Source organism: uncultured Pseudoteredinibacter sp. (assembly GCF_947500695.1).
GTDB lineage: Bacteria > Pseudomonadota > Gammaproteobacteria > Pseudomonadales > Cellvibrionaceae > Pseudoteredinibacter.
Map to the genome: position 1 here is coordinate 1 of NZ_CANMSS010000001.1, position 57,671 is coordinate 57,671.

Sequence of the window (57,671 nt, forward strand, 5' to 3'; positions counted from 1 at the left end):
GCATCAGCATCTCGGCTTCGAACTGGGGTCAGAACCCATGGGTTCTGACCCCGTTGTCGAAGCCGTGATGTTTGGGGTGTTGCGGGTTTTAGGGTGTTGAAGGTTAGCTTATCAAGCTGGCAGTTAGATGAGGTGGATTGAGTGGGCCTTGTGGGTATTCACGTGGCTAAGAGAGTGCATCAGCATCTCGGCTTCGAACTGGGGTCAGAACCCATGGGTTCTGACCCCGTTGTCGAAGCCGTGATGTTTGGGGAGTTACTGGGTTTTAAGATGTTGTGGGTTTGATTATCAAGCCGACAGTTAGGTGAGGTGGTTTGGGTTGGCCTTGTCGGTTTCTACGTGGCTAAGAGAGTGCATCAGCATCTCGGCTTTGATCTGGGATCAGAACCCACGGGTTCTGACCCCGCTGTCGGAGCCGTGGTGCTTAGGCGCTGGCTCGGGCTTCTTCTTTATCGTTTAATAGCGCTTGTGTTAAATGCTGGCGCCATTGCTGCTGGATGTATTCGGGCTCTGGTTTACCCACCACATCATGGGCGGTAAAACTGGGTAGTGGCTTCATGCCGACATATTGCTGGGCCTTGTGCATTCCCACCAATACCTCATCAGTGCTTTGCCCTTCAAAGAACTCATCGGGTTTAGAGAAAGCAATCCTTGGAGCATTCCAAGTAGTGGATAGCATATAGTGCCTGCCTTGCATCAGGCCGCCTTCACCGTAGCGTTCGCTACCACCAAAGAAGACACCCATTTCATAAACTTCATCTAAATAGCGCTTGAAGTCACTGGGCAGGCTAAACCAAAACACCGGGTACTGAAAAATCACAATATCCGCTTGAGCAAACTTCTCCTGCTCTTGGCGAATATCATAGCCTTGGCTCACTTGCGTGCTAAGAATATTAAAATGCGGCGACAGCAACTCAATTGCTTGATCAAATAGGGTTTTGTTTAGCTGGCCTTCGGCAACTCCTTGGCTTTGGGCTCCATTAATCAATAATACGGTTTCATGTTTCATAAGATCCTTCCTGTGTTGTATGAGTGGAATGGCAGCCATTCTATGGGAAGGCTATATTTTCGATAATGGGCAAATATGGAAATTATTATTCCGTATATGCAATAATCAAGATTGATTTGAGCAGAGAGAATGTGACTAATGCATGATCTAAACGCATTGAGAGCCTTTATAGCCGTTGTCGAGCAGGGCAGTTTTAGCGCCGCCGCCGAGCACTTGTCTTGTGCCAACTCCTCTATATCGCGTCAGGTAAGTCAATTGGAACAGCAGCTCGGCGAAGCCTTGCTGGTGCGCAGCACACGTGTGGTGCGTACCACGGATGCTGGTTCAGAGCTGTTTACCCGCGTACGAGATCTATTGCCGCAGTTGGATGCGGCCTGCAGTAGCCTGCCAAGCCATGCAGGGCAGCCCTCGGGGCGCTTGCGGGTGAGCGTGCCTTGGTGGTTCAGTGATAGTCATATAGGGCCGGCACTTAGCCACTTTCATCAGCGCTTCCCTGATATTCAGTTAGAGCTGATCGCCAATGATAGCTTGGTGGACATATTGGCCGATGGCTTTGATGTGGTGATTCGCTTAAGCATACTGAACGATTCGGAGTTGATAGCAAGGCCTTTGGGCGCACACACCTTTGTATTGGCGGCCAGCCCAGATTATCTAGCTCGGCACCCGAAGATTGAAAAGCCTGAAGATCTTAAACAACATCAGCTGATGACCTATGCCTTCCCAAATCGCTCTGCTGCATGGTTATTGCGCAAGGGAGATGAGCAGATTCGCATTAATGCTGAACACAGCTGGCTTCGCAGTAATAATGCTAAGATGCTATATCAATGTGCCATCGATAGTGGTGGAATCATTATCCAGCCGACTTGGGGTGTGAATGAAGCGCTGGAGGCTGGGAGTCTACTGCCAGTATTAGAGGGCTATGAAGTGACCCCAAGCAACTTTAACAGTGGTGTTTATGCGATATATTCAAAACACCAGCGTAATTCGCCCAAGATTAAAGCGTTTATTGAGTTTTTGGAGTCGAGCTGGAGTATTCCGCAGTAAGGCCTTGGCAATTAGCCACTGTTAAGGGCTTACATTTGTGTATAATCGCGGCCCCTACACTATTCGGAGCTTACTGTGAACGACGAGATTAACTATAAGAACAACCCATTAAATGGGGTTGGCCTTAAGCAAATGCTAACGGAAATTGTCGATCACTATGGTTTCGAAATCCTCTATGCTTATTTGAATATCAACTGTTTTAAGAATAATCCCAGCCTTGAATCGGCCGTAAAATTCCTAAAGAAAACCCAGTGGGCTCGAGAAAAAGTCGAAGCATTTTATATGTACGAATATAAGAGCTTACCACGTGCATCGGCGGATCAATTCGAGTTGCCACCGCGCGACAGAATTGTTCCTGATGGTGATGTTCCTGGCGAACCGGCCGAGCTAAGTATTGAAGATGCCGAAGAGCGTAGAGAAACTAAAGCGAGAAAAGCGGCCGAGTGGGACGCCCAGCGTCGTAGCTCTAGAAGCGACAATCAACGACGTCGCTCCAGTTCGCCTTGGGGTGGCAGTAGTAGCGATAGAAGCGACCGCAGAGATAACAACGATGAGCGAGGCAGCTGGGGGCGGGCTGAGAAAAAAAGCAAAACTAGCAGCCGGGGCGGTAAACCAGATCCTTGGGGCAACTTCAAAAAGTAGCCATTTTAATTCGCTATTCTGACGAGGCTATTTTTCTGTATTGCAGTCGGTATTCGCTGGGGGTGCACCGCTGCCAGCGCTTAAACATGCTGACAAAATTGCGGGTTTCACTAAAGCCGCAGAGCTCGGCTATTTCACTTATGGGCAATTCCGAAGATCGTAAGTAGTCGCTCGCAATATCCTGCTTGGCCTCTTGTAATAGGCTTTGATAGTTGCTGTTTTTATCGTTTAAGCGGCGGCGTAAGGTTCTTGTGCTGAGCTCGAGCTTTTCAGCAAGCTGTTCAAGACTGGGGAAGTGCCCGGGACGAGCCTTTAAGGCAAGAGTCACTTGTTCGATTATGCAAGGTTCTTTTTGCAGGGCGGATTTTAGTTTGATGCATTGCTGCTCTAGATTATCCACCATGCGCTGGTCGTAATTGGGCAGGGTTACATCAAAAGCGCTCATGGGAAAACGAATGATCGATTGCCGGCCGCTGTAAATAATCTCACCTTTAAAAATTCTATCATGTATAGATAGTTCATTGTCCTTAGCGGCTGGTAGCTGTAATAAATCAGCTTGTAAATTTTCGTCCAATCTTGCGGCCTGATGCAGATGCATGCTGAGCATCATGTCAATTAAAAAGCGCTCAAGCTTTCCTGCTCCTTCCTTGGAAAGACATTTTTTAAATGCTTCTGGAATCTGGGCCTTGTATTTAAGCGATAGCGACTTTGCTTTTACGAGCATATCCCACTGCAAAAGCGGCATAAACATAGGCATATATTTTTGGCCTAATGCCATGATGTGCCGCAGGGTTTTTGATGCAAGCTGAGCATGACCAAGTGCGCTTTTATCGGCAAGGCCAATAGCTTGCCCAACGTCAAATGCGAGCTCTTCAGGCACCTCCAAAGTGGCTGCATGGCTAAAACAAATCGCCAACTGCTGATGCGTGATAATTTGGTAGGGCTCTTGCAGTACTGAGCAATCTAAATTTGCGGCTTCAAGCACAGAGCTAGAATCAAGATTATGCGCCTCCAATACCCTAATTAAAGGGCGTAAAAAGTGCGCATAACATTGTGTTTTTATTTCAGCCATGGGGCTTATTGTAGGGCTTATCCTGCTGAGAAATCAAAAGAGGCTAGGAAGTCTTTGAAAACCTCGGGATTGCCTGTAATTTTCACCTTGCCAGCTGTTATCTCTTTTGACCAGCTGCCTTGTAAGGCTAGCAGCCTCTCCAGGGTCGCTCGATCAATGGTCACCGTGACATCGCTGTCTTTCACACTTCGATCAGCGTACTGAAAAACACCGTGGCGAACAGTTATAAAGTGTTTGTCTGTGCTCTTATCTGCATCGCGGATATTCATTGCAACAGTGATATTTTTATCGAGGCTTAAGGTCGGATTTAGCTGTGGCCCAAGTAACCTTAACAACTCTTTTGCGGCTAAAGGCTTAAGTGGAGCGGTGCTGCGTGGTCGGTTGCGTACTTGTTCAGAGCCAATGCCCAATTGCAATGCCATTGCATCACTCAACATATAGTGACGTTGATTTCCACTCGCTGAGTTGTAGGCCATAGCTTTTAAGGATGCGATCTTCAGCGCTTTAGCTGTTTGGACGTGGCGCTTAGTCTGCAACAGATAATTAGCGAGCTGTGCAGACCATTGATAGTCTTTGTCTTTAAATGCTTTGTTGGCTTTATTTAAGAGTTTATTACTGCCGCCGGCTAGCTGAATAATGCGTTTGGCTTCTTCAGCTTTTTCTAAAGGGTTGAGATCCACCGAGTCACCGCTAAACCAGCCACCATAGCGGGAATACAAGCCACGGACTATCCAAGCTACACGATGATAGCTTTCGCTTAGTAAGGCGTGCTCGCTAAGATGCTTCGGAAGTTTTACAAATTCAGCCGCCTCCCTTGGCCCTAAGTTCATATTCAACGCGCGAATCGTTTGATCATATATAAATTGGGCCGCATCACGCTGGACCAAAAGGGCGTCCATGGCCTTGCTATTGCCAGCAATCGGTAATGAGTGCCCAGCAACTAAATGCTCTATAGGCTTACTCATCATAAATTCCATGGCATCAATAAACCCCAGTGGTGAGCGATCGGGTTCATTTCGTGGTGTTGATAGAATGGGGAGAGTGCTGGCCGCCACATCGGCCGCGTGCATCACTTTATCTTCGGGTAACCAAATAAACAGTTGGTCGATAGTTTCTGATGGGATGGGGGTGAGTTCTATGGGCACGCCGGCAATATTAATCTGCGCTGCTTGCTGAATTTCTTTTGTAGGCGGCACAAAATCAATGTGAACATCCTTGATTTGCATTTTACCCACGCCAATATTTACGCGGCCGTGTTCTCCGTCAGGCAATAAAGCACCCAGCTGTGCAGCGGCTCGCATGGTGACATGGGCTGATAACGCAGTATTAAAATGCTTTTGCTGGGCTTGCCAGCTGCCAGCGGCATAAATATCAACCGGGATGTTTTTTCGTTCATTAACAAATATCTTGGCGCCGCCAAGGTGATCACCATGCCCGTGGGTATAGATCAGTGCAACGATCGGTTTTTGGCTGATTTGACGATAATCATTCAAAGCGCGTTGAGCCGCAGCTGCCGACCAGCCAGAATCGATCACAATTATGCCTTCATCACCCTCGATAAAAAATATATTGGAGAAGTCATAAGCAAAAGCTTGATGGATGCGATCGTTAATTTTAATGAGTTGTGGTTGATCAGCTTTTTTACCACGCTCGATAAGATTGGGGTGTACAGAAGGCGTTACAGGGTATAAAGAAGAGTCTTGTAGTTTTGATTTTTTTAAAGCCGAAGGCGATGTTGTGGCAGCGGAAGCCACAGCCATTAGAGACATTAAAAGAAAAGTGAAGCAGCGTAAAAACAGAGTATTGATGTTCATATCGAGCCCTTTTTTCTTTGATTATAAATAGCCAAGGAATAATGGGATATCTTTTAGGTGGCCATAAAATACGTATATCAGGCCAGGCAGGATGAGGCTTTGTATTACCGTTATAAGTGAGTAGGGGGGAGAATGGCACTCCAGAGGCTGGCCTACTGGAGTGCTAAATTAGTTATAACTCAGGGAGATTTATGGCGCAGCCACCGATGACATCACCATTCCATTTGGCGAGCAGAGCTTCACGCACCTGGTCCAAGCTAAACTGGTGTGAAATAAAGGGTTTGATTTTACCTTCGCTCACCCATTGCATAATCTGATTAAAACGCGGGGCTCGGCTACTAGGATCAAACTGTGTTGAGATAACAGTTGGGCAACCCAGTACCTGCAAGCTTTTCATCATGATCAAATTGGTGGGCAGCATATTGGCATTACTTTCACCTTTTTCACCCTTGGCAACAAAGGGCGTTGCAGCCCAGCCGACCACTAGAAAGCGCGCATTAAATTTTACGCAGCGCATGCTCTCCAATGATATAGCACCGCCAACGCCATCATAGACAACATCTACACCTTTGCCATCAGTAAGGGCCTTAACCTCGTCGCGAAAGCGGGTAACTCCCTTAGGGTGATTTGGGTCTTTACAGTTGATAATGTGATCGGCGCCTTGCTCTTGGACGACTTTAAGTTTGGCGTCCGAACGGCCAGTAGCGATAACAGTGGCACCCAATAACTTGGCTATATGGACAGCAGCCATACCCGTTGCGCCCGAAGCGCCGTGAATTAACACAGTCTCACCGGCCTTAAGTTGGCCGCGTGTCACTAGGCAGTGATAGGCGGTTTCATAGCTGCCAAGTAGATTACAGGCTTCTGCAAAGCCAAAGTCGGCGGGGATTTTATGGGAGGCCCTTGCAGGTGCTACAGCATAAGAGGCAAAGCCACCATATTGCTGATAGTTACCCGCTGAGCGAGGCCCCGCCTGAAAACCATCAACTAATACTCTATCGCCAACGGCTACTTGCTTAGAATCAACGTCAGCACCTACCCAAACCACAATACCGCTGTACTCAAGGCCCGGACTATAAGGTGGTGGCGGCGTATGTTGGTATAAGCCGCTGGTCATTAAAAGATCAACCCAGCCCACCGCAGCGCTCTTTACCTGCACAATAATATCTTGGGCCTGTAAGCTGCTAGTATCAGGAACCGCTTGGTCTTCAAGCGCTATATGCTCATTCACCGCTTTTACTGGATCTTCAGCAAACTCTGAAACGAGTGCGCGCCTGCCTGTGGGCAATGTATTTACGTTCATTGGCTTGCCTTCTCTCGACTAAATAAACTGTTTAAAACTAAATTGCTAAGGCCAAATAGTAACGGCTAGCGTTGAGAAGGGCTTTCTCTCTGGCGCCAATGGCATTTCAATTGGCGCCATATAGGAGATTTAAAATGGGTAATGAGGCCGTGTTTTAGCTAATCAGATAGGCTAAAAGTAGAATTAAGCTGCTAGAGGCAATTCCAACTGTTGCCATGGTTTTATAACGTGGGCTGGACAGCAACAAAAGCAAGCCGCTGATGGCACTAAATAGCAGGCAAAGCCCAAAGATAATCCCCAAGGTTTTAAATATAGGGCCGGCTAAGCCAAAATGGATATAGAGAATTTTCTTCCAAAGGCCATGACGATTAAACTCAATAGTAAATGGTTCATTGGGTTTATTGGTTTTGCTCAGTGCGGTGCTGTAATGATAAGCAAACCAGCTATGGCGACTGGCACTGCTAAAGTAATTATCGGGTAGGCTTGTGACCTCGATGGTGGAATCTTTTTCATGTAATTGCTGTAGTACAAAAGTTTGCGCGCTTGCCTGATCTTCAGGCCAAGCTTCGCCAGTAATCGAAAAATGCAATACTTCACTGTTGTTACCTTTAACGTCTAGCAAGTAGAGAGTGCCGGTGATAGAAAACAACACAATAAATGGCAAGAAAAAACAGCCGATATAGGCGTGCCATTGCATCCAGCTTTGCCGCAGCTTGGGAGTTATTTTCATTCTATACCTATTGTTTGGAGAAACGGCGCATTCTAGCGGTTTATGAATAAGAATACCTATGATTTTGTGTTAAAACCTAGATTCACCTGTGGGGGGAGAAACTGCATATGCAACCTCGTTCAAGCGCTAAGATACCCTTGCTTAAGTGGTGACTGATTGGGTTTTACGACGTTGACAAACGCCGTTTTCGGGCTAACTTTATGGGTATAGCTATGTGCATAGCATTCTAGGAGGAAGATGCCGCTTATGGTGGATGCGAGCTACGATGAGACTCCAAAATCCCGTTTTTTGGCCAGCTTAGAGCGCTGCTCTGCGCAAGACGAATTTGTCCCATCTTTCTATCGTCGATTTATGTCGGCCTCTCCAGATATAGAGCGTCGTTTTCGCTATACCAGTTTCGAGAAACAAAACAGGATGCTACTGCGCTCATTGCAGCTTTCCGCACATGCCATTGATGGCGACCCAGAAGCCTTGGCTGAACTAAAATTGCGCTCAGAAACACATGATCGTCATCATCTCAATATAAAACCAGAGCTCTATAATTTATGGCTTGATTCGCTGGTACTTAGCGCGGCAGAATTTGATGAACATTGGTCTGCAGAAGTCGACGAGGCTTGGCGAACGGTCCTTGGGTTCGTTATCCGCCGGATGATATCCAGTTATTAGTACTACAATAGCAAGGACTATCGGCTTGGTTTCTTAGGGGGTCTTAGGAAAATCTATAGTACTTAACAAAATATTACTTGAGTAGAATAAGGTATTCAATATATGGTAAAGCATATATATGAAGTGGCGTATTAATTGGTGGTTATGATGCGAAATCTAGAGAATATCCAAAAGCAGGCGTTTAAGACGCCAAGCGTCGATAGTATGGCGGAAAAGCCGAAAATACTTTTGTTGTATGGCTCATTGAGGGACCGATCCTTCAGTCGAATGGTGGCGGAAGAGAGCGCTCGGATACTAGAGTCTCTCGGGGCGGAAACAAAAATTTTTAACCCTGAAGGTCTCCCTTTGGCTGATTCGGCCGATGTATCGCACCCAAAAGTCAAAGAGTTGCTTTCGTTAATGGAATGGTCGGAAGGGCAGGTTTGGTGTTCGCCTGAACGTCATGGTTCTATGAGTGCTGTATTTAAAAACCAAATCGACTGGGTGCCGTTAAAAATAGGTGCGGTGCGTCCTACCCAGGGTAAGACACTTGCTGTAATGCAAGTGGAAGGTGGCTCACAATCCTTTAACGCGGTGAACCAATTACGTGTTTTAGGCAGGTGGATGCGTATGATCACCATTCCAAATCAATCTTCTGTTGCTAAAGTCTGGCAAGAGTTTGATGCAGATAATCGTATGAAACCTTCCGCTTTCTACGATCGAATTGTTGATGTAATGGAAGAGCTTGTTAAGTTTACCTATTTAAGTCGTGAGCAAAAAGACTATCTTGTAGACCGTTACTCTGAAAGAAAGCAGTCTGCCGCAAGAGATTAATAAAAAATAGTTGACTTTAAACTATTTGTTACTATTATTGCCGCCTGAAATTCATTCACAAATTTACTGAGGAGCACTCAAATGAAACAAGGAACATTACAACTTAATAAACAAAAATAATCTTTTGAGTGCTTTTGCTTGGAAGGTTATTAATACCTTCCAATGCGGATCTTTCTTTTAAAAGCCCCGGTTGGAAACAATCGGGGCTTTTTTATTGGCTCCTAAGGAAGGAAACAAAAACTTATGCCTCAAATAAAGAGGTAGGGAACTATTATGCCTGTAAAAATGGAATTAAATGCTGGCGCTAAAAATGGATATAAGCCAGTAAAAATTTATACTCGAGACGTTGAGCAAAGTGCGCTTAGCCAGTTGAAGAATTTGTCGCAGCTGCCTTTTATTCATTCTCATATCGCAGCAATGCCAGATGTGCATATGGGAATTGGCGCCACTGTTGGCTCAGTTATTCCCACCAAATCGGCCATTATTCCGGCTGCAGTCGGTGTGGATATTGGTTGTGGTATGGTGGCGGCAAAGCTAAGTCTTAAAGCGTCGCAGCTGCCAGATAACTTAAAGGAAATGCGCAGTGAGATAGAGCGGGCGGTACCGGTAGGTGCTGCGGCCCACAAGATGATCTCGGCTCGCACTTCGGCTTGCAAGGTGTTGGAACCTGGTATTTTGCGTCTTTTTGAAAAGCATCCGGTGCTATTAAAAATGTTTCGCCAGCCACAGCAAACCTGGGTAAAGCAATTAGGGACGCTGGGCAGTGGCAATCACTTTATTGAGTTATGTGTCGATGACAGTGACGATGTTTGGATAATGCTGCATTCCGGTAGTCGGGGTGTTGGTAATGCCATCGGTCGTTATTTTATTCAGCTGGCTAAAAAAGACATGCAACGTAACTGGCAAAATATACCGGACAAAGATCTAGCGTATTTTGTAGAGGGCAGTGAACACTTTGCTGATTATTGGGAAGCCGTAGCTTGGGCTCAAGAATATGCTCGCATCAATCGGGAGGAAATGTTTAATCTTGTCGTTCGTGCGATTAAACCCCTGTTACCTGACTTTAGCTTGGAGGCCAAGGCTATTAATTGCCACCATAACTACGTTAGCCTCGAAAGCCACTATGGTGAGGATGTCTATGTTACTCGCAAAGGCGCTATTCGCGCAGGCGAAGGTGAGCTGGGTATCATCCCGGGTAGCATGGGGGCACGCTCTTATATTGTCCGTGGTAAAGGGCAAGAGGAATCATTTTGTTCTTGCGCTCATGGTGCAGGTCGCAAGATGAGTCGCACAGAAGCTCGACGTCGCTTTAAGCGCGAAGACCTTTTACAGCAAACTCAAGGTGTGGAGTGCCGTAAAGATAAGGGCGTGATTGATGAGATACCTGGGGCCTATAAAGACATCGATACGGTGATGGAAAACCAAAAGGATTTGGTAGATGTATTGTATGTATTAAAGCAAGTTTTATGCGTTAAAGGTTAGGTTGCTTAGTACATTGAAACGGAGTAGATATGGCAAAGAAAACAGATAAACTGCATCGACGGGGAAACCCGATATCACAAAACCCGCTAATGAAAAAAGGCGGGGTTCATGAGAAAAGCCGCTCGGCAAAGCGGCAACAAGCGAAGCGGGATTTGCGAAAGCAAATCCCGCTTTTCAAGCAGATATTTCTGTTTTGACGCTATAGGGTAAAGAGAAACTGAACCCAGATTTTATTGGTGTCAGTAGCATGGCTATCGGCGTCATAGCTGGCGTACTTAATTAACCCCTTAAGGTGCTTGTTGAACTTATAAGCCGCTGATGCATCCCATTCACTACCGAGATCACTTGAGTTATGCTCTGATTGCAGTTGGTGGTAGGTTATATTGAAAGCTATCCCTGAGAGCTTGCTTCCGAAACCGATATAGCGATCCTCGATACCACCATTTGGCGTACTTAAAAATTTATCTGCAAACCCTTGGAATTTATGTAGTGTTGCAAGAGGCGTATTGAAGGCCTTAACACCATTGTCGCTACCCAGTGTCTCTTGGCCTAGTTTCCACTTTATGTTGCCGATTTTACCGCTTAGGTCTATCAACCAATAATCTGCATCGTAGCTAATAGGGTTGCTAGCAGCGTCTGATTGCTTGGCATAGCTGGCTGTTAGGTTCACCGGGGAGAACTTTCCGGTATATCGCAGTCCGTAAGTATTACTGGATAAGGCTGCAGCCTTATCGAAATCTAGGTAATAGTCAAAAACGGTTACTTTATGGCCCTTGCTCAAATCCAAGTTGACATTGAGTAGATGGCTGCCGCCTTTTAGGTTAGCTTTATCGCCATCGGGACCAAAAATGCGATTTACATTATCTACATAGCTATAGTCGAATTTGGTAGTTTTGCCTTTGTACTTTAATCTTAGTGCGTCATAGGTTTGTTCGTTCTGACGCCAGCCAACCGTACCCACAAAGCGTTGGTCGTCTAATTTAATACCTTGGCGACCAGCGATGGCCGTAAACCCTTTGTGGCTATATTGAATATACGCCTGGTTTAATTCGCTACCCTCTGGGTCTGCCACAACAGGAAACTGACCGTTTCCGTTAGCTGTGCTGTTATAGTCGTCATCCCCAATACTTCTTACATCGTCGAGTTCAATTTTGGCGGAGAAGTTATTTAGCGTTCCAGAAGTCCAGCTTAGTCGAGTGCGAACTGTGTTTGAGTTCGCGTCTTCATTAAAACCATCTTGATCGACACCCTCATAGCGATAGCGAAAGCTGATTTGACTTTTACTGTCATTTACCAGTTTATCGATAGCACTTTCAGCCCCCGTATCAGCTGCTGCTGAATAGTTGGCAAGAACGGCCATTACTGTACCAAATGAAGCGCAGCAAATAGATTTAGCGCTATAGGGAAGGCGAATGCTCATTGAAATATCCTCTCAGGTAATGAATCAATGAGCTTACTCTTGATGGCAGCCCGTCCTTTGATCTAGGTCATATTGCCAATGGCACTACCGATAATGCTTCAATTGCTAACACCTTTTAGGTATTACTCGATCTCTTAATCAAATTCGAGGAAGTTATTTTCTACCGCATTTCGCAATCTTTGACGCTGGCGATCGCTTTTATTGGCAAAGTGCATGCTGATCATACATAAGGCCAGAATTCCGTATAGCAACATAAAGCTAGCGCTATGTATGCCTAACCATTCTTCAGCTAAACCAAAAGTGACTGGAAGAATGCTTCCTCCAAGAGCGCCAAGGGCTGCAACGATACCCGCAGCTTGAGGTAGCTGCTTGGGGTAATAATCGTAAATCAATTTGATAACGCTAGCCCGGCCAAAGCCAATCGCTATTGCAATAACCCAAATTAAGCAGCTAAATGTCCATAAGCCGACTTCAATGTGTAATTCAACATCATGTTCTATGCCGTGGATAGTCATAGTTGTTGGTGGGTAGCAAAGAAAAAACAAGCAAACTAGACATATCCAAAACACGGACCAGTTTATCGTTCGGCCACCGTACTGATCAGAAAGCCAGCCTCCAAAGGCACGCGCTAGACTTGAGCTGCCAACGAATACTAGACAAAAAGCCATGGCTTGATTAGCTTCTAGTTGATAGGCTTTTACATAATAACTGGGCAACCACAATAGTAGCGCTAAAAAGCTACCAAAAACAAAAAAATAGTAAAGACCGAAACGCCAGATTTGTAGTTTCTTGAGTAGGTTTACATTTTGATGGTCAGCTGTAAAACGTTGCAGGCGTGGTGCCTTGGGAGCGAGTAAGGCAAAACAGAAGGCGCTAAGGAAAAGCAAAGCAGCATAGATATATCCGATATTTTTAAATCCCCACAGTTCGATAAAAATAGGAGTCAAGCCAAGGGTTATTAGAGCGCCAGCGTTACCAGCACCAAATACCCCCATTGCTAAGCCTGTTTTCTGTTTTGAAAAATGTTCACGTATATAACTTAGGCCAAATGTAAATGCCATGCCGGATGTGCCTAGGCCAATCCCCACCCAAATATAGTCGGAAAGATCGTTGGCCTGTGGTAGTAATAGCAGGGCTGGTAGGGTGGCAATCATCTGCCAAACAAAGCATCGCCTAGGTGAATAGCGTTGCGCTAGAAAGCCAGCCAGTACATTTAAGACCGCTCCACTAATAACCGGTGAGGCCAGCAATATGCCTAGCTCCGTAGAGCTTATCGCTAAATCAGAGTGCAAGTTTATGCCTAATGCGGCGTAGAGTACCCACACTGAGAAGTTAACAGTAAAGGCGATGAACCCAAACCAAAGGGCGCGGCTTTTAAGTTCCATAGTGATTTTCTCTTTAACGAATAGCTGTATTTAAACAGTTTTTAAAAATTCCTAGCAGGCCTTACTCATTTATATCTATGTGTTTCTCTGGGTGTACCACTAAGTAGGTAGTTTGGGCGAATTTGATAGGCTATGGGCTCAATTTTTAAATTTGAATTTATAACTTTATAGGTATTTTCGCCAAGAAGCTCCGAATCTTGGCCTGCATAAGTTGACCCAAATCAACAGCGCGTGGGCTATAAAGGCACAGACTTCGACACTATCAGTGACAATTTCTGTTTGTCGTTGTTTAACCGCTGCCCTGTTGGAGGAGCTATGTCTAGCGAACATAAGATAAATATTTTTAAACTAAGTGATGCAAAGATAAAAACTTTGCACATTACTTGGTTTGCATTTTTTCTAACCTTTATGGTTTGGTTTAACCATGCCCCTTTATTGGTATTCATGAAAGACGCTTTTGACATGAGTAGCCAGCAAGTAAAGGCGCTAATGATTCTCAATGTTGCGTTAACTATTCCGGCGCGAATTGTTATCGGTATCTTGGTTGATAAACTTGGGCCGCGTAAGGTTTATAGTAGCCTCCTTGTCGTTTCCTCCTTTTTGTGTATCGCCTTCTCCACAGCCAATAGTTATGAGCAGTTAGCATTGATGCGCTTTTTGATGGGCTTTGTCGGCGCTGGCTTTGTGATTGGCATTCGCATGATTGGAGAGTGGTTTCCACATAAGTCTGTGGGTATCGCTGAAGGTATATATGGCGGCTGGGGGAACTTCGGTTCAGCGGCAGCGGCGATGTCTCTGCCAACCCTAGCTTTGTTTTATGGTGGAGAAGATGGTTGGCGTTATGCCCTGGCTACCACTGGTATTATTGCTGGTTTCTACGGGGTATTTTATTACTTTACAGCCCGTAATACCCCCAAAGGTTCTACCTACTTTAAGCCAAAGAAGTCAGGTGGATTAGAAGTGACGAGTAAAGGCGATTTTTACCTCTACTTGTTAATGAATATCCCGATGTATGCCGCCTTAGCGGTGTTGTCATGGAAGTTGTCACCCTCTGGTGTTGCCTTGCTTTCAGAAACCGCAATGTATGCAATTTGGGTTGTGCTAGTGGTTTTATTCATTTATCAAACTATGCAAATCTGGAGGGTGAACAAGGAACACCTCACCGAGGGTGTTCCAGAGTTAGACAAATATAAATTTAAGCAAGTTGCTATTTTGAATTGGTCTTATTTTGTTACATTTGGTTCTGAGTTAGCCGTGGTGTCGATGTTACCTTTGTTTTTCTTAGAAACTTTCGAAGGTTTAGATCCTGTTAAGGCAGGTCTGTTGGCTTCCGGCTTTGCCTTTATGAATTTAGTGGCACGCCCAACGGGTGGCTGGTTCTCAGATAACTTTGGTCGTCGTCGCTCTTTGATGATTCTCATCGGCGGTCTAGCGGTTGGTTATTTTGTGCTGAGCCAAGTGGATTCCGCATGGTGGATTCCGGCTGCTGTTATTGCCACTATGTGTTGCTCTTTCTTTGTGCAAGCTGGTGAAGGCGCTGTTTTTGCGATCGTTCCTTTAATCAAAAGACGTATGACTGGACAGATTGCCGGTATGACGGGGGCTTATGGAAATGTAGGTGCGGTGACTTATTTAACCATACTAAGTTTCGTGGACTATAGTACCTTCTTTATGTTGATTGGTGCTTCCGCTTTAATTGTGTTCTTTATCGCAATGATGTTAGATGAACCTAAAGGAACCATCTCTGAGGTGCTTCCAGATGGTACGGTTCAAATGATTGAAGTAGGTTAATCCATCCTATGGCAGAAACTCTAAAGCTGTCAGCGGCCAGTCTTTGTGAAACTGGCCGCAAGCAACCCAAAATAAATGAGGATTTTGCGGCTATACATATTCCCGAAGATCCTCATTTGCTGCGCTCTAAGGGTATTGTTTTGGCTGTGGCTGATGGAGTTTCTTCGGCTGGCGCTGGTCGAGAGGCCAGTGAACAAGCAGTCAAACGGTTTATTCAGGAGTACTACCAAACTCCAGACACTTGGTCGGTGAGTCATTGCGGGGAGAATATTCTTTCCACAATAAATCTAAGACTCTATCGACGCAGCCATGAATACGGCAGTGAAGGCAAGGGCTATTTAAGCACATTTAGCGCACTGGTTATCAAAGGACAAACAGCTCACTTTTTCCATATCGGTGATAGTCGTATTTACTACCTGTCTGAACAAGACCGCGTCTTGAAGTGTTTATCTCGAGACCATTCCCGTAAGGTAACGGAATCACAGTCTTTCCTTACTCGGGCTATAGGAATGGATAATCACTTGCCCTTAGATTACGGTCAGCAGGCCATTGGCAAGGGCGATCGTTTTCTATTGAGCAGTGATGGGCTTCACGATTTTGTTGCGCACCAGGATCTACAGGCATCTCTGAAAAACAAACCTTGTGACCGATCTCACGTGTGCGCACTGTTTGATCAAGCTCTATCCAACGGCAGTGATGATAACGTGAGCGTTATTGTAGCTGATATTGAGTGCTTGCCCGAATCTCCATTTGAAGATAGCAATGAAAAAAGCAAACGGTTACCTTTCCCTCCAGATTCCCTGGCTAAGGGAGTGCAGTTAGACGGCTATATCATCGAAAAAGAGCTGTTTTCCTCCAGTCGCAGCCAACTTTATCTAGTAAAGGATAAGGAAAGTAAAAACCGCTATGCAATGAAAATTCCTTCTAGAAATTTTGAGGATGACGAAAGCTACATTGAGCGTTTTGTTCAGGAGGAGTGGATTGGTCAGCGTATAAAATCAGATCATGTAGTGAAAGTCATTCGCCCGCAAAGGCAAAAAACAGCGCTTTACTATTTAATGGAGTATATAGAAGGGCAAAGCCTGGACAAATGGATTAACGATCATCAGCCACCTAGCCCTAAAAGGTCCATCGCAATTATTGAGCAGATAGCAAAGGGATTACAGGCATTTCATGACAATGAAGCGATTCATCAAGACCTCAAACCGGCCAACGTTATGATAGATATTGAGGGTAGGGTATTAATCGTGGATTTTGGCTCAGTTTATGTGGCAGGACTTGCGGAGTTACGTTGCCCAGATATTTTTGAGGCGGCTTTAGGTACAGCTAGTTACTCCGACCCTATTTATTTGCTAGGTAGAAACCCCGGGATCGCTGGTGATGTATACTCGCTGGCTACGATTGCGTATGAGATGTTCACTGGCCAATTGCCTTATGGTCCAGCGGTAGATGAATATACTAGCGCTGCACAATACCATCGCTTGAGCTATATCCCCGCCAGTGAACATAACCCTGTGATTCCTATTTGGTTTGATAGGGCTTTGCGAAGAGGGGTGGAGTTTGACTTAGAGGATCGTTATAGGACGGTTAGTGATTTTTATCAGGATCTAAGAAACCCCAATCCAGATTTTCTACGTGAAGACCCACCCAGTCAAAGCAATAGCAGTGGCCTATTATTCTGGAAGCTATTGTCTGGTTTTTGGTTTGGGGTGTTTGTTTTACTTTTGTATCTATTTACGCAAGTCTCCTAGCCGACCATTAGCCGGCTGAGAGTTCTCAGTCCTATTATTGCAGCCATCTATCAAACGGAATCAACTCTATTTGTTCTCCAGCATCGATAGGGCCTCTGTCGCGCTCTAGTTTTATATAGCAGTTACTTCGGCTCATTGAACTAAGCATCCCAGAGCTTTGATCGATTCCACAATTGAGTATGTATTCGCCATCTCGGTTTTGGGAGATAAACCCTCTTTGGAAATCGGTTCTACCTGATCGTTTTCTTATGTGATCTGGTGCTGGAACTTTAAGACTTAGTGTTTCTTGTGGATGCGCTCCAGATAGTTTCTGCAGGGCTGGTATCGCTAACTGGTGAAAAGTTACAGCAGCTGAAGTTGGGTTGCCTGGCAGGCCAAAGAAGGGTGTGCCAGATAGCTTGCCAAAGGCAAAGGGCTTTCCAGGCTTAATGGCCAGCTTCCAAAACTCGATTTTACCCATTTCATCAAGAATATCTTTAGTGTAGTCGGCCTCCCCAACAGAGACTCCTCCGCTTGAGACAATGGCATCGCAACTTTCTTTGCAGCGTTGAAAAGCTCTGCGTAAGGCCTCGGGCTCATCAGGAATAATACCCAAATTCAGCACTTCCATATCGAGACGTTTGAGCATGGCGGCCACGACAAAGCGATTACTATCATAGATACATGCTGGGTCGAGGCTTTGTTGGGGAAGTCGTAGTTCGTCCCCGGTTGAGAAGAGACCCACTTTAAGCCTCCGTCTTACTGGTATTCGATATTTCCCGATCGAAGCAAGTAAGCCTAAATCACTTGGGGAGAGGCGCTTGCCAGCAGCTAATACCAACTGCCCCTTGCCTATATCATTTCCGGCTAAGCGAATATTATTACCTGCAGCACAATCAGTTTGAAGAACAATTGTATCGCGATCTATTAGGCAATTCTCCTGCATAATAACGGTGTTGCACCCCTTTGGTACGGGTGCTCCCGTCATAATTCGTATGCATTGACCCTGCAGTGCTTCACCAGGGTAGGGTGAACCTGCGAAAGACTTTCCAACTACGCTTAGCTGGTTTCCGGCTTTACCGTCTTGACTATTAAAGGCATAGCCATCCATTGCCGAATTGTCATAGCTAGGTACGTCAATAGCCGAGTGGATATCTTCGGCAAGTATGGCGTCTAAAGAGTCTTCTAAGTCGCGTTTTTCGATATCACCCACCGGTGAAATTTGTTTCAATAATTTTTCTAGCGCTATTTCTAAAGGGAGCAAGCCGGACCCTTCACAACAATTCATAATATGGCTCTCTCAAGTGAATGGGGACTATTTTTGATTGACCATCCATACGGCCGCTTCGACGCGAGACTTCAGTTCAAGCTTCTTCAAAATGTGTTTTACATGAACCTTTACGGTCCCGTCAGTAATATCGAGTTCACGTCCAATGAGTTTATTGGATAGTCCTTTAGCGATAAGCTTTAATATCTCATGCTCCCTACTGGTGAGCTTGGCCAGTAGATTGGTCTTACTCTTATTGCCTCTGATCGCGCTGGCAAGTACCTGAGTTAGGCTTTCACTGATAGCCATTTTTCCGACAGCTGCTTCACGAATCTTTTCCAATATCTCTTCAGGCGGCATATCCTTCAAAAGATAGCCGTCGGCTCCATAACTGATAGCGAGTACTACATCTTCATCACTGTCAGAAACTGTGAGCATAACAATACGCGAACTGACGCCAGCTTCGCGTAAAGCTCTGAGGGTCTCTAGCCCATCCATGCCCTGCATGTTGAGGTCTAAGATGATTAAGTCGGGTTCTTCATCAGTTGCTAATGCAATGGCCTCTTTACCGTTAGAGGCTTCGGCTATAACAGCTAGATCCTCTTCGAACTCCAGCAGTTGACGTAAGCCTTTACGCAACAGTGGATGATCATCGACTAGCATGATTGTGGATACTGACTCGGTCATTACTCCCCCTTACATCTTTCAATAATAGGCTTAGGCTGCTTGCCTATGTTCGACACTTTATTATTGCTCTACAAGGGGCAGGGTAGCATGGTTTGACCTAAATCATGCTTTGGCTGTTTCTATTTTTCTGCCCGAATCGATTGAATCAGCAAAACTACCACCTTGTAGGTAGCCGCTGAGTATCGCAGTTTTAAATTAGTAATTTGTTGTATATAAAACTTTGTCTTTAAAGTTGCCATAAATAAGGGATTTGCGAATAGTGATGATTGATTTTCTCGGCTATAAAATGGTGACTTACTCCTATCGGGGTATTAAGTATTGGCTGACCTCGCGATAAGACCCTACCTCCTATGTGTGCTTGAGCCTAATTGCCGCTCTGTCATAGTAAAAGCTCGAAACATTCCTTTCTAAGGGGGCGCATATGACTGTATCTCAGTCACAAGAACGACCAGCTGGGGCCGATGGCAAGCCTAGCTCAGGTGCTGATATTCATCAGTGGGATCCTGAAGACTCAGCATTTTGGGAATCCAAAGGCAAGGGCATTGCGAATCGTAATTTATGGATCTCGATACCGAGCTTGTTAACTGGCTTCGCGGTTTGGTTGTATTGGGGAATTATTACCGTTCAAATGTTGAATTTGGGCTTCGACTTTGAGAAATCAGAGCTCTTTTCGTTGATGGCCATTGCTGGTTTAACTGGTGCTACTTTACGAATTCCTAGTAGTTTTTTTATTCGTTTAGTGGGCGGGCGAAACACGATATTTTTTACTACTGCGCTGTTAATGCTACCTGCTATTGGCGCCGGCCTAGCGCTGCAGGATAAAAATACGCCACTTTGGGTTTTCCAACTCCTTGCTTTGATGTCGGGATTTGGTGGCGGTAACTTTGCATCATCAATGTCGAATATTTCTTTCTTTTTCCCTAAGAAGCAGCAAGGTTTAGCGCTTGGCTTAAATGCTGGTCTAGGTAATTTTGGTGTTACCACCATGCAGATACTAATTCCATTGGTAATGACCTTTGGTTTATTTGGTGGTGATGCGATGATTCTTCAGAATACATCGGGTACCTTGATCGGTAAGATTCCTGCAGGTTCTGAGACATTTATTCACAATGCTGGGTTTGTCTGGTTGTTATTTTTAGTGCCGTTATTCTTCCTTGGTTGGTTTGGCATGAACAATCTACGCACTAAGGAAGTATCGCCTGACATACCCAGTGCGCCGGTAGGATTTGGAATAATAACGGGTATGTTGGCAATTGGTTTCATTGCTGCCGCCACTGGTCTTTGGTTGATGCTGCCAGAATCTGCAAATGGTTCGGGCTGGGGAGTACCAAAAGAGATCGTATTAATCCTGGTGATTACGGCGACAGTACTGTTGTTGAAATTATTGCCAGGGCAGATTCGTACTAATTTAAAAAAGCAGTATGAAATATTCGGTAATAAACACACATGGGTTATGAGTGTTATCTACACCATGACTTTTGGATCGTTTATCGGTTTTGCCGCAGCATTTCCGTTGTCAATTAAGGTGATATTTGGTTATCAGCACATTATGGTTGATGGCGTTATGACACATGATACGGTGAATGCGAACGGACCGAGTGCATTAATGTACGCTTGGATGGGAGCCTTTATTGGTGCTTTGATTCGTCCACTTGGAGGTTGGATTTCCGATAAAGTAGGTGGCGCTTTAGTAACACAGGTTTGCTCTGTAGTTATGGTGGGCAGTGCTTTAGGTGTAGCTTACTTTATGAAGGCAGCTTATAACTCGGCAACTCCCGAGCAGTTCTTTATGCCCTTCTTTGTATTGTTTCTATTGTTGTTTGCGGCCACTGGTATTGGTAATGGCTCCACCTTCCGCACTATCGCAATGGTATTCCCCAAAGCTCAGGCTGGCCCGGTATTGGGTTGGACTTCAGCGGTGGCGGCCTATGGTGCTTTTTATATCCCCAAAGTGCTGGGTGAGCAAATTAAAGCAACGACCCCAGAGTACGCTCTTTATGGTTTTGCAGCTTTCTACGCAGTATGTATTGTAGTCAATTGGTGGTTTTACCTGCGTAAAAGTGGTGAATTTTATAATCCTTAACCTCGACGGCTCGGCTGTGCCTTAACAGCCACTTTTACTCATAGCTCGACCTTGCGCCCAGTCTCCCACTGGGCTTTTTTATAGTCATTTACAATTCGTAGTTAAATCGCTCTTTTTCTTGTTCTTTTAAGTACTCGGGGAGGAATTTAAATAACACTACGGTGCCCCCGTCAGGATCGGCTGATATCTCAATATTTCCACCGAGATGGCGTCCTCGTTCATTCATGATAGCCAACCCATAGTGATTAAGCTTTTCTGGCGATTGCTGAATACCAATGCCATTATCTTTGATGCTGAGCTCAATACTTTGATCGCTAGCTTGGCACAACCTAATAACGACCATAGAGCCTTTGGAGTGATGGATAGAGTTTTGGCTGGCCTCTCGCATGATTTGTAACAGGTGTATTTCCTCTGTTGAACTTAGTGGTAGATCACTTAACTGATAGTCCAATATGATTTCCATATCAGATCGCTCAAGCAATTGCTCAACGGTGTTGGAAATCGCGCCGTATAAACCATCGGCATCAATTTTAAGACGAAACGTGGTGAGTAGCTCCCGTAATTGCCGGTAGGCTGAAGAAAGTCCCTCGCGGAGCTCATCAATTACTGGTGGTTGTAATTCGAACCTTTCCATGTCATGCATGCGCTTAAGTCGGCTCACCTGAATTTGTAAGTAAGACAGAGCTTGAGCCAGAGAGTCATGTAGCTCTCTAGCAATTACGGTTCGCTCATTTAGCATAGCTAGCCTACGTTCTTGCTGGCTTTGTTCTGATAAAGATAGGGCAATAGCCAGCTGATCCGCTGTGGTTCGTAATAACTTTTCCTGCCAAGGCTCCAGCAAGTGGTTGGGTAATCTCTTTAAGTTAATTGTGCCGTAATCACTGTCATTGCGATTAATCGGAAAGTGTTCTACAAAATTACTGGGGTTTAGTCGCACAAACGGCGCACTGCCTTTGCAGCTCGCGCAGTCTCCTTCACCACATTGGCTGACGGCTTGAGAATTTGGTGAGATATGCAAATACGGGTGTTCGCCATGGGGAGTGAATAGGCACAGCTCTAGTGGCTCCACTTTCAATACTCGAGACAGTTCGTTCAGTATTTCCTGGTAGTCGAGTTTATGTTGTTGCATATCGATAATTTTTTGTGCAGTTGCAAATAGAAACTCTAAGGTAATATTATTTCGATGCAATTCCTCTGTTCGCTCTTCGACTCTTTGTTCCAGCTTAGAATAAGATTCTTCAATAGAATCACTCATTTGATTGAAGACAGCGCCCATCATGCCTAATTCATCCTTCTCATTGATTTGGGCTCGTTGGCTAAAATCACCTTTACCAAAGCGATCTACGGTTTGCATGAGTTCACTCAAAGGCTGTTCAACTCGATTTTTCAACAGATAGTAAATCAAGGCGCCAACACAGATAGTTGCTAATAGTGCGAGCAATTGGAACGACCTCAATTGTTTAATTTTACGTTCCGCTTCAATTTGGAATAAATTAACGACTTCGTCTGTCAGCTCTACTTGTTTGTCTAAGAGATCAAGATAATCGTTTTTCTGTACGCGGGATTCGTTGATAGCAGTTAATAAAATAGGTTTTAGGGTTTGATCCCAGTGTTTAAATGCAAGTTCGAATTGATGCTTGAGGCGATTGTTGCTATTGCTGGTTTGGCTATGTTGATTTGAAAATAGGCTATGGTTCCAAGTTTGATCTAATTCTACTATATATCGATTCGCGAGTTCTGTTTCGCCACTTTTCAGTGCAAGACCAACCTGATAGGTCTTCATCCTCATAGAGCCGGAAACATTGATCGCTTGCGCATCTTTGTCCGACAGCTCTGTGATCCAAAAAGAAACAAAAATCGTCATTAAAGTAACGATAATAATCGATATTAAGGAGAGGGTAATGTAACCCATGACCGAGTTGGTATATTGCTGTTTGATAATATCCATAATGCTTCTCTAGCCCACCTAGGGCTTATCAGGTCGGGTCTACCTATCAATACTCAGGGTGTAAAAATAGAAACTTCATTTCTGAGTATCTTTGAAAAATTAGCTTTTATTTTCAGTAACTTACGGTGTTTGTGTAAATACCTCCTTGGAGGTAGTTGAGCCCTTTGTGGAGTTTTTACGACAGGGCTGTATTGATCCATATCAACTGCTTTTATTGCCTGCTTACTATAGTCGAATCACCCGTGAATAGCTGCTGGAAATTCCAGTAAGTGGTGAGGAATATACATGAGCCATTTCTTAGATAAACTGCGTTTTTTTAAAAGCAAACAAGAGCCCTTTGCCGAGGGGCACGGTATCACCACTGATCAGGATAGAGCCTGGGAAGATGGTTATCGCCGCCGATGGCAGCACGACAAGATCGTACGGTCTACCCATGGGGTGAACTGTACTGGGTCTTGTAGCTGGAAAATCTATGTTAAAGATGGTCTGGTTACTTGGGAGACTCAGCAAACCGACTACCCCCGTACTCGACCTGATTTACCTAATCATGAGCCCCGTGGCTGCCCTCGAGGTGCCAGTTATTCTTGGTACATCTACAGTGCGAATAGATTGAAGTACCCTAAGGTGCGCAAGTCACTATTGAAACTATGGCGTGCCGCAAAGCAACAACACAGTGACCCTGTTTTGGCCTGGGCTTCAATAGTAAGTGATCCAGAAAAAGCCAAAGCCTATAAGTCTAAACGCGGCCTTGGTGGCATGGTGCGTTCTGATTGGAATGAAGTAAATGAGATTATCGCCGCTTCTAATATTTACACGGCGAAAAACTACGGTCCAGACCGTATAACCGGTTTCTCACCGATTCCTGCCATGTCTATGGTCTCTTATGCGGCAGGTGCCCGTTATCTGTCGCTCATTGGCGGAAACTGTTTGAGCTTTTACGATTGGTATTGTGATCTACCACCGGCGTCTCCGCAGATTTGGGGTGAGCAGACCGATGTGCCTGAATCTGCAGATTGGTATAACTCTGGATACATTATTGCCTGGGGCTCAAATGTTCCGCAAACTCGTACGCCTGATGCGCATTTCTTTACTGAAGTACGTTATAAGGGCACTAAGACTGTTTCCGTTACTCCGGACTTTTCTGAAGTCGCCAAGCTCACAGATGAGTGGTTACCCGCTAAACAAGGTACTGATGCGGCCTTAGCTATGGCAATGGGCCATGTGATTCTGAAAAAGTTTCACCTTGAAAATCCCAGTGAATATTTCCAGGAATATGTAAAACAAAAAACCGACTTCCCTTATCTTGTTTGCTTGGACGAAAGTGAACATGGTTTGCAGCAGGGGCGTTTTTTGAGGGCGTCTGATTTAGCAGACAATCTTGGCCAAGAAAACAACCCTGAGTGGAAGACTATTGCGCTTGATCATAAAGGTGAGCTGGTTTCACCAACCGGTTCCATTGGCTACCGTTGGGGTGAAAAGGGCAAATGGAATATCCAGCAAAAAGATGGTTCTAGTGGCGATGACGTCGATCTAAGTTTATCGCTCAAAGAGCAACATGATGATCTGGTCGATGTGGTTTTCCCTTATTTTGGAGGGCAAAAGCATGATTACGACTACTTCCAGCACACTGATCATACTGAGCTACAAGCACGTAAAGTGCCAGCCAAACGTATTCAATTGGCCAATGGTAAGTCCATTTTGGTGGCTACAGTCTTCGATCTAACCCTGGCTAACTACGGTGTGGATAATGGCTATCAATGTGAAAACTGCGCCAGTAGTTTTGATGAAGATAAGCCTTATACCCCTGCATGGCAGGAAAAAATTACCGGCTTACCCAAAGAGCAAGTCATCAAGATTGCGACTGAGTTTGCTGACAATGCCCATAAAACCCATGGCCGCAGCATGATAATTATTGGTGCTGCGATGAACCACTGGTACAACATGGATATGAACTACCGCGGCGTTATTAATATGCTGATGATGTGTGGTTGTATTGGGCAATCTGGTGGTGGCTGGGCTCACTATGTAGGACAGGAAAAACTAAGGCCGCAAACCGGTTGGTTGCCGCTCGCCTTTGGCTTGGATTGGCAGCGTCCACCACGTCAAATGAACGGAACAAGCTTCTTCTACAACCATGCGGATCAATGGCGTTACGAAAAGCTGCGCATGGAGGAAGTGGTTTCCCCGCTCGCAAATAAGGAGAAGTGGAGCGGCTCAATCATTGACTACAATACGCGTGCAGAGCGCATGGGTTGGTTACCTTCGGCGCCGCAGTTGGGTATGAACCCACTTGATTTGGTTAAGCAGGCCAACGAAGCCGGAGTGGACCCAAAAGATTATGCCGTTCAGCAGCTAAAGAGTGGCGATTTAAAGTTTGCCTGTGAAGATCCTGATAATCCACAGAACTTCCCACGCAATCTATTTATCTGGCGCTCCAATTTACTAGGCTCTTCAGGTAAAGGGCATGAATATATGCTACGCCACCTCTTGGGGACCAAGAATGGCTTGCAGGGCAAAGATCTAGGTGAAAGCGACGAGGCTAAGCCAGAGGATGTCGTATGGAATGATGAAGCGCCGGAAGGAAAAATTGACTTAGTTGTCACTTTAGATTTTCGCATGTCATCAACCTGTATGTATTCAGATATCGTTTTACCGACCGCAACTTGGTATGAGAAAGACGATATGAATACCTCGGATATGCACCCATTTATTCATCCTTTATCAAAAGCCATTGATCCTGTATGGGAGTCACGCTCTGATTGGGAGATCTTTAAAGGTATTGCCAAACGTTTCTCTGAGCTGACCGAAAATCATCTGGGTGTCGAGAAAGATCTGGTAACCGTACCACTCTTGCATGATAGCCCAGGAGAATTAGCCCAGCCCGATGGGGTGAAAGCTTGGTGGAAGGGTGAATGCGATTTAATTCCTGGAAAAACAGCACCCAATATGGTGGTGGTTGAGCGTGATTACCCCAATACCTATAAACGTTTTACATCACTTGGCCCCTTGTTGGAAAAATTAGGTAATGGCGGTAAGGGCATTTCCTGGAATACCGAAGAAGAGGTTAAATTCCTTGGCGATTTGAACTACCGACATACAGAAGAAGGTATTCATCAAGGTCGCCCTAAGATAGAAAGTGCCATCGATGCTGCAGAAGTGATCCTTTCTTTGGCTCCTGAGACCAATGGTCATGTTGCTGTTAAAGCTTGGGAAGCACTAGGTGAATTCACGGGGCTTGATCACACTCATTTAGCGAAGCCAAAGGAAGACGAGAAAATTCGATTCCGTGATATTCAGGCGCAGCCACGCAAGATCATCAGTTCGCCAACATGGTCCGGCTTAGAAGATGAACACGTTTCTTATAATGCTGGCTACACCAATGTTCATGAGCAAATTCCATGGCGTACTGTGACTGGGCGCCAACAATTCTATCAGGATCATGAATGGATGCGTGACTTTGGTGAAACCCAGTGTCTTTACAAACCGCCTGTGAATTTGAAGACCATCGAGCCTATCAAAGGCAAAAAGCCTAATGGCCACAAAGAAATAGTGTTGAACTGGATTACGCCACATCAGAAGTGGGGTATCCACTCCACTTATTCAGATAATCTGTTAATGCTGACCTTATCACGCGGCGGCCCCATCATTTGGATATCCGAAGGGGACGCTAAAGAGGCAGGTATTGAAGATAATGACTGGATTGAAGCTTTTAATGTTAATGGCGCAATTTCGGCTCGAGCGGTGGTCTCCCAGCGCGTACCAAGTGGTATGAGCATGATGTACCACGCGCAAGAGCGCATTGTGAATATACCAGGAGCAGAAACCACTCAGACTCGTGGTGGTATGCATAACTCGGTAACTCGCGCCATTATGAAACCTACACATATGATTGGTGGATATGCGCAACAAGCGTATGGCTTCAACTACTACGGCACCGTAGGTTGTAACCGAGATGAGTTTGTTGTTGTTAGAAAGATGAATAAAATTGATTGGCTAGATGAGGAACAGACCCAGGTGGAGGTGCAGAAATGAAAGTACGTGCGCAAATAGGCATGGTCCTTAATTTGGACAAGTGCATTGGCTGTCATACCTGCTCAATCACTTGTAAAAATGTTTGGACTTCAAGAGATGGTGTTGAATACGCGTGGTTTAATAATGTTGAATCCAAGCCTGGTGTTGGTTTCCCTAAAGAATGGGAAAATCAAGATAAGTGGAACGGAGGCTGGGTTCGCAATGCCAATGGCAAATTAGAGCCTCGTCAAGGTGGTAAGTTGCGTCTGTTGGCGAATATTTTCGCGAACCCTGATTTACCGGAAATTGATGACTACTATGAACCTTTTGATTTTGATTATGAGCATTTACATAATGCACCAGAGTCGAAACATCAGCCAGTTGCCAGACCACGCTCTTTAATTACTGGGCAGCGTATGCAGAAAATTAACTGGGGACCCAACTGGGAAGAAATTCTTGGGACCGAGTTTGAGAAGCGAAAGGTTGATAAAAACTTTGACGAAGTGATTCAAAAGGATATCTACGGACAGTTCGAAAAGACATTTATGATGTACTTGCCGAGGCTTTGTGAGCACTGCTTAAACCCCGCTTGCGTAGCTAGCTGCCCTTCGGGTGCGATTTATAAACGCGAAGAAGACGGCATTGTACTAATCGATCAGGATAAATGTCGAGGCTGGCGCATGTGCGTGTCCGGCTGTCCTTATAAGAAAATTTATTACAATTGGAAAACTGGCAAATCGGAAAAATGTATATTCTGCTACCCTCGTATCGAGGCTGGTCAGCCAACTGTTTGCTCTGAGACTTGTGTAGGTCGAATTCGTTACCTTGGTGTGCTGCTTTATGATGCCGACAAGATTGAAGAAGCGGCCAGCACGGAATTAGAACGAGACTTGTATCAGGCCCAGTTGGATGTGTTTTTGGATCCTTCAGATCCTCAGGTGCAAAAAGCCGCAAGAGAAGAAGGTATTCCAGAAGCTTGGCTTGATGCCGCACAGCAATCACCAGTGTATAAAATGGCGATGGACTGGAAAGTGGCGCTGCCACTGCATCCTGAGTATCGCACCTTGCCAATGGTTTGGTACATACCGCCACTGTCACCAATACAAAATGCCATTGAAGACGGTTCTATCGGGAAGGATGGTGTGATTCCGGATTTAAAATCTCTGCGCATTCCTATTCGTTACTTGGCTAATTTATTAACTGCAGGTGACGAAGCTCCTGTGCTGTCGGCTCTCGAACGTATGCTAGCCATGCGTTCTTACAAGCGTTCGCAGTTAGTAGAAGGTGAAGAAGATCTCGAAGTTCTAAAGGAAGTTGGCCTAAGTAGTCAGCAAGTTGAAGAGATGTATCGCTATATGGCGATAGCCAACTACGAAGACCGTTTTGTTATTCCGAGCAGTCATACTGCTTACGCAGAAGAAGCTTACAGCATGAAGAGCAGCTGTGGATTTAGCTTTGGTAATGGCTGTGGTGGTGGTAGCAGCGATGCGAATCTATTTGGAGTGCAGCAGCAAGGCAATCGTCAGCAGTTGGACCTAGCTCGTGAGATCACTGTTGTTCAGGTGGAGGATTGATTATGAGGATCCTACAACTACTATCCCTGCTGATGGACTACCCTAAAACCAGCTTGGTGGAACATCTTGATGACATTAAGGAGATTATAGAATACTCGGATCTCCCCTTAGGCCAGCAGCTCGCGCTGCTGGAATTTGTCGAGCGCAGAGGGTGTATGGATTTGATCGACTGGCAGGCAGAATATGATGGTTTATTCGAGCGCGGTCGTTCCCTCGGCCTGTGGCTGTTTGAGCATGTACACGGGGAGTCCCGTGATCGCGGCCAAGCCATGGTCGAATTGATAGCCAAATACAAAGAAGCCAACTTGCAGCTTGATCGTCATGAGCTTCCTGATTATATACCTCTGTTTTTGGAGTTTTTATCTACTCAAGGGCGGGATAATGCCAAACTTTGGTTATGTGAAGTGGCACATATCCTAGCCTTGTTGCAGTGTCGCCTTGAACGTCGTGGCAGTAACTACTCGGTGTTATTCGATGCCTTACTAGAGTTTTCTGCCGCAGATATCGATATTGACGAAATTCGTCAACAAGTGGCCAGCGAAAAACGAGATGACAGCAAGAAAGCCATCGATAAGGAGTGGGAAGAAGAGGAGGTGAGTTTTGGTGCTGATTCCATAGATAAAGCTTGCGAACAGGCGAATCGTAAACCTTCGCAATCCCAGAGGAAAGATCTTGATGTCCCATTAAATTGGGTTGGGTTTAATGATTACCATGATGCCGCTGAAGAGGGGGCTAAACAATGAACCATTTTTTATTTGGAATCTATCCGTATATAGCATTGGCAATATTTTTTCTGGGCACGTTAGTTCGTTATGACCGCGAACAGTACAGCTGGAAAACAGGTTCCAGCCAAATGTTAGAAAGTAAAGCTCTGAAACTCGGTAGTCGTCCCTTTCATATTGGTATCATTATGGTATTACTGGGACACTTTGTGGGGCTGCTGACGCCTCATCAAGTCTGGGACTTTTTGGGCATTACCGCCAGCATGAAGCAAGTCTTTGCAATGGCTATGGGTGGTTTTTTCGGAATTATTTGTCTATTTGGTTTAGTCGTGTTGATCAAGCGTCGCTTGGGTAATGAGCGCATTAGGGCAACCAGCTCAACGATGGATATTGCTTTACTATTTATTTTGCTGGTTCAATTGTTGCTGGGCTTGCTATCAATTTTTGTTTCCGCCGGCCATATGGATGGGGAAGAAATGTTAAAACTTATGAGTTGGGCGCAGAACATGGTAATTTTGAATGGCGTTGCTGCTTCAGCTGCAATCGCTGATGTGCACATCATATTCAAGTTGCATGTCTTCTTGGGGATGACTCTGTTTGTTATTTTCCCATTTAGCCGCTTGGTGCATATCTGGAGCGTACCGGTATCGTACTTCAGTAGAAACTACCAAATTGTTCGTAGCAAATAACGATTCAAACAGGGAGGGAGCTTGTCTTCCTCCGTTGTTGAGGTATATAGAGATGATTCGTGTAAACCAAACTGAGATCAGTGAAGCGAAAATCGCTGAAGAAATGCAATATCACAGTGCTGAATCTCAACGTGAAGCAATGCTAAAAGCCGCTGAAGCGTTGTTGATTAGTGAATTGCTACGACAAAGAGCAAAGGAACTTGAGCTCTTGGATGATGATTTGCCGGAAGATGAGGATCATTTTAGCCAAGCTCTATTTGATCGTGAGCTAGATTGTCCCAAAGCGAGTAATGAAGATTGCTTGCAGTATTTCAAGCAAAATCCTGCTAAGTTTTTTAGTAGCCCATTGATCGAAGCGCGTCATATTTTGATTGCTGCTGACCCTCGCGAAGCAGAAGCTAGCTTGTCAGCCAAAGATAAGGCACAGCAGTTGCTTGAGCAGCTGCAAGAAGATATTAGCCAGTTTGATGTTCTGGCTAAGGCTTATTCAGCTTGTATGTCGAAGAAAACTGGTGGTCAGTTGGGCCAGCTCAGTAAAGGTCAAACCGTTGCAGAATTTGAACGCCAATTATTCCAGTGTCGCCCAGGCTTGCTCGCTGCGCCGATAGAGACTCGTTATGGCTATCATATTGTGCAAATTGATCATGTTGTAGAAGGGCAAGCCTTGCCATTTGAAGCGGTTGAAGAGCGCATTCGCCATTATCTGGATGAAAAAGTACGTCGAAAAGCTATCGCTCAGTACATTGAGCAGTTAATTTCAACCGCCGATATTGAAGGCTTTGATTTTAATGTTTCCGATTCCCCATTGATGAACTAAATCTCTTAGTTCTACTGAGCAGATAAGCCAGGGCCTGCAACAGCAGGCTCTGGAGGATTTCATATCTATAGGCAGCCGCCACAACTTCCACAGCGCCAATCTTCTGGGTTTATAGCTTGGTAAAAGTACTTTAAGTGGGCTTTATCAAAGGGAATATTGAATTCCTCAAAGAGGATTTGTAGCCATTCGATGTTCGCTACTATCCACTCTTCTTCCGGCAGGCCTTCGGCATAGTCCGGGTCATCCTCATAAATAAAGCTATAAATGCCCCAAGTTTCCATATCACTGGCGCGTCGTTCAAAGGGCAGTTCGATAGGTAATTCAAGATAAGTGATTTCCCAATGTCCGGTACAAAGCTGATGGCCTTTTTGGGTCCACAGTGCACGGAATGGATTGTCACTCATGATGTTAACCACACTTGGAGTCACCGCAGTTTAGACAGGTTTTACAACCGTCCATCAAAATGACAGCCTTATTGTGGCATTTAAAGCACAGTAGGGCGTCTTTAGGGAAAGCTGTGTCTTCAGTGGATTCAGCCTTAATGTATTCTAGGTGCTTCTCTTCAAGAATCTTTTTTTGTTCATTGCTTAAAGACTCCGGCTGTAACATACCAATGTTCTTTAGATGTGATTCAATGACACTGCCTATTTCAGCAACCAATGAAGGCATGAATACTCCGCCTGATTTGAAGTAGCCACCTGTTGGGTCAAAAACAGCTTTTAGTTCATCGACCAAAAAAGTAATGTCTCCCCCTTTTCTGAATACCGCTGAAATGACTCGAGTTAATGCCACAACCCACTGAAAATTCTCCATATTTTTGGAGTTGATAAATATTTCGAATGGCTGAAATTGTTCGTGTACCGTACCGGGGTTGAGTACGATATCGTTTATCGTGATATACAGTGCATGGTCGGAAAGCGGAGTTTTTATTTTATAAGTTTCGCCATGTAAACGCTCCGGACGACTTACATTTTCATGCATTGTCTCTGGAGTCGCATCATTGACGACAGGGGCTTCATTGTCCTCTTCTTTGAAGATTCTGTAAGCCACGATTTTTTGATTGATTTCAATAGCGGACATTATAGCCTCCTAAAGTTTGCCGTAGTAGCCTTCTTTTAATGCGTCAAAAAGGTTGGCGGCTGAGTGTTCTTCTCCATCGTAAAGAACCGTTTCATCGCCTTTGATTTTCACTTCGCTACCGTCTTCTAATTGGAAGCAATATACTGTGTTTTGCAAGTCTTGGTCTTTAACCAATACACCCTGAAATGCTTCAGGGTTAAAGCGAAAGGTGGTGCAACCTTTTAAGCCCTTTTTATGGGCATAAAGATAGATATCTTTAAACTCTTCGTAGTCCATATCTGTGGGTACATTGATCGTTTTAGAGATGGAAGAGTCGATCCAATTTTGCGCAGCGGCTTGTACATCAATGTGCTGCTTGGGGCTGACTTCATCGGCAACCGTAAAGTATACAGGTAGATTATTAGTATCAGCGTCAGGATCTACTGTGGATAAGTAATTGAGAAATTCATAAGAGTAAACCTCGGTTTTCACCTTACTTTTTTTGCCTTCCTCGATGATATTTCTTGAGTACCGGTGAGCAAAGCTAGGTTCAATGCCATTGCTGGTGTTGTTGCCGAAAGAAAGTGCAATGGTGCCTGTGGGAGCAACTGAGCTGTGATGGCTAAAGCGGCAGCCGAACTCAGCAATATCGCTTATTAGTTGGGGATCAAGGCTTTCAATCTTATTCATGTAGCGACTGTAGCGGGCAAGCAGGGCCTTGCCCTTCACTTTATCGCCTAGGGAGTGTTTTTCTTTCAATTGAGGGCGTATTTTCAAAAGGCTCTCATCAATGACAAAATCCTCTTCAAATATCGGCGCAGCCCCTTTTTCTTTGGCTAAACGAACACCTTCTCGCCAGCCTTCAAGTGCCAACTCACGGCTAACTTGTTCGGTAAATTCCAAGGACTCAGGGCTCCCATAGGGCATTTTCAACATAGTCATTGCGGATCCGAGCCCCAAGAAACCCATCCCGTGTCTTCGTTTACGCAGTATTTCTTGTTTTTGTTGCGCAAGAGCCAGGCCATTTTCTTCGACTACATTGTCGAGCATGCGTGTAAATACGCGGATAAGTCGGCGGTATTGCGGCCAGTCAAAGTGGGCATCTTCTTTGAATGGATTGCGGACTAAGCCGCTTAAATTGATTGAGCCGAGAAGACAACTGCCATAGGGGGGGAGGGGTTGTTCCCCGCAGGGGTTACTGGCCCTGATCGATTCACAAAACCACAAATTATTAAACTCATTCACACGATCAATCAAGATAAAGCCCGGCTCAGCATAATCATAGGTTGAGCGCATAATTTTATGCCATAGCTTTTCCGCCTTTATGTGCCGGTAAATATGACAAGCGATTCGTCCTTGTGGGTCTCTTATATATTCGCTGCCCAAGTGTGGCATAGTACGCCAATGAATTATCTGTGTATCACTAAGAGTAAGCTCTAACTCTTTTTGCGCGCTCTTGCTCAATGGAAACGACAACGGCCACTGTTGTTTATTTTTAACGGCTTGAATAAAGTCATCATTGATGAGTAAAGATAAATTGAACTGTCGGAGTCGCCCATCCTCACGTTTGGCGGCGATAAAGTCTTCTACATCGGGGTGGTGAATATCAAAGGTAGCCATTTGCGCACCTCGTCTGCCACCGGCGGAAGATACTGTGGCACACATTTTGTCGTAAATATCCATAAAGGACAGTGGACCAGAGGTATAGGCTCCAGCTCCTGATACAAATGCGCCTTTGGGGCGTAAGGTTGAGAATTCGTATCCGATACCACATCCCGCTTTAAGAGTCAGCCCAGCCTCAAGATTTCCCTGTAGTATATCTTCCATAGAATCTTGTAGGGTTTTGGATACTGTACAGTTTATGGTCGAGGTGGCCGGTTTGTATTCTTTGGCACCGAGATTAGACATAATGCGTCCAGCGGGAATGGTGCCATGTTCAAGTGCCCAGAGAAATTCTTGATACCAAAAGTCTCGTCGATCACTTTCAATATTCGCCAAAGCTTTGGCAATGCGCTTGAATGAGTCGCTTATGTTTTTATCAATGCTTTTTCCATTCGCGTCTCGCAAACAATACTTTTTTGACCAAATATCCTGGGAAGTGTCTTGTAGGCTTATTACCTGTGTATTTGCTGTTTCAGATGATGCTGGTATTTGACGAGAATCGCTCATGATTTCCCCCTAAGTTAACTCCCCTATTGTGAAGTGTGAGGGGAGGCAAAGAATTTGATTTGCATCAATTAAGCGAAACTCCAAAGAGGCAATACCTCCTAAAAACTACTTGTTTGAATCGTAGGTATAAAAAAGGCGCTGTAAGCGCCCATATAGTAAAAAAGTGCTGGCTCTTAGTGGACAAGCTTAATTTCGATGTTGGCAGGCAGCGATATCGATTCCTTTTAGCTGTGGAACAAAATTACAGGGACCTTGTCGGCTGTCGAGTTGGCTTGAAATTATTTCCTCCCAGGCGGTGCGACAAGCACCTGTGGAGCCAGGCATGCAAAACAACATGGTTTTATTAGCCATGCCAGCAAGAGCTCTAGATTGAATGGTACTGGTGCCGATTTGTTGGAGCGATACGGCGCGAAACAATTCCCCAAATCCATCAACGATTTTGTCGAGTAGGGGAGTAACCGCTTCGGGTGTGCTGTCTCGACTTGTAAAACCAGTGCCGCCAGTGATGAGTACTGCCTGTAAGTCATCGGCTGCAATCCATTGGCTGATGGCAGAGCGAATCTGATAGATATCATCGATTACAATTTTTTTAGCGGCCAAAATATGTCCACAGCTCACAAGGCTGTCGACTAGATATTGTCCAGAGCTATCGTTGCTCTCATTCCGAGTGTCGGATACCGTTAATACGGCAATGTTTAGGGGAATCTGATGTTCTGTTGTTTGGTGTGACATAATGTGAACCTTAAATTAACCACCTAGCATGGCCAGGTGCTTGGTACTTCCGCTATTGTTTTGCTCTAACTGGTGCCCTTGCCACTTGCCTTTAACCTGTTCGATTAAGCAATGCTCAAGTTGCTCCTGGCTGTCGTTTTGAAGCAGCGGGCGTAGATCAGCATCAGCTTTATTGAATAAACATAGGTGTAGCTTACCGCTAGCAGAAACTCTTAGGCGATTACAATCGGCACAAAAGTTTTTACTATAGGGCATGATCAGCCCAAGGCGCCCAGCGTAATCTTCATGTTCAAATTCCACTGCAGGTCCAGCATCGGCCGCACGCTTAGTTTGCCTCCAGCCACTACTCAACAAACGATCTACGATGGCCTGGCCACTAACATGTTGCTGTTGAAAGAAATCGTGATTGTCATTGGTGCGCATCAGTTCGATCAGGCGTAAGCTTATGGGACGTGTGCGGATATAATCTAAGTAGCTATCCAACTCTTGCAGGCTGCTGTCACGCATGAGGACAGCGTTTAGTTTTATACGGCGCAGGCCAAGCTCCAGCCCGAGCTCAACGCTGTCTAGCACCTTTTGTAAGGAATTGTGTCCGGTAATCAATTTAAAGGTCTCTGGCCGCAGACTGTCGGCGCTTAAATTTAAGCAATCTAAGCCTGAGTGCACCAGCTGTGGGAGAAGCTTGGGTAGCTTATAGCCATTGCTGGTCATGGCCACGGTTTTAATCCCGGATTTTCCCTTGCAACAGCTAATGATATCTGCCAAATCTTTACGCAATAATGGTTCGCCCCCGGTGATACGAATTTTCTCAGTACCTAGTTTAGCGAAGCTGCCACTCAGACGATCGATTTCCTGTAGGCTGAGAAAAGGTGAGTCATTACTAGGGCAATAGCCATCGGGAAGGCAGTAGTTACAGCGGAAATTGCAAGCCTCGGTAATTGATAGGCGTAAATAATTAAAACGCCTCTGATAGCTATCAATAAGCTGATCAGGAATAGTGACAATACTGTTCATAAAAGCCTTTCCAAATACGGGAGGCAACAAGGTTTCCCTAGCTACCCGGCAGCAACATGCTGCGGCCAAGTTTGCATAGGCACAGTGGCCTTTAGCAAAAGTGGCTCGGCAGTTGCAACTATCACATATAGTGTCGGCAAAAGGTATTGGCTAGAAGGAGGGGGTGGGCTACCTCTTTGTGGGTAGTTTTTATATTGGGCTGTTGTCTTTTAGCTAAGAAAACAGACTCGAGCGCAGCCTAGTACAAAGGACCGCGCCCGATGTTAGTTAACCTTTTTATGTTTTCAATGGCTCGCTACCTTTGCTTGGCATAACAGCCATTAGTAGGGCTGGTAGAAAACTTAGGCTCAAAACAGTAGAAGCCAAAATTCCGCATAGAACGATGATACCTACGCCTCGATAGAGCTCCGTGCCTTCTCCTGGAATAAGAACCAAAGGCGCTAAGCCAAACAGTGTGGTCGCTGTAGACATCAGTATTGGCTTTAGGCGCTTTTTTACAGCTTCACGCACAGCTTCTCGAACGGCAATACCTTGCTCCATAAAGCGGCGGGTTTGGTCAACAATCAAAATCGGATTATTGACCACTGTACCGAGTAGAATCAGAAAACCCAACATGGTGATCATATCGAAGGGCTGGTGGAAGCCGGCTAAACCAATTGCGCTGCTGAGGCTGCCGAGTGCATTGGCGCCGATTAAACCTAGTAGACCGCCAGCCATTCCGAGTGGCACGGTGGCTAGGATAAACAAAGGCATTTGCCAATGACTAAAGATCGCTACCAGCAGTAGGTAAATTAATACCAAAGCAATTGCGAAATTACTGGAAAGCGAGGCGCGAGTTGCTTCGAGCTGATCAGCTGCACCGCTGATACTGAGCTTGATACCCTGAGAAATTTTGCCTTCCTTCCAGAGGCTTGGAATCAACTCTTCACGCACCAATGCTTCCGCCGTTTCTAGTGCCACTTCGCGAGGCGGAATGATGTAAACCGTTACGGTGCGATTACCATCGACTCGACGTACCGAGTTGCTGTTCTTGCTCTCTATTAAGTCAGCCAGTGCGCTAAGCGGAAGAACATTCCCGCTTGGGCTTACCATAGGGGTAGCTGCCAGCTGCTCCAGGTTTTGCTCAGTACCGGCACCACTAAACAAGAAGATATCCACCTTGTCATCATTAAGAATAAACTCATCCACATAGGCACCGTCACTTAGTGCAGCGACCGCATAATTAAAGTCTTGGTTGCGAATGCCTAATTCGACCAGACGATTCCAGCGTGGTTTAATTTCAATAAGAGGTTGGTCTAAGCTCAGGGAGCGGGGCTCGGAGTTTAATTGTGGATCATCAAACACCAGCTGCGCTTGTTGGTAAACAGCCTCGGCGGCCTTATATAGTTCCACGGTATTATTGCCAGCAATATCGACTGCAACAGCTCGGGTACCACCGTCATTACTGGAAATAATAGAACCGCGAGACGAGAAGGCCCGCATGCCCTCATAGCTTTTAAATTTGCTAGTGATGCCATCCATCATGGCGCCAATAAATGCAGGGTCTTTGGGTGCACTTAAGAACCAAATGCGTCCGGCAGATACCGTCATACTGTAGTATTCCATAGGTGGCATACTGTCAGACTCTGGTTGATAAGCAGCGGCATCTTGCTTGATATATTGGGCAAAGTGATCGCGCAATTCACTGGCGATATTTTCCATTTGCGTTAGGTTGTAATCTGGTGGTGCAATCATCATGGAAAAGGCTTTAGGCTCTTCACCCTCAGGTAGATACTCGGCTGCAGGCATTAGTGCGTAGGCTAAAATCAATATGCTGCCTGCAATTACAGTGGCCATGGATCGTGCTCTAGTTTTACTTTGCGTAACAAAGTTAACCATGCCTAACCAACGAGGTGATAGCTTGTAATTACGATTTGGTTTGAGATCACTGCGGCTACTTAGCTGTGCCAGCGCAACCGGCACCACAAAAATTGCCACTAACATAGAAGCAATAATCGCGGCGGCGATGGCAATGGCAATATCGGAGTAGAGCTGGCCTGCTTCTTCGACTACATATAAAATTGGTGCAAACACCATAACGGTGGTAGCCGTTGATGCTAGCACCGCTGGCCAAACATCTTGCACGCCTTTTACCACCGCTTCCATTTTATTACGGCCTTTTTGCTTGGCCTGCACAATGGACTCAAGAACCACGATGGTATTGTCCACCGTCATGCCGATGGCAAAGGCTACCCCAGCTAGCGAGATAACGTTAATGGTTCTAGAAAAGGCAAGCAAACCGATAAAGGCCGCAATGGTACATAGTGGAATACCAAATACCCCCACCAAAGTCGCTCGGCCCGATCTCAAGAAGTAGTACATGACCAAGGTGGCCAGTAAAGCACCAAGGCCTAAGTTGAACCAAACGTTTTCCAGTGAGCTTTTAACGTATTTAACGTCGTCACTTAGTAAGCGTAACTGCAAACCATTTTGTGCCAATAGCTGTTCATTGAGCTCGTCGATCAAGGGTAGCATTTGCTCTTTAATGGCAAGCACATTTGAGCCACTTTCACGTCTTACAGAAAGTCTTAAGGTACGTTCGCCATCAGCGAAGGAAAGCGCTCGAGCCTCAAAGTGATCCAGCTCGATATCGGCAATATCCTGCAGCAAAATATTGGCATTGCCTTCACGCTTCACGATGAGTTGTTTCAGTTCCTTAATCTGTTCAAATCGACCAACGACACGAAGCAGATAACGGCTTTTGCCGCTTTCAATATCTCCGGCTGAGGCATCACGATTGCGATCACGTACGGCGCTGCGAACTTCAGCTAGGCTGATACCGCGCTGGGCTAGACGCTGAGCATTTACCTTAATTTGAATCTGTCGGCGGGCACCACCATGCACTCGTACCTCAGATACCCCCGTTACTGATTCCATGCGAGGACGAACAAAATCTTCGGTAAAGTCTCGCAATAGATCGACATCTAATTGCAAAGGGTTGCCTTCAACGGGTTGCAATAAAAAGAACATGAAGGCATTGCTTGAAAAAGAGCTAGAGAATAAGCGGGGTTGATCAACATTCTCTGGGTAAGAGGGCACCTGGCTAAGTGCATTATTGACCCGAATCAAGGCGTCATTAACATTGGTGCCAAAGGGAAATTCAAGTTCGATACTGGCTTCGCCCATTTCGGCATAGGACACCATTCTTTGTAGATTGGGCAAGCTGCGCAAATAGCGTTCTTGCTCGATTAGAATTTCTTTTTCGACATCTTGTGGTGTGGCGCCCGGCCAGCCTGTTTGTACTGTAATGCTCCGCACTTCCAAATCTGGAATCATTTGTACTGGAATTTTAAGCGCAGCGACCACACCTAAGATGGTGCTAATAAGCACGATAACGGCAACCAATAGGCCTCGATTGGCAGCGGCAGCGATCATTGCTGAGGCTCCTTGCTAGTTGCAGAAAGCTTAGAATCCAGGCTGTCGCCATCTTGGAGTAGCTCCACACCGCTTCTAACATAGGCCATGCTAGCAGGAGCTCCATTAACGGCAATGCGGTCACCTTCACGCTCAATGATTTTTACGATGTAACGCTTCGCTCGATTATTTTGTACCGCGAAAACGCTAGCCCCTCCATCTGGGTGCTGCTTGATGGCACTCTTTGGGAACCAGAGGCGCAGGTTTTCTTGTTCAATTAGCGCTATGTTCACTGTGGCTGACATACCTACAGTTAAGCCGGCCGAAGCTGGAATGGTGACAAAGGCTTCAAAGGTGCGGGACTTTTGATTTGAAATCGGCACCACGCGATCGATGCTGGCACTGAATACAGAAACCTTCCCGTGGTCAGAGTGGATTTCCACAGGGGCGCCCAGTGTAACTTGAGTGAAGTACTCCTGTGGAATCGCTAAACGCAGGCGCAATGCATCCTGCTGAACCAAACTCATTACTGTGCTCTGCTGATTTACCCATTCGCCAATATTTGTTTGTCGTTGTGCAATAACACCGTTAAAAGGTGCTCTCAAGCTGTGACGTCGTAGCTCTTCTTGTTTGATGGCTAGGGCGGCTTTTTGTTTGCTCAATTCAGCTTGGCTTTGTGCCAGTTGCGCACGGCGTTCACTAATTTGAGTTGCCGCGACGAACTTTTTACTGGCTAGTGCTTTCAGTTCTTTGTGCAAACGTTCGGCTTCATCCTTGGCCACCTGTGCAGCCTTTAAACTGGCTTGGGCTTGATTGACTTCTAACTTAGCAAGCTGGTCGTCGAGCTTGAGTAAGATGTCGCCAGCTTGGACAGAATCACCCACTTCGACATAAAGCTCGGACAGTAAACCGGCTTGTTGTGTTGCTAGTTTGGAGTGTTGTAGTGCTTCAACCGATGCGCTGATTGGTAATACATCACCAAAATCATCAGCTTGCGGGTATACCAGCTCTACATCATTGGCCATAAGAGTTATTGGTAAGCTCAAACACAATGCAAGTAGGCTTTTAGCAACAGCCTTGCTCTTAAAAGAAAGAAGTGACATAGAGTCCTCATAAATAGTTTAGGCACCATTCGAGCATGTTAAAACATGCAGATTTGTTAGGTGGCGCGCACAAGGCAGTGGTTAGCTGCTTAGTCTTCAAAATACATAAGCGCCTATGATGTGGAATATCCTCATAGGAGATTTGTAAGGTCTTATCGGGCGGTCGCAATTTTATACAACACAGTGTGACATGCTTGTTATTAGCTGTACGACTGTGGCTAGCCAGCGGTAGTTGTTTTATGTGAACTTAGGGCAAGCTAAGATTACTTGGCTAAATAAAACCCGCAATATTGAAGAGTTGCCGTTGATTTTACAAGCTAAATGCGATTAATTGCTATTTGAGGGCGGTGAGGCGTACTTGCTATAGGCTCTGGGTCTTCTTTCATCGACCAAGAGGGTTTCGGTGGTATGGAGCGAAGGGGATTCAAATCTCCTAAAGCCCTAGAGTTGCTGCCTTTAGGTGTATAGGCTTAATTACCCGCATTAGAATCATTCTGCTAGCGGGTTAAATGGCCCGTTTTTTTCTAAGGCCCTTTGGTAGGCCGGGCGTTCACGCATGCGTTTTAAAAAGCCATGAATATGACTGTATTTCTCATCTATTCCCGTTCGTACTTCGGCAACTTGTAAGCAATAGCCCATAACAATATCAGCTGCGGTGAGTTCTTCGCCAGAAAGCCAAGTTGAGCGGCTTAGCTCGGCCTCCATAAAGTCCATATGACGATTGTAGCGTTGCCATAGATAGTTCTCCCGCACCTTGTTAACTACGAGAGAGATGATGGGGCGAATAATAAACGGAGCTTTAGATTCCATACGTTTAAATATCAGCGCCTCTAGCAGCAGGGGCATAAAGCTGGCTTGACTGGCGTGCATCCAATATAAATAACGTGTTCGCTGTGGGCTATCGGTCTCTGGGTGCAGTTTGCAACAAGGGTGCTTATCGAGAATGTAATCCATAATTGCCCCTGTCTCTGGCAATACAACATCTCCATCGCTTATCGTAGGTGAGGTGCCAATGGTGTGGAGTTTACGATATTCGTCCGGGGCTAAAGTCTGCGGTCCCACTCTTTTGTAGTGTTCAAGATGATAGTCTACGCCTAGCTCTTCGAGCAGCCATAAAATTCTAATCGATTGAGAATTTTCAAGATGGTGTACGGTAATCATAATTACTCACTTTCATAGAATTTCAGAAGACTTAAAATTCAGTCGTAGTTCACGGTAACAACATTTATCGATTAATCGCTTTGCTTAATAAAAGTACGATATTGCATCTAATCGGGCAAGCGTTGTATCACGACGTTCTATTGAGATCTTTATATGGATCTTTTTCAACAGGTATTGCTAGCGCTTGGAATCTTTCGGAAATGTAGTGTTGAGAGAGCAGCTAAAACCACTTTCAGTAATTTGATTTTAATCAACTCTATCTCGTTTAAGCCTTTGCTAATGTTCATAAGCTGCTAGAAACAAAGGGGTGCGCAACAAAGCGCGACAATTTGACACATCCCTAATCAGTAACAGGCTTTTTATAATCCTTCTATCAAATTTCACGGGGCTCTATGGGGTAGGCTTCGTTAACAAATTTAAGGAAGGTTTATGTTGTCATCATCAAAAATAAAAGCCAGGTCCCGCTTTATACCATGTAGCTTGGCGATGGCTGTCGCGGCACTTAGTGTTACAGGCCATGCTGCTGGTACGCAAAGTAATCACGATATGGCTATTGAATTGATTGAGGTGACGGCTGAGAAGCTCCAAAAGGTCGACAGCGAAACACTATTGAGCGAGGCGCCAGTTACTCGCCCCACCCATGACGCTGGAGAGCTTTTACGATCGGTCACTGGTATGACAGCCTTGCGCCGAGGCGGTCGAGGTTTTGAGCCTATTATTCGCGGTCAAAGCCAAGCGAACTTAAACATCATTAGTAATGGTGCTTTCAACTACGGCGCATGCCCTGGGCGCATGGATCCACCGAGTACTTATGTGGGGGTGGATAGTTTTGATTCCGTGCAGGTCATTAAAGGGCATCGTTCTGTGATTCATGGCAGTGGTGGCAGCGGTGGCACTTTATTGTTTGAGCATCTGCGCCCTGAATTTCTCGATGGTGCCATTCAAGGTCATGTAAAGGCAGGTTACACCAGCAATTCAGAGCTGCAGCACCAAGGTATCGATCTGGCGGCTGGCGGTGATCAAGGTTATGTTCGTGTTTTTGCAGCCCGTAAGCGCTCAGAAAACTATGAAGATGGCAGCGGTCAAATTGTGGCATCAGCTTTTGATTCCGATAGTTGGGGCTTAGTGGCGGCGTGGGATATTACCGCCAACGATATCATTGAGATTAGTCACGAAGATAGCCGCGAGGGAGATGTTTGGTACGCGGGTAATGGTATGGATGCGGTATTTGCTGATTCTCGCAGCACCACCATTAAATGGACCCACGATGCCGCACTCGGCTTTATTGATAACATGGAAGCCAATATCTATCGCAGTGATGTCGAACACCTGATGGATAACTATACCGTACGCAATCGCAATATGATGCCTAATGGGATGGCGGCACCTTCGGCTTCAGATACATGGGGTGGGCGCTTTTTAAGTACTATCGAATCTGAAAACAGTCAGTGGCGAGTGGGTGTGGACTATCAAGCGAACGATAGGCTCGCGACTCTATACATGGATGCTGGCAAAAACGGTAGCTTGGATATGTTGGTGGCACGTATGTGGCCCGATGTTGAACAGCGCCAGTGGGGTGTATTCAGTGAATTGGATTATCAGCTTAATGATCACTCAAGCCTGCGTTTGGGGTTGCGCGTGGATGATTACGAGAGCAGTGCGCAAACAGCCAATGTAAGTACTGGAATGATGGGCGCAACAACGCCGAGCCGCTTATACGCAAACTACTATCAAGCAAGCCCTGAACGCAAAGACGATACTGCAATCAGCGCCGTATTGGGCTGGGATGTCGACTTGGATGAAGGTCGCCGTTTTAATGCCAATCTAAGTCGCTCAGTACGTCGCCCAGACGTAACCGAGCAATGGATAGCACGTTCAGCAATGGGCCGTTTTTGGGTAGGCAACCCAGATATCGACGCGGAAACTCACCATCAACTCGACCTTAGCTTGCAGCAATCCAGTGGTAAATTGGAATGGAGTGCTACCGCTTTTTATAACGATGTAAGTGATTATATTGAGCAGTTCAAACAGGATAATGCCACCTTGTATCGCAATATCGATGCTGAAATCTATGGCACCGAGCTAGATGCCAAATGGCAGTTTAGCAGTGCCTTCAGCGCGCGAGCTGGCGTTTCCTATACTCGTGGCGAAGGCGATAACGGCGACTTAGCACAAATAGCGCCTCTGGAAGCACGTATCAATGTCGATTATCAAGCAGGTGATTGGGCGTTAGGAGCTGAGTGGTTAGTGGCTTCGAGGCAAACACATTTTGATCCAGATGTTGATGTAAACGAAGAAAGTGCCGGCTTTGGTGTTTTGCATGTTTATGGCCACTGGAATATTACTGAGGCCTTATTGCTAGAGGCTGGTATCGAAAATCTTAGTGATAAAACCTATGCCTACCACGTCAACAGTGCCAACTCTGATCCATTCAACCCGGATGCGGTTAGGGTCAATGAGCCAGGTCGCCAAACTTGGGTGAAAGTGCGTTATCAGTTTTAGCCTCGTCTAACAAAGGGTATGGCATCGTGCTTGAGCTTGGCTTAAGCGCAATGCTATATTCTTTGTGAATTATAGACTTGGAGCCAATATGTTTGATGCCGCAAAAATTATGAATCAACTGCTAGGAGCAGGGGGTTCTCATTCCTCATCGGGCAAGGGCGATTTACTGCAACAGGGCAAGCAAATGCTCGGTAGTAGCGGCGGTGGTTTTGCTGGTGGTGCCGCAGCCGGTGGCCTTGCGGGCTATTTGCTGGGCTCTAAGAAAGGCCGCAAGATGGCCAAAAAAGCAGCGAAATACGGCGGTATGGCTTTAGTAGCCGGCTTGGCCTACAAAGCTTATAACAACTACCAGTCACAAAAACAGGCGCCTGGCCAAGCTACGCAACCTCCTGCCGCCAATCAGCCTAGCAACACGGTAAACCATAGCAATGATGCGCTTGAAGTGGTCAATCAGCATGAAGTACCGGCTGTGCCTCAGAACTCGGCGTTTGCATTGCCGGATAATAGCCAAGGCCAACAAGATTTTTCAGCCATGTTAATCAGTGCCATGATTGCGGCGGCAAAGGCCGATGGGCAAATTGACGGCGCTGAGCATCAGGCGATTTTCGGAAAAATTGAAGAGTTGGGTTTAGACACGCAAGCCAAGGCTTTTGTGCTGGATCAACTTAATAAGCCTTTGGATATTGATAGCTTAGTTGCTTCAGCGGCCAATAAAGAGCAGGCCGTAGAGCTTTACCTGGCTTCATTAATGGCCATTGAGGTTGATACTGCGGCTGAGCAGGCTTATATGAATATGCTGGCCGCACGCCTTGAGCTTGAGCCGGAACTTGTTGCGCAAATTCATCAAACGGTAGCGCAGGCCCAGGCGGAATAAAAGGGTTTTTCCTGGCGAGCATGTTGAGTGCTCGCCAGCCTTTCCCGCTCAGTAAAAAGTAGTTTCGTAGATTTCTGTTCCCTCTCTCTACCCCAGCTCTCACCCTCTATTTTGCTCGTTAAGCAATTATCTCTACGATTAAGGCTACCTTTACTCGCTTAAGGCTATCATGTCCGCTCTTAAGGCTATGTTACACTGGCGCTTTAAAATGGGCGCGAGCTTCAATCTTAGGTCAACAATGTTCAGTCAAATCTTAACTCGTATTAAAAATGCTAGTCTGCGCTTTTTGGGCTTAAAGGCCGCGGAGCCTAAAATTCAATGGCAGAATCAGTGGAGTGATTTTCTCAAGCAGCATGTCGAGTTTTATCGTCAGTTAGATGCAGAGCAAAAAACACTTTTTGACCAGCGTGCGCTGCTGTTTATGGATACCACTGAAGTTTTCCATGGCGAAGAAATAGCCAGTTTTGAAGATCAATTATTGGTGGCAGCTAGTGCCATTATCCCCGTATGGTCCTTTACTAGTTGGCATTATTTTAATTTAAATACCGTGTATCTTTTACCGGCAGCTTTTAATGATGATTTTCAGTGTGGCCAGAAAGATTCGCGCTATACAGGTATGGTTGGCACGGGCCCTATGGCCGGAAAAATGGCTTTGAGCCGCCCAGCCTTGTACCAAGGTTTTAGAAACCCTCATGATAAGCAAAATGTAGGCATCCATGAATTCGTCCATCTTATTGATATGGCTGACGGTGATATGGATGGCTTTCCAGAACGTTTGCAAGAATACCGCTTCGCCTTGCCATGGTTTGAGTTGGCCGAAAAGAAAATGCGTGCCATTGATAAGGGGCGTAGCAATATCGATCCTTATGGTGCCAGTAATAAACTGGAATTCTTCTGTGTTGCCTCGGAGTATTTTTTCGAGCGACCTCTAATGCTACAAAAAAAACACCCTGTGTTATACCAAGTCTTGGAAGACTTCTATCAGCAAGATAGGGCGGAAATTGTGCGGGATATAAAGCAGCGCGAAAAACAGCCTTGTTCATGCGGTAGTCAAAAACGCTACCGTGATTGCTGTTTGCCACAGGATTGAAACAAGATTGTGAATAATAGTTGCAAAGCAAATGAGCCTAGCAATAAAAAGAGCAATAGAAAAAGCAACATACAACGCAATGGAAAGCACAAATGATTTGCCCTTTATGTAGCCGTGATAAAACCATTGAGTTTTATCAGGATAAAAAACGACCCTACTGGCTGTGCCAGCACTGTGAGCTAGTATATGTCGCCGAGGCGGATATACTTAGCCCAGCAGAAGAAAAAGCAGAGTACGATAAGCATCAAAATCAAGCTGAAGATCTAGGCTACAGACAGTTTTTAAATCGCTGCTTAGAGCCTTTAATCAATCGCCTATCGCCAGGGGCAAAAGGCTTAGACTTTGGCTGTGGCCCAGGGCCTACTTTATCGTTGATGGCAATGGAGCAGGGCTTTGATATGGAGAATTACGATCCATTCTATGCCCACAAAGCTGAGCTGCTAAAACAACAATACGATTTTATTACCATGACTGAGGTGATAGAACATGTGCGTCATCCACGCCTGGTTTTGGATCTTCTCAAGGGTTTGTTAAAGCCTGGGGGTACGCTGGCCGTTATGACCAAGCGACGAGCTGAACCAGAACGCTTTGGCGGCTGGCACTACAAGAACGACCCTACACATATTCGCTTTTACAATGAGTTTAGCCTTGGCTACATTGCTCAACATTACGGCTGGACTATAGAGTTGATTGATAAGGACGTGGTGTTTTTTAGCGATGGTCTCTAAAAGGGCTATCTATTGAAGCATGCACTGGATCTGAAGTGCATTGAGTGCTTTATAGCCGGTTTGAAAATCTTCCTGATCGTGAAATGGTCTATACTCAAGCACAACAATTAACAACCACAACTAACAACAAGGATCGTGTGTGAATAGCGAAGATAGCTATTACAGAAGTGCCAATGTGCAGTGGTTTTATTGCCTAATGTTCGCAAGTTTTTGCGCATTGTTAGCTTATGGTTTATTCCGCCCGGAACCCATAGCTGTTCCCTTTAAAGAAGCCGACAAGATCGCGCACTTTGGGGTGTTTTTTATCTTTAGCTTAAGCTTTCGCTTACTTCTTTTAAGGCAATGGCACTGGAGCTTGTGGCTTGTAGTGATGGTGCTAGCGACTATCGCTGAGCCTGCCCAGGCGTATTGGCGCCCATTACGGGTATTTAGCTATGGTGATATGTTGGCGAATATTGGGGGTGCGCTTATGGCATTGCTAATGATGATCCTTTTACAGCTGGCCAACAAGGGACGAACAAATCCTAGCCTTGGGTAGTGCGCCCCTCCAATCTATTTGCTTCCAAATTCCTTAGCTAACGATAAAGAATCCACTCTGGGCTGATTCTTGGCTTCAATATTCTCCTTCTTTTCCTAAAAATCGCACGGCCATCAAAAAGCATATTTTGGAGCGTAAAAGTTGGACTGTCCGCGGACACTTTAATTTTTGTGGCGGACAGTGAACGGACACTGTACGGCGGACAGTTTACTTCGATATTATCGAATATCCTTTTTAAAACAACGACTTACAATATTGGCACGAAGATTGATATATCTAGGATAAATGATGACTAAACGCACTGTATAACAGGCATCAATGTTACACAGGTAAGAACTTGGCAGTCATTTGTCACTGCCTGAAAGAGCGAAGGAAATTTTATGATTCGAGATACTTCTGGTCAAGATCGTTTGGTAGAGCCTAAGTCTAACTGGGGTAAAAAGGCTGGGATTCCGATTGGCCTTGTGGCTTTGGCAGCAGCTACTTGGTTTTGGAGCCCATGGCAGGCAGAGGCTTCATTATCGGCTAACAGTCTACGCTTTGGCGAGGTAAAGCAGGGCCTGTTTGAAAGAGCGGTTAATGCCACTGGCCGTGTGGTAGCCAGCCATTCTCCGGCCTTGTATAGCGCCGCAACCGGCCGCGTTCGCCTATTGAAAAAGCCTGGTGATAAGGTTGCCGAGGGTGAGCTAATTGCCAATATCAGCAGCCCAGTTCTCGATAATCAACTCAAGCAAGAAGAAAACCGCTTGGAAAGCTCCATGTTGGATTTAGAGCGTATGAAGCTTGAAGTCGAGCAGCGCAAATTGGCTTTGAATAAAACACTGGACCTCAGTCGCGTTAATCATCGTGCTGCGGCTCGTGAGCTGCAACGAGCAGAGGCTTCCTTCAATATTAAGGTGGTATCAGAGTTTGATTATGCCAAGGCCAAAGATGATCTTCATAAGGCTGAACTGGATTTAAAAAATGCCGAACGTGAAGCCAATATAAGTTCGGATATGATCGATTTTGAACTCAAGGCGAGCAAGGTTTCTCTGGCGAAACAGCAGCTGGTGGTAGATGAACTCCGCCGTAAGCAGCAAGAGCTTGAATTACGCTCACCTGTTTCAGGAATGATAGGTAATTGGCTAGTTACCCAAGACAGTCAAGTGGCTGAGCATCAATCTCTATTAACGGTAGTAGATCTGAGTGCCTATGAAGCAGAACTAGAGATCCCACAATCCTTTGCTGATGACTTGGCGCCAGGTATGACCGTTAAGCTTAATGTCGCTGGAAAGAAATATGCTGCGGAGTTGCGCTCTGTTTCACCAGAAGTTCAAAACAACCATGTGATCGCGCGAGTTGTTTTTCTTGATAATAAATTACAAGGTCTTCGCCAAAACCAGCACCTTAGTGCCCGTATTAGTTTAGCTCGCAAAGAAAACACTTTATATCTGCCGCGTGGTTCTTACCTCGAGGCCAATAACGCTGTGTTTTTGGTAGAAGATGGCATAGCGACAAAAACCACTGTTCGCTTTGGTGCGCGCAGTATCGATCAGGTAGAAGTTCTTTCTGGCTTAAAGCAAGGCGACAGAATCATTACCTCTTCGGTTGATGAATTTATTGATCATGAAACACTGTTTGTAAACGAATAAAACCATAACCCTATTTTGAATATTGAAGAATAAGAAGGAATTACCATGCTGAGAATGAACAAAATATCAAAAGTATTTAGCACCGACCTTATCGAAACTCATGCTTTGAGAGAGTTTGATCTAGGTGTTGCTGAAGGTGAGTTTGTGACCGTCACTGGGCCATCGGGATCAGGTAAAACGACGTTTTTGAATATTGCGGGTTTACTAGAGACCTTTAATAGCGGCGAGTACTTTTTGGATGGCGAAGATGTAGCAAGTTTAAATGATCGTCAGCGTTCTCAGTTGCGTAATCAGAAAATCGGTTTCATTTTTCAGAGTTTTAATCTTATTCCAGATTTAGACTTGTTTGATAATGTTGATGTGCCACTGCGATATCGTGGTTTTTCTGCAGCGGAACGAAAAAAGCGTATTAATTATGCGCTCGAGCGTGTTGGGCTTGCCGCGCGAGCCAAGCATCTGCCATCACAGCTTTCCGGTGGTCAGCAGCAACGCGTGGCAATTGCTAGAGCTTTAGCAGGAGAACCACGTTTTCTACTGGCGGATGAGCCAACTGGGAACTTGGATTCCTTAATGGCACGTCAAGTGATGGAATTATTGGAAGAGATCAACTCTGAAGGCACTACGATTGTTATGGTGACACACGATCCGAGTTTGGCTCGTCGTGCCCAGCGCAATATCCAAATCATTGATGGCCAAGTAAGCGATCAGCAACAGCTAGCCCAAGCGGTTTAAATAAAGGTATAGGAGCAGCATATGTTTACTTACTACTGCAAACTTGCCTGGCGGCATATTTTACAAACACCTGCACTGAGCCTGTTGATTATTATGGCGATTGCCTTGGGTATTGGTGCGTCCATGACCATGATCAGCTATTACAAGGCAATGGCGCACAACCCGGCTGGCGATCGTTCAGAAAAGCTACACGCAGTACAGTTGGCGGCCTATGGTAATGATATGGAAACCTGGGGCATGTCGGATGGCTTTCCTCGTCAGCTTACTCATCAGGATGTGAAAAACTTGCGAGAGGCTAACTTAAGCTTCCCTAGCACCCCAATTTATCAGTTTATGACCGTAGTGGTTAGCCAGCGTGAAGGCGTCGCTCCTAGCAACGATTTTGCGGGAAGGTTCGTTGATAGAGATTTCTTCTCAATGTTTGATGTGAAATTTCTTCACGGAGGACCTTGGTCTCAATCTGTAGATGAGCAGCCAGAAAACCAAGTGGTTATCTCCAAGGCTTTAAGTGAGTGGATTTTTGGTGAGGTAAACAGCGTCGGTAAAACCTTTGCGATGCTTGATGGCATTATGCAATTCACAGTCGCTGGTGTTTACGAGGACTTCAATCCACAGCCGGCTTACTATGATTTGACAACAGGTTATTTTCCACGAGAGGGAGCTGGCGTCTTTGCTCCATATTCCCTGGTGGAACAACTAGAAACCTTTCCTATGGGAAACATTAGTGGGTGGCAGCCAGAAGAGGTAAATGGCTTTAAAGACATCTTAAAAAGCGAGTATGTCTGGCAGGTTTTTTGGACCCAGCTTGATAACGAAGCCGCTAAAGCTCAATACAAAGAGTTCTTGAAAGGCTATGTGGAGCAACAAAGAGAGTTAGGTCGCTTTGCCAACCAGAATCCTCGTGGCGATATTAAGGATGTTGAAACCTGGCTGAACTATAACGAGGTTATCAGTGAAGATAATCGCGTGATGGTGGGCATGAGTTTGTTGTTTCTCTTAGTTTGCTTGGTAAACGCCGTTGGTCTTCTGTTGGCCAAATTTATGCGCAAGATGAACGAGGCGGGTGTCCGCCGTGCCTTAGGTGCAAGCAAGGGCCAGATCTTTTCCCAGTATTTAGTTGAAGTTGGCATGTTGGGCTTCTTTGGTGGCTTAGTGGGTTTGCTGCTAGCTTCAATAGGCTTATGGGCTGTGCGTGAACTATACGGCACCGATATTGCGCGTTTAGATTTCAGCTTGTTTATCGGCGCATTACTACTGTCTTTGCTAGCGTCATTGCTTACCGGAATACTGCCGGCGCTGCGTGTATGCAATAGCAATCCATCCATCTTCTTAAAGGCCCAATAGGAGTACATCATGGCATTCGGACCTATTTTTCGCAGTACCCTGCGTAACCCTACGGGCGCTTTACTTATTGCTATTCAAATAGCGCTTACCTTAGCCATCGCCAGTAATATGTTTTATATGGTGAACGAACGTGTTGAAAAGATGAGTCGTGATACCGGTGTGGTAAATGAAGAAGTTATTGCTGCAAGAGTGTTTTATTTTGGCAAGGCCGTTGATAAAGCCGCCCAAGCCGATATTGATCGTAAGACATTATTGGAAATCCCTGGTGTTAAGAGTGTAAGTTACTCAAACTCAATGCCCCTTGGTGGCAATAACAATACTAGTACCTTGTGTTTTGAACAGGAGAGCAGTGATGATGGCTGCCCTCACAGCCCTTCATATTATCGTTCAGATGCGAATTTTCATGAAACGCTTGGTTTAGATTTGCTCGAAGGACGTTGGTTGGATGATAGAGATACCATCACTTCCGACGCGATTTCGATTGCCAAAACTCGTACCATGATGTTAAGTGAAGTTCTTGCTAAGCTTTACTTCCCAGAAGAAAGCGCCTTAGGCAAGCAACTCTACCTAGGTGGACGTGAGTTAACGATTGTTGGGGTTTATCGCCAACTGCTGCGACCTGGAGCACGTGCGACTGAAGCCGATCACACCATCTTAACGGCAGAGCGCAGAACCAGTGGCTATCTTGCTATTCGAGTGGATCAAGATCGCATTGAACAGGTGAAAGAGAAACTCGAAGCTACCATGGTGGGTTTGAATGATCAGCGTGTGATCACTGAAATCGAAACCATGGACGAAATGGCGGCCGATGCTTATCGACGCGACAAGGCAATGGTTGTGTTGTTGCTGAGTGTTGTGGCTTTATTGTTACTGGTAACCGCATTAGGTGTCGCGGGCTTGGTAAGCTTTACCGTGGCCAATCGTAAAAAGCAGATTGGAACCCGACGCGCACTGGGCGCCAGCAAGCGAGATATTCTTGCATATTTTATAAGCGAGAACTTCGCGATTACGGCACTTGCCTTGATTGTGGGCTCAGGAATGGCCTACGCCTTAAATCAGTACCTATTGCAAACCTATGAGCTGGCAAGGCTAGAGTTAGTTTATGTCTTTGTGGCGGCCGCAAGCTTGCTTTTTATCAGCCAGTTTGCAACATTGTTACCCGCGCTAAAGGCCAGTAAAGTATCGCCGGCAATTGCGACTCGAACAGTGTAACTTTCCGTATGTAATGTCGTCCAATAGGGGGTATTTGCCCCCTTACTTTTGTTAGCCCGAATACTAGTGAGAATAATAAGGAAAGCTTGTGATTTTGATTGTTGATGACAATCCGGCCATTGGTGAAGCGCTTAGCTTATTGTTAGAGCTAAATGATTATAAAGTTCGCTTTGTCGAATGCCCTGATACCGCTCTAGAGATGCTTTCTCAAGAAAGTATTCAGCTGGTCATTCAGGACATGAATTTCAAAGCGGATACCACCTCTGGCGGTGAAGGGCAACAGCTTTTCTATGATATCCGTGCGCAACAGCCGGATCTTCCGATTATCTTAATGACCGCTTGGGCCAATCTCAGTATGGCCGTAGAGTTGGTGAAAGCCGGTGCGGCTGATTACATCAGCAAGCCTTGGGATGATAGTAAGTTGCTCATCACCATTCGTAATCTGCTCGAAATGTCGGAATTGCGAGAAGAGAATACGCAACTGCACGCTCAACAGGACTCTGAACTTTCGGTAAAAGGCGAGGTTGATGATCAGCTCTCAACAGCTAATCTCTGCGGCGCAATCGTTGAAAGCCCCCTTATGCGACGCCTGATGGATATGGCCATACAAGTGGCCCCTACTGATGTGCCCGTGCTTATCACTGGGCCTAACGGCTCAGGTAAAGAGAAAATAGCTGAGGTTGTACAGGCTAACTCTCGTCGCAGCGATAAACCCTTTGTTAAGGTAAATGTGGGTGCGCTATCGGCTGATCTAATTGAAGCAGAGCTTTTCGGCGCAGAGAAGGGCGCCTATACCGGTGCAGATAAGGTTCGTATTGGACGTTTTGAAACTGCCGATGGTGGTACTTTATTCCTTGATGAAATGGGTAATCTGTCTTTAGAAGGGCAGCAAAAGTTGCTGCGGGTGTTGCAATCAGGTGAATATGAACGAGTGGGCAGCTCGCAAACCCGCAAGGTTGATGTGCGAGTTATTACAGCCACTAATGAAGACCTTCCTGCAGCAATCAAGCGCGGTGACTTTAGAGAAGATTTGTATTATCGCTTAAATGTTATTGAGCTTAAATCACCGCCACTTAGCGAGCGGCCTGAAGATATTATTCCATTATTGAATCATTTCATCTCGCTGGCGGGTGCAGTGGACAGAAGCATCGCGCAAACCGCCAAACAAGCCTTAAAGCAATATGCTTGGCCTGGAAATGTTCGTGAGCTTAGCAATAAAGTTCAAAGAGCTTTGTTATTACAGCAATCGAGCGAGCTTCAGCTAGAAGATTTTGACTTGCAAGCCGATGGAAACCTAAGCGTAAGTGCGGTAGATTTAAGCATTGAAGACATTCAGCGAGCCTTGGATGAGCATGGTGGGGTGGTATCGCGTGCGGCTCGTCATTTAGGGATTTCGAGACAAGCTTTATATCGCCGATTATCCAAATCAGAATCAAGCTGAGATATACCCTGAGTTTAGTCATAGCTCTAGCTAGAATAATAAGCCATTAATTTAACGCGCGCTGGAATCGCATTCATGTCAATTTTGCCAAAGACCTTGAGTCAACGCCTGTGGTACAGCCTTGTTTGTTGTGTGTTATTAAGTTCTCTATTAACGGCAATCTGTGTCGTCTATTTAGTGCATATGCCTTGGTTGATGGCCATCGTGTTGTCAGTATTATTCTTGTTGATGCTTGCTGTGGCATGGCGATGGTCTAGCCGTATTGCCAAGGATATATCAAGCCTGGAGGTGGCGCTGTTAAACTTAAGCGATGCCAATTTTAGCGTTTCCATGCCCAAGGCTGAGCTGCCTGAGATGCAGGCTATTGTTCAGCGCATGAATCGCAGCTTTAGCGATCTTCGTAGCCAGCGTCAAAGTATTTACCAGCGCGAGCTAATGCTTGATACCATGATAGAAACCTCGCCGGTGGCGATGATCTTATGTGGCTCGAGCGGGCATATTTTCTTCGCGAATGCCGCCGCAAGAGCCTTATTATTTCAAGGGCGCCGTTGTGAAGGACTTCATCTGGTTGAAGCTTTAAGTGAAAGCAAAGGTGATGATGGAGAGGAGTTCTCTAGAGTTATTTTACAAGGGCGAGAGACCTTTTTTAGTTTGCTGCTAAATGCTAAACATCAACAAGATCAGTCCTTGGAAAGCGAGCAAGGAGAGAAGTCGGATCAAGCCGATATGATAAGTGGCTTGCGCAGTTTTCATTATCTATGCAGCGAATTTAGCATTGATCGACAAAGTCATCGTTTGCACTTATTAAAAGACATTACCCGTGAAGTTAATCGCCAAGAAGCGGCAAGCTGGAAGAAGACTATTAGAGTAATAAGCCACGAGCTTAACAATTCTCTTGCGCCTATCTCTTCCATGGCGCATTCTTGCCAAACTCTACTGGAGCGTGATGATCACGAGCGCTTGGCAATGGTATTGAAGCGTATAGAATCTGGAGTCGGCTCACTGCATGAGTTTATTCAGCGCTATGCCAGCTTTGCTCGTCTTCCGAAACCTCAATTATCGCCCTTGAGCTGGAACAGTTTTGTGCAACAACTACAAGAACATTTTCAATTTAGCTGCCCAGATGGTATTCCCGATTGGGAGCTAGAAGCTGATAATGCACAGCTGCAACAAGCGCTAGTCAATCTGCTTAAAAACGCTCATGAATCGGGCTCTGAGTCAGATAAAATTTTGATACGTTTTAAAGAGCTACAGCAGGGCACCCGTATCGAGGTTATCGATCAAGGTGGGGGTATGAGTAGCGAAGTTATGGAGCAAGCTCTATTGCCATTTTATTCTACCAAGCCTTTAGGCTCCGGTATTGGCTTGGCTTTGTGTCGAGAAATTGTTGAAGCTCATCAAGGGCAGATGAGCTTAGACAATTATCGTGGTGGCCTTAGAGTTTCGATCAGCTTGCCTAATAAGCTAGATGTTTAGGATTTAGATCAAGCATAGAAAGGGCACCTAGCGCCCTTGAATTAATCAGCATCCGGAACATAATCTGGGATATTATCGCCCCAGTCGGCGCCCCATAAACGGCCACCCTCATAGTACAATACGCGATTCTCAAACAGCGTTGATCGACCTCGCAGTGCTGCCGAAAATTTGTTTGATGATATGCTGCTTACAAATTCACCCTCGTAGGTGATGAGCTCACTTACCTTGTCGAAATCCGAGTAATCATCATTAAATTCAAATTCAACCAGACCGCTGGCTTGCCTTAGAACTCCTCGGGTTAAGACCATAGGTATGGCAAATCGAGCGGGGCGCTGTGCAGATTTCTCTAACATACTAAAAGCGTGATGACTTTTGCTAACCGCATTTGTGCTACCTTTACCCCCAACTTCTAGGAGCTTAAGTAGGGTAGGTTGTTTGGCGTTGCTGATGTCAAATAAGCTGAGTTGATTTCCGGTTTCCTGTCCAAAGGCATCGGCGGCGCGGCCCACCCCTAGAAGTTTGTCATTGGGCAGTGGGTGCAAATACTCTGAAAACCCTGGTACTTCCAATACGCCCTCAATAAACGGAGCCTTATGATCTTCTAAATTGACAACATAGAGTGGGTCGATTCTTTCAAAAGTGACGGCGTACATTTTATTGCCGACAAAGCGAGTGGCTTCTAAGCGTTCGTTTGGTTTGCCTAGTGGTTCAGGTTTTGCGAGACTGGGTAAATAGGCTTTATACGTTAAAAAACCTTCTCTCTTCTCTGAAGGCGTCAAGATCGATAGTTTATATCGGCTAATCCCAAGCTCGGTAAATTGCGTGACGACAGCGAGGTCACCCTTGCTTTCACTTAGCCTAAAGGACGCTAGATCTGAATGCTCATCGAGATAACCATCGACGCTGCCGCTGCCAGCATAGCTAAGCTCCTGATCCAAGTTTACCTTATGAATTTGAGTGCTATAGGAATAAGACGAGAAGCTGTTTGGAGCTCCACTGCGGTAGCTATCAGCACTGGTGACAAGATATGCTGCATTAGTAGACATGTATACGGTTTCTAAATGTCCTGCTAAGGCGACGGTTTTAATGTTCTGGGGGTCACTTAAGCTTATACGAGTCAGCATCATGAAATTACTTGCAGGGTATCGCTTGCCGGCCAGCACGTATGTGTTGTCCTTATTCAGCGCGGCCTGCCATTCGCCTTCTGCTGGTCTGACTTGAGGTACCAATTCTTCCAGGCTTAGTTCAGCTAAAGCAGTTTTCAGTTGTTGCTTTTGCGCTGGGTCCCAGCTTACATTCACATTGGTAACACTGCGCCAAAGTACATAGAGATTATCGTCTATACGGCGGCTACTAATAGCATAACCGGATAATGCGATACGCTGAGGGTCTTTTAAGTTACATTCATCCCGCTCGTAAACGTCTACATAACTGTGACCGCCTTGCCAGACTTCATCTTGTTGCCAGGCATCACCGTAATGTTGCAAATAACTGGAGCTTACCGTCGCGACATGAGAGTCATTTAGATAGAGACCAAAGTCATTGGGGTTTGAAATTGTTTCGCCTTCACTAGAGGCTTGAAAAGGTGTTTTCGTAAACCACTCTTTTGAGGCAATGCTGCCGTCATCATTCAGCGAATAGCTGGCGATACTATTGTTTTTGTCGCTGGGAAAGGTAAAGGCGCAGTGGCTATCGGTTTTGATAAAATCGATTTCATCAACGCCCTGTTCTTGTAAGTTTGTGCTGGAAACTGCAGAGCTCGTATTACTGGCGGGTGGGGCAGGTGAAAAATCTGCATGTATTCTCGGCCTTAAACTGGAGTATCCATCCCTTAGATACTGCGCAAGGCCTTCACTTTCATTGAAACGGCTAAGTTTGAAAAAAGAAGGTCTCTCGCTCTCCGCCTCAGACAGCATATGAATAGGGGAGTTATTCAAAGCCCAAGGGCTTTCTTGTTCCAGTTGGATGCGAACCTGTCCCCGTTTTTGCTGACTAAAACTAAAGTTAGCGCTACCTGCCTTGGTGCCAGTCGGTGCAGTACCGGCGCAGCTAAAGCATCTGCCATCAAACTTAAGCAGTTCAATATCAGGTTTTACCCCTCCATTGCTGCCATAAAGCCAGGTCGGTGCACCGGCCTCATCATAATAATAGTAGAGACCGAACTGCCAGCGTTGCTGCTCTACGTAAGTAAAACCATAGCCGGAATTTTGAGGGTTAAACCATAAGCCCGTTTTTGGTTCTTCTGCACTTATATTACTCTGAGCGAAAGGCTCTAGTTCTAGTGCAGTACTGCCACCTTGTACTTCAATATTGGCGCTTATGGATATAGGGTTGTTTACCTCAAAGCTAATCTTCCCTTCTTTAACAAAGCCTTCGTATTTTTCCGTTTCAGTATTCCAGCTGTGCAACAGTAGGTCTGTCTCATACTTACCATCAACGAGTTCAGCTTGTGCGGTATACCAAATCGGCTTGCGGTCGCGGCTATAGGTATACAAAACGATAAATACAATATCTTCAGCGAATTGAATATCGAGGCCATGACCGTTGTGATGACGTGACCACCACAAACCTGATTGAAACAAAGGAAGTTCTTCATAGACTGTCGCGGCATCCTCCTTGGTGAGAAGGTAGGTAGGGACATTGAGTCCGCCAGATGAAGACACGCTATAGAGTGCCAGCGCGAAAGCGAGAGAAATAATACGAGTTGGCTTGCGAATGGAAAAAGACAGCATGATATTTTCCTTTGGCTGAAAGGCCCGACTGCTGTAATTGC

The 57,671-nt window shown here is 45.6% G+C and carries 44 protein-coding genes, 1 riboswitch and 1 other annotated feature; of the genes, 25 read left to right on the top strand and 19 right to left on the bottom strand.

The window, feature by feature from the left end; translation table 11 throughout:
• Positions 1-424: 424 nt before the first annotated feature.
• Positions 425-1,009, bottom strand: a complete 585-nt coding sequence (locus Q1A08_RS00005; protein ID WP_299767845.1) for an NAD(P)H-dependent oxidoreductase — start codon at positions 1,007-1,009, stop codon at positions 425-427.
• Positions 1,010-1,147: 138 nt separating this feature from the next.
• On the opposite strand from Q1A08_RS00005, the gene Q1A08_RS00010 reads away from it, so the two are divergent.
• Positions 1,148-2,053 (top strand): LysR family transcriptional regulator, encoded by a 906-nt coding sequence (locus Q1A08_RS00010; RefSeq protein ID WP_299767848.1) that lies wholly within the window; start codon positions 1,148-1,150, stop codon positions 2,051-2,053.
• Between the two features lie 75 nt (positions 2,054-2,128).
• On the top strand, positions 2,129-2,695 hold the full coding sequence (locus Q1A08_RS00015) for a VF530 family DNA-binding protein (RefSeq protein WP_299767851.1): 567 nt from the start codon (positions 2,129-2,131) through the stop codon (positions 2,693-2,695).
• Between the two features lie 13 nt (positions 2,696-2,708).
• Here Q1A08_RS00015 and Q1A08_RS00020 read toward each other — a convergent pair whose 3' ends face one another.
• The 4 genes from Q1A08_RS00020 to Q1A08_RS00035 form a co-directional block, all read right to left on the bottom strand.
• A complete protein-coding gene (locus Q1A08_RS00020; RefSeq protein WP_299767874.1) occupies positions 2,709-3,767 on the bottom strand; it encodes an AraC family transcriptional regulator in 1,059 nt (352 codons plus the stop codon).
• Between the two features lie 17 nt (positions 3,768-3,784).
• Positions 3,785-5,581, bottom strand: coding sequence for an alkyl sulfatase dimerization domain-containing protein (locus tag Q1A08_RS00025; RefSeq protein WP_299767877.1), 1,797 nt, complete (start codon positions 5,579-5,581; stop codon positions 3,785-3,787).
• A 172-nt stretch (positions 5,582-5,753) separates the two neighbouring features.
• The gene (locus tag Q1A08_RS00030; protein WP_299767879.1) at positions 5,754-6,884 is read right to left on the bottom strand and encodes an NADPH:quinone oxidoreductase family protein; all 1,131 of its coding nucleotides are present in this window, start codon (positions 6,882-6,884) and stop codon (positions 5,754-5,756) included.
• Between the two features lie 154 nt (positions 6,885-7,038).
• Positions 7,039-7,677 (bottom strand): PepSY domain-containing protein, encoded by a 639-nt coding sequence (locus tag Q1A08_RS00035; RefSeq protein WP_363323481.1) that lies wholly within the window; start codon positions 7,675-7,677, stop codon positions 7,039-7,041.
• Between the two features lie 174 nt (positions 7,678-7,851).
• Between Q1A08_RS00035 and Q1A08_RS00040 the strand changes: the two genes are divergently transcribed.
• The 4 genes from Q1A08_RS00040 (at position 7,852) to Q1A08_RS00055 (ending at position 10,772) form a co-directional block, all read left to right on the top strand.
• Positions 7,852-8,280 carry a globin domain-containing protein gene (locus Q1A08_RS00040; RefSeq protein ID WP_299767882.1) on the top strand — a complete coding sequence of 143 codons (429 nt, stop codon included), beginning with the start codon at positions 7,852-7,854 and terminating at the stop codon, positions 8,278-8,280.
• A 147-nt stretch (positions 8,281-8,427) separates the two neighbouring features.
• Complete coding sequence (gene arsH, locus Q1A08_RS00045; protein WP_299769889.1) at positions 8,428-9,093, top strand: arsenical resistance protein ArsH; 666 nt, start codon at positions 8,428-8,430, stop codon at positions 9,091-9,093.
• Between the two features lie 98 nt (positions 9,094-9,191).
• Positions 9,192-9,309: a sequence feature (His leader region), on the top strand.
• Positions 9,310-9,366: 57 nt separating this feature from the next.
• Positions 9,367-10,575 carry an RtcB family protein gene (locus Q1A08_RS00050; RefSeq protein WP_299767885.1) on the top strand — a complete coding sequence of 403 codons (1,209 nt, stop codon included), beginning with the start codon at positions 9,367-9,369 and terminating at the stop codon, positions 10,573-10,575.
• A 29-nt stretch (positions 10,576-10,604) separates the two neighbouring features.
• Positions 10,605-10,772 carry a hypothetical protein gene (locus Q1A08_RS00055; protein WP_299767888.1) on the top strand — a complete coding sequence of 56 codons (168 nt, stop codon included), beginning with the start codon at positions 10,605-10,607 and terminating at the stop codon, positions 10,770-10,772.
• A 2-nt stretch (positions 10,773-10,774) separates the two neighbouring features.
• On the opposite strand, the gene Q1A08_RS00060 is transcribed toward Q1A08_RS00055, so the two are convergent.
• Entirely contained in the window at positions 10,775-11,995 is a 1,221-nt protein-coding gene (locus tag Q1A08_RS00060; protein ID WP_299767890.1) for an alginate export family protein, read from the bottom strand.
• A gap of 134 nt (positions 11,996-12,129) precedes the next feature.
• Positions 12,130-13,380, bottom strand: a complete 1,251-nt coding sequence (locus tag Q1A08_RS00065) for an MFS transporter (RefSeq protein ID WP_299767892.1) — start codon at positions 13,378-13,380, stop codon at positions 12,130-12,132.
• 315 nt (positions 13,381-13,695) lie between these two features.
• Here Q1A08_RS00065 and Q1A08_RS00070 point away from each other — a divergent pair, with 315 nt between their 5' ends.
• Positions 13,696-15,171 carry a NarK family nitrate/nitrite MFS transporter gene (locus Q1A08_RS00070; protein ID WP_299767895.1) on the top strand — a complete coding sequence of 492 codons (1,476 nt, stop codon included), beginning with the start codon at positions 13,696-13,698 and terminating at the stop codon, positions 15,169-15,171.
• Positions 15,172-15,179: 8 nt separating this feature from the next.
• Positions 15,180-16,922 (top strand): bifunctional protein-serine/threonine kinase/phosphatase, encoded by a 1,743-nt coding sequence (locus Q1A08_RS00075; protein WP_299767898.1) that lies wholly within the window; start codon positions 15,180-15,182, stop codon positions 16,920-16,922.
• 34 nt (positions 16,923-16,956) lie between these two features.
• Here the strand turns inward: Q1A08_RS00075 and glp are convergent, their stop codons facing one another.
• Positions 16,957-18,189 (bottom strand): gephyrin-like molybdotransferase Glp, encoded by a 1,233-nt coding sequence (glp, locus tag Q1A08_RS00080; protein ID WP_299767901.1) that lies wholly within the window; start codon positions 18,187-18,189, stop codon positions 16,957-16,959.
• A 27-nt stretch (positions 18,190-18,216) separates the two neighbouring features.
• Positions 18,217-18,855 (bottom strand): two-component system response regulator NarL, encoded by a 639-nt coding sequence (narL, locus tag Q1A08_RS00085; RefSeq protein WP_299767904.1) that lies wholly within the window; start codon positions 18,853-18,855, stop codon positions 18,217-18,219.
• 421 nt (positions 18,856-19,276) lie between these two features.
• Here narL and Q1A08_RS00090 point away from each other — a divergent pair, with 421 nt between their 5' ends.
• On the top strand, positions 19,277-20,938 hold the full coding sequence (locus Q1A08_RS00090; protein ID WP_299767907.1) for an MFS transporter: 1,662 nt from the start codon (positions 19,277-19,279) through the stop codon (positions 20,936-20,938).
• Positions 20,939-21,026: 88 nt separating this feature from the next.
• On the opposite strand, the gene Q1A08_RS00095 is transcribed toward Q1A08_RS00090, so the two are convergent.
• Positions 21,027-22,886, bottom strand: a complete 1,860-nt coding sequence (locus Q1A08_RS00095) for a type IV pili methyl-accepting chemotaxis transducer N-terminal domain-containing protein (protein ID WP_299767910.1) — start codon at positions 22,884-22,886, stop codon at positions 21,027-21,029.
• Positions 22,887-23,171: 285 nt separating this feature from the next.
• Here Q1A08_RS00095 and Q1A08_RS00100 point away from each other — a divergent pair, with 285 nt between their 5' ends.
• The 5 genes from Q1A08_RS00100 to Q1A08_RS00120 are packed head-to-tail and all read left to right on the top strand — an operon-like array spanning position 23,172 to position 30,699.
• The gene (locus tag Q1A08_RS00100; protein ID WP_299767913.1) at positions 23,172-26,918 is read left to right on the top strand and encodes a nitrate reductase subunit alpha; all 3,747 of its coding nucleotides are present in this window, start codon (positions 23,172-23,174) and stop codon (positions 26,916-26,918) included.
• Positions 26,915-28,471 carry a nitrate reductase subunit beta gene (narH, locus tag Q1A08_RS00105; RefSeq protein WP_299767916.1) on the top strand — a complete coding sequence of 519 codons (1,557 nt, stop codon included), beginning with the start codon at positions 26,915-26,917 and terminating at the stop codon, positions 28,469-28,471. Before Q1A08_RS00100 ends, narH begins: the two co-directional genes overlap by 4 nt.
• 2 nt (positions 28,472-28,473) lie before the next feature.
• A complete protein-coding gene (gene narJ / locus Q1A08_RS00110) occupies positions 28,474-29,214 on the top strand; it encodes a nitrate reductase molybdenum cofactor assembly chaperone (RefSeq protein WP_299767919.1) in 741 nt (246 codons plus the stop codon).
• Positions 29,211-29,882, top strand: coding sequence for a respiratory nitrate reductase subunit gamma (gene narI, locus Q1A08_RS00115; protein ID WP_299767921.1), 672 nt, complete (start codon positions 29,211-29,213; stop codon positions 29,880-29,882). The genes narJ and narI overlap by 4 nt, the downstream gene beginning before the upstream one ends.
• A gap of 52 nt (positions 29,883-29,934) precedes the next feature.
• On the top strand, positions 29,935-30,699 hold the full coding sequence (locus tag Q1A08_RS00120) for a peptidylprolyl isomerase (protein WP_299767924.1): 765 nt from the start codon (positions 29,935-29,937) through the stop codon (positions 30,697-30,699).
• 65 nt (positions 30,700-30,764) lie between these two features.
• Here Q1A08_RS00120 and Q1A08_RS00125 read toward each other — a convergent pair whose 3' ends face one another.
• The 8 genes from Q1A08_RS00125 to Q1A08_RS00160 all read right to left on the bottom strand — a co-directional run bounded on the left by Q1A08_RS00125 (position 30,765) and on the right by Q1A08_RS00160 (position 41,330).
• A complete protein-coding gene (locus Q1A08_RS00125; RefSeq protein ID WP_299767927.1) occupies positions 30,765-31,103 on the bottom strand; it encodes a hypothetical protein in 339 nt (112 codons plus the stop codon).
• Positions 31,104-31,107: 4 nt separating this feature from the next.
• On the bottom strand, positions 31,108-31,779 hold the full coding sequence (locus tag Q1A08_RS00130; protein WP_299767930.1) for an NrdJb: 672 nt from the start codon (positions 31,777-31,779) through the stop codon (positions 31,108-31,110).
• Between the two features lie 9 nt (positions 31,780-31,788).
• Positions 31,789-33,927: an adenosylcobalamin-dependent ribonucleoside-diphosphate reductase gene (locus Q1A08_RS00135; protein ID WP_299767933.1), complete on the bottom strand. Its 2,139-nt coding sequence runs from the start codon at positions 33,925-33,927 to the stop codon at positions 31,789-31,791.
• A 186-nt stretch (positions 33,928-34,113) separates the two neighbouring features.
• Entirely contained in the window at positions 34,114-34,659 is a 546-nt protein-coding gene (moaB, locus tag Q1A08_RS00140; RefSeq protein WP_299767935.1) for a molybdenum cofactor biosynthesis protein B, read from the bottom strand.
• 15 nt (positions 34,660-34,674) lie between these two features.
• Positions 34,675-35,673: a GTP 3',8-cyclase MoaA gene (moaA, locus tag Q1A08_RS00145; protein ID WP_299767938.1), complete on the bottom strand. Its 999-nt coding sequence runs from the start codon at positions 35,671-35,673 to the stop codon at positions 34,675-34,677.
• A riboswitch (molybdenum cofactor riboswitch) is annotated at positions 35,661-35,796 on the bottom strand. Its footprint overlaps the gene before it by 13 nt.
• 153 nt (positions 35,797-35,949) lie before the next feature.
• The gene (locus Q1A08_RS00150) at positions 35,950-39,087 is read right to left on the bottom strand and encodes an efflux RND transporter permease subunit (protein WP_299767940.1); all 3,138 of its coding nucleotides are present in this window, start codon (positions 39,085-39,087) and stop codon (positions 35,950-35,952) included.
• Positions 39,084-40,169 (bottom strand): efflux RND transporter periplasmic adaptor subunit, encoded by a 1,086-nt coding sequence (locus tag Q1A08_RS00155; RefSeq protein WP_299767943.1) that lies wholly within the window; start codon positions 40,167-40,169, stop codon positions 39,084-39,086. The genes Q1A08_RS00150 and Q1A08_RS00155 overlap by 4 nt, the downstream gene beginning before the upstream one ends.
• A 489-nt stretch (positions 40,170-40,658) precedes the next feature.
• Positions 40,659-41,330 carry a glutathione S-transferase gene (locus tag Q1A08_RS00160; protein WP_299767946.1) on the bottom strand — a complete coding sequence of 224 codons (672 nt, stop codon included), beginning with the start codon at positions 41,328-41,330 and terminating at the stop codon, positions 40,659-40,661.
• Positions 41,331-41,759: 429 nt separating this feature from the next.
• Here Q1A08_RS00160 and Q1A08_RS00165 point away from each other — a divergent pair, with 429 nt between their 5' ends.
• The 11 genes from Q1A08_RS00165 (at position 41,760) to Q1A08_RS00215 (ending at position 54,898) form a co-directional block, all read left to right on the top strand.
• Complete coding sequence (locus Q1A08_RS00165; protein ID WP_299767949.1) at positions 41,760-43,832, top strand: TonB-dependent copper receptor; 2,073 nt, start codon at positions 41,760-41,762, stop codon at positions 43,830-43,832.
• 88 nt (positions 43,833-43,920) lie between these two features.
• Complete coding sequence (locus Q1A08_RS00170) at positions 43,921-44,706, top strand: tellurite resistance TerB family protein (RefSeq protein WP_299767952.1); 786 nt, start codon at positions 43,921-43,923, stop codon at positions 44,704-44,706.
• Between the two features lie 238 nt (positions 44,707-44,944).
• Entirely contained in the window at positions 44,945-45,796 is an 852-nt protein-coding gene (locus Q1A08_RS00175; protein WP_299767955.1) for a zinc-dependent peptidase, read from the top strand.
• Between the two features lie 92 nt (positions 45,797-45,888).
• Positions 45,889-46,524: a class I SAM-dependent methyltransferase gene (locus Q1A08_RS00180; protein WP_299767958.1), complete on the top strand. Its 636-nt coding sequence runs from the start codon at positions 45,889-45,891 to the stop codon at positions 46,522-46,524.
• Positions 46,525-46,663: 139 nt separating this feature from the next.
• Entirely contained in the window at positions 46,664-47,062 is a 399-nt protein-coding gene (locus Q1A08_RS00185) for a hypothetical protein (RefSeq protein WP_299767960.1), read from the top strand.
• A 380-nt stretch (positions 47,063-47,442) separates the two neighbouring features.
• Positions 47,443-48,693 carry an efflux RND transporter periplasmic adaptor subunit gene (locus Q1A08_RS00190; protein WP_299767963.1) on the top strand — a complete coding sequence of 417 codons (1,251 nt, stop codon included), beginning with the start codon at positions 47,443-47,445 and terminating at the stop codon, positions 48,691-48,693.
• Between the two features lie 45 nt (positions 48,694-48,738).
• Entirely contained in the window at positions 48,739-49,425 is a 687-nt protein-coding gene (locus Q1A08_RS00195; RefSeq protein WP_299767966.1) for an ABC transporter ATP-binding protein, read from the top strand.
• A 21-nt stretch (positions 49,426-49,446) separates the two neighbouring features.
• Complete coding sequence (locus tag Q1A08_RS00200) at positions 49,447-50,769, top strand: FtsX-like permease family protein (protein WP_299767969.1); 1,323 nt, start codon at positions 49,447-49,449, stop codon at positions 50,767-50,769.
• 9 nt (positions 50,770-50,778) lie between these two features.
• Positions 50,779-51,981, top strand: a complete 1,203-nt coding sequence (locus Q1A08_RS00205; RefSeq protein ID WP_299767971.1) for an FtsX-like permease family protein — start codon at positions 50,779-50,781, stop codon at positions 51,979-51,981.
• A gap of 88 nt (positions 51,982-52,069) precedes the next feature.
• A complete protein-coding gene (locus Q1A08_RS00210; RefSeq protein ID WP_299767974.1) occupies positions 52,070-53,422 on the top strand; it encodes a sigma-54 dependent transcriptional regulator in 1,353 nt (450 codons plus the stop codon).
• A gap of 75 nt (positions 53,423-53,497) precedes the next feature.
• Positions 53,498-54,898 (top strand): ATP-binding protein, encoded by a 1,401-nt coding sequence (locus Q1A08_RS00215; RefSeq protein ID WP_299767977.1) that lies wholly within the window; start codon positions 53,498-53,500, stop codon positions 54,896-54,898.
• A 41-nt stretch (positions 54,899-54,939) separates the two neighbouring features.
• Here Q1A08_RS00215 and Q1A08_RS00220 read toward each other — a convergent pair whose 3' ends face one another.
• The gene (locus Q1A08_RS00220; RefSeq protein WP_299767980.1) at positions 54,940-57,630 is read right to left on the bottom strand and encodes a beta-propeller domain-containing protein; all 2,691 of its coding nucleotides are present in this window, start codon (positions 57,628-57,630) and stop codon (positions 54,940-54,942) included.
• Between the last annotated feature and the right edge of the window lie 41 nt (positions 57,631-57,671).

What these genes read in the sequence shown, in the direction of transcription:
- Q1A08_RS00005 (WP_299767845.1), bottom strand. Translation starts at nt 1,009, where the DNA reads ATGAAACATGAAACCGTATTATTGATTAATGGAGCCCAAAGCCAAGGA.
- Q1A08_RS00010 (WP_299767848.1), top strand. Translation starts at nt 1,148, where the DNA reads ATGCATGATCTAAACGCATTGAGAGCCTTTATAGCCGTTGTCGAGCAG.
- Q1A08_RS00020 (WP_299767874.1), bottom strand. Translation starts at nt 3,767, where the DNA reads ATGGCTGAAATAAAAACACAATGTTATGCGCACTTTTTACGCCCTTTA.
- Q1A08_RS00025 (WP_299767877.1), bottom strand. Translation starts at nt 5,581, where the DNA reads ATGAACATCAATACTCTGTTTTTACGCTGCTTCACTTTTCTTTTAATG.
- Q1A08_RS00030 (WP_299767879.1), bottom strand. Translation starts at nt 6,884, where the DNA reads ATGAACGTAAATACATTGCCCACAGGCAGGCGCGCACTCGTTTCAGAG.
- Q1A08_RS00040 (WP_299767882.1), top strand. Translation starts at nt 7,852, where the DNA reads ATGCCGCTTATGGTGGATGCGAGCTACGATGAGACTCCAAAATCCCGT.
- arsH (WP_299769889.1), top strand. Translation starts at nt 8,428, where the DNA reads ATGCGAAATCTAGAGAATATCCAAAAGCAGGCGTTTAAGACGCCAAGC.
- Q1A08_RS00050 (WP_299767885.1), top strand. Translation starts at nt 9,367, where the DNA reads ATGCCTGTAAAAATGGAATTAAATGCTGGCGCTAAAAATGGATATAAG.
- Q1A08_RS00055 (WP_299767888.1), top strand. Translation starts at nt 10,605, where the DNA reads ATGGCAAAGAAAACAGATAAACTGCATCGACGGGGAAACCCGATATCA.
- Q1A08_RS00060 (WP_299767890.1), bottom strand. Translation starts at nt 11,995, where the DNA reads ATGAGCATTCGCCTTCCCTATAGCGCTAAATCTATTTGCTGCGCTTCA.
- Q1A08_RS00065 (WP_299767892.1), bottom strand. Translation starts at nt 13,380, where the DNA reads ATGGAACTTAAAAGCCGCGCCCTTTGGTTTGGGTTCATCGCCTTTACT.
- Q1A08_RS00070 (WP_299767895.1), top strand. Translation starts at nt 13,696, where the DNA reads ATGTCTAGCGAACATAAGATAAATATTTTTAAACTAAGTGATGCAAAG.
- Q1A08_RS00075 (WP_299767898.1), top strand. Translation starts at nt 15,180, where the DNA reads ATGGCAGAAACTCTAAAGCTGTCAGCGGCCAGTCTTTGTGAAACTGGC.
- glp (WP_299767901.1), bottom strand. Translation starts at nt 18,189, where the DNA reads ATGAATTGTTGTGAAGGGTCCGGCTTGCTCCCTTTAGAAATAGCGCTA.
- narL (WP_299767904.1), bottom strand. Translation starts at nt 18,855, where the DNA reads ATGACCGAGTCAGTATCCACAATCATGCTAGTCGATGATCATCCACTG.
- Q1A08_RS00090 (WP_299767907.1), top strand. Translation starts at nt 19,277, where the DNA reads ATGACTGTATCTCAGTCACAAGAACGACCAGCTGGGGCCGATGGCAAG.
- Q1A08_RS00095 (WP_299767910.1), bottom strand. Translation starts at nt 22,886, where the DNA reads ATGGATATTATCAAACAGCAATATACCAACTCGGTCATGGGTTACATT.
- Q1A08_RS00100 (WP_299767913.1), top strand. Translation starts at nt 23,172, where the DNA reads ATGAGCCATTTCTTAGATAAACTGCGTTTTTTTAAAAGCAAACAAGAG.
- narH (WP_299767916.1), top strand. Translation starts at nt 26,915, where the DNA reads ATGAAAGTACGTGCGCAAATAGGCATGGTCCTTAATTTGGACAAGTGC.
- narJ (WP_299767919.1), top strand. Translation starts at nt 28,474, where the DNA reads ATGAGGATCCTACAACTACTATCCCTGCTGATGGACTACCCTAAAACC.
- narI (WP_299767921.1), top strand. Translation starts at nt 29,211, where the DNA reads ATGAACCATTTTTTATTTGGAATCTATCCGTATATAGCATTGGCAATA.
- Q1A08_RS00120 (WP_299767924.1), top strand. Translation starts at nt 29,935, where the DNA reads ATGATTCGTGTAAACCAAACTGAGATCAGTGAAGCGAAAATCGCTGAA.
- Q1A08_RS00125 (WP_299767927.1), bottom strand. Translation starts at nt 31,103, where the DNA reads ATGAGTGACAATCCATTCCGTGCACTGTGGACCCAAAAAGGCCATCAG.
- Q1A08_RS00130 (WP_299767930.1), bottom strand. Translation starts at nt 31,779, where the DNA reads ATGTCCGCTATTGAAATCAATCAAAAAATCGTGGCTTACAGAATCTTC.
- Q1A08_RS00135 (WP_299767933.1), bottom strand. Translation starts at nt 33,927, where the DNA reads ATGAGCGATTCTCGTCAAATACCAGCATCATCTGAAACAGCAAATACA.
- moaB (WP_299767935.1), bottom strand. Translation starts at nt 34,659, where the DNA reads ATGTCACACCAAACAACAGAACATCAGATTCCCCTAAACATTGCCGTA.
- moaA (WP_299767938.1), bottom strand. Translation starts at nt 35,673, where the DNA reads ATGAACAGTATTGTCACTATTCCTGATCAGCTTATTGATAGCTATCAG.
- Q1A08_RS00150 (WP_299767940.1), bottom strand. Translation starts at nt 39,087, where the DNA reads ATGATCGCTGCCGCTGCCAATCGAGGCCTATTGGTTGCCGTTATCGTG.
- Q1A08_RS00155 (WP_299767943.1), bottom strand. Translation starts at nt 40,169, where the DNA reads ATGTCACTTCTTTCTTTTAAGAGCAAGGCTGTTGCTAAAAGCCTACTT.
- Q1A08_RS00160 (WP_299767946.1), bottom strand. Translation starts at nt 41,330, where the DNA reads ATGATTACCGTACACCATCTTGAAAATTCTCAATCGATTAGAATTTTA.
- Q1A08_RS00165 (WP_299767949.1), top strand. Translation starts at nt 41,760, where the DNA reads ATGTTGTCATCATCAAAAATAAAAGCCAGGTCCCGCTTTATACCATGT.
- Q1A08_RS00170 (WP_299767952.1), top strand. Translation starts at nt 43,921, where the DNA reads ATGTTTGATGCCGCAAAAATTATGAATCAACTGCTAGGAGCAGGGGGT.
- Q1A08_RS00175 (WP_299767955.1), top strand. Translation starts at nt 44,945, where the DNA reads ATGTTCAGTCAAATCTTAACTCGTATTAAAAATGCTAGTCTGCGCTTT.
- Q1A08_RS00180 (WP_299767958.1), top strand. Translation starts at nt 45,889, where the DNA reads ATGATTTGCCCTTTATGTAGCCGTGATAAAACCATTGAGTTTTATCAG.
- Q1A08_RS00190 (WP_299767963.1), top strand. Translation starts at nt 47,443, where the DNA reads ATGATTCGAGATACTTCTGGTCAAGATCGTTTGGTAGAGCCTAAGTCT.
- Q1A08_RS00195 (WP_299767966.1), top strand. Translation starts at nt 48,739, where the DNA reads ATGCTGAGAATGAACAAAATATCAAAAGTATTTAGCACCGACCTTATC.
- Q1A08_RS00200 (WP_299767969.1), top strand. Translation starts at nt 49,447, where the DNA reads ATGTTTACTTACTACTGCAAACTTGCCTGGCGGCATATTTTACAAACA.
- Q1A08_RS00205 (WP_299767971.1), top strand. Translation starts at nt 50,779, where the DNA reads ATGGCATTCGGACCTATTTTTCGCAGTACCCTGCGTAACCCTACGGGC.
- Q1A08_RS00215 (WP_299767977.1), top strand. Translation starts at nt 53,498, where the DNA reads ATGTCAATTTTGCCAAAGACCTTGAGTCAACGCCTGTGGTACAGCCTT.
- Q1A08_RS00220 (WP_299767980.1), bottom strand. Translation starts at nt 57,630, where the DNA reads ATGCTGTCTTTTTCCATTCGCAAGCCAACTCGTATTATTTCTCTCGCT.